The 46,617-nt window shown below is 68.5% G+C and carries 44 protein-coding genes and 3 pseudogenes (1 of these 47 only partly in view); 23 read left to right on the top strand and 24 right to left on the bottom strand.

Annotation, left to right across the window (positions count from 1 at the left end; all coding sequences use genetic code 11):
- Window positions 1–728: 728 nt before the first annotated feature.
- Window positions 729–1,385 (top strand): TetR/AcrR family transcriptional regulator, encoded by a 657-nt coding sequence (locus ACFWVC_RS01230; protein ID WP_384273540.1) that lies wholly within the window; start codon window positions 729–731, stop codon window positions 1,383–1,385.
- 50 nt (window positions 1,386–1,435) lie between these two features.
- Here the strand turns inward: ACFWVC_RS01230 and ACFWVC_RS01225 are convergent, their stop codons facing one another.
- Window positions 1,436–2,947, bottom strand: coding sequence for an MFS transporter (locus ACFWVC_RS01225; RefSeq protein WP_384273536.1), 1,512 nt, complete (start codon window positions 2,945–2,947; stop codon window positions 1,436–1,438).
- A gap of 66 nt (window positions 2,948–3,013) precedes the next feature.
- On the opposite strand from ACFWVC_RS01225, the gene ACFWVC_RS01220 reads away from it, so the two are divergent.
- Together ACFWVC_RS01220 and ACFWVC_RS01215 are read left to right on the top strand one after the other, a co-directional pair.
- Window positions 3,014–3,475 (top strand): MarR family winged helix-turn-helix transcriptional regulator, encoded by a 462-nt coding sequence (locus ACFWVC_RS01220; protein WP_384273533.1) that lies wholly within the window; start codon window positions 3,014–3,016, stop codon window positions 3,473–3,475.
- A 472-nt stretch (window positions 3,476–3,947) separates the two neighbouring features.
- Entirely contained in the window at window positions 3,948–4,787 is an 840-nt protein-coding gene (locus ACFWVC_RS01215) for an SDR family NAD(P)-dependent oxidoreductase (RefSeq protein ID WP_384273530.1), read from the top strand.
- Window positions 4,788–5,487: 700 nt separating this feature from the next.
- Here ACFWVC_RS01215 and ACFWVC_RS01210 read toward each other — a convergent pair.
- Window positions 5,488–5,892 (bottom strand): hypothetical protein, encoded by a 405-nt coding sequence (locus ACFWVC_RS01210; protein WP_384273527.1) that lies wholly within the window; start codon window positions 5,890–5,892, stop codon window positions 5,488–5,490.
- 47 nt (window positions 5,893–5,939) lie between these two features.
- Here ACFWVC_RS01210 and ACFWVC_RS01205 point away from each other — a divergent pair.
- Window positions 5,940–6,044, top strand: a pseudogene (locus ACFWVC_RS01205) (AAA family ATPase); the annotation flags it as partial.
- Between the two features lie 69 nt (window positions 6,045–6,113).
- Here ACFWVC_RS01205 and ACFWVC_RS01200 read toward each other — a convergent pair.
- Window positions 6,114–6,320 carry a hypothetical protein gene (locus tag ACFWVC_RS01200; protein ID WP_384273525.1) on the bottom strand — a complete coding sequence of 69 codons (207 nt, stop codon included), beginning with the start codon at window positions 6,318–6,320 and terminating at the stop codon, window positions 6,114–6,116.
- 137 nt (window positions 6,321–6,457) lie between these two features.
- Window positions 6,458–6,760 carry a hypothetical protein gene (locus ACFWVC_RS01195; protein WP_384273522.1) on the bottom strand — a complete coding sequence of 101 codons (303 nt, stop codon included), beginning with the start codon at window positions 6,758–6,760 and terminating at the stop codon, window positions 6,458–6,460.
- A 266-nt stretch (window positions 6,761–7,026) separates the two neighbouring features.
- Here ACFWVC_RS01195 and ACFWVC_RS01190 point away from each other — a divergent pair, with 266 nt between their 5' ends.
- Window positions 7,027–8,067 (top strand): glycine-rich domain-containing protein, encoded by a 1,041-nt coding sequence (locus tag ACFWVC_RS01190; RefSeq protein WP_384273702.1) that lies wholly within the window; start codon window positions 7,027–7,029, stop codon window positions 8,065–8,067.
- Between the two features lie 101 nt (window positions 8,068–8,168).
- Here the strand turns inward: ACFWVC_RS01190 and ACFWVC_RS01185 are convergent.
- Window positions 8,169–8,300 (bottom strand): annotated as a pseudogene (locus tag ACFWVC_RS01185) (IS3 family transposase); the annotation flags it as partial.
- On the opposite strand from ACFWVC_RS01185, the gene ACFWVC_RS01180 reads away from it, so the two are divergent.
- Complete coding sequence (locus tag ACFWVC_RS01180; RefSeq protein WP_384273714.1) at window positions 8,250–8,381, top strand: hypothetical protein; 132 nt, start codon at window positions 8,250–8,252, stop codon at window positions 8,379–8,381. The pseudogene ACFWVC_RS01185 and the gene ACFWVC_RS01180 overlap by 51 nt on opposite strands.
- A 150-nt stretch (window positions 8,382–8,531) precedes the next feature.
- The gene (locus tag ACFWVC_RS01175; RefSeq protein ID WP_384273519.1) at window positions 8,532–8,900 is read left to right on the top strand and encodes a head decoration protein; all 369 of its coding nucleotides are present in this window, start codon (window positions 8,532–8,534) and stop codon (window positions 8,898–8,900) included.
- A 506-nt stretch (window positions 8,901–9,406) separates the two neighbouring features.
- Here ACFWVC_RS01175 and ACFWVC_RS01170 read toward each other — a convergent pair.
- Complete coding sequence (locus ACFWVC_RS01170; RefSeq protein ID WP_384273516.1) at window positions 9,407–9,634, bottom strand: hypothetical protein; 228 nt, start codon at window positions 9,632–9,634, stop codon at window positions 9,407–9,409.
- Window positions 9,635–9,966: 332 nt separating this feature from the next.
- Between ACFWVC_RS01170 and ACFWVC_RS01165 the strand changes: the two are divergent.
- Window positions 9,967–10,392 (top strand): annotated as a pseudogene (locus ACFWVC_RS01165) (Ku protein); the annotation flags it as partial.
- Between the two features lie 23 nt (window positions 10,393–10,415).
- Here ACFWVC_RS01165 and ACFWVC_RS01160 read toward each other — a convergent pair.
- Entirely contained in the window at window positions 10,416–11,210 is a 795-nt protein-coding gene (locus tag ACFWVC_RS01160; protein WP_384273513.1) for an SDR family NAD(P)-dependent oxidoreductase, read from the bottom strand.
- A gap of 56 nt (window positions 11,211–11,266) precedes the next feature.
- On the opposite strand from ACFWVC_RS01160, the gene ACFWVC_RS01155 reads away from it, so the two are divergent.
- A complete protein-coding gene (locus tag ACFWVC_RS01155; RefSeq protein WP_384273511.1) occupies window positions 11,267–11,734 on the top strand; it encodes a MarR family winged helix-turn-helix transcriptional regulator in 468 nt (155 codons plus the stop codon).
- A gap of 147 nt (window positions 11,735–11,881) precedes the next feature.
- Here the strand turns inward: ACFWVC_RS01155 and ACFWVC_RS01150 are convergent, their stop codons facing one another.
- The 3 genes from ACFWVC_RS01150 to ACFWVC_RS01140 form a co-directional block, all read right to left on the bottom strand.
- Entirely contained in the window at window positions 11,882–12,079 is a 198-nt protein-coding gene (locus ACFWVC_RS01150; RefSeq protein ID WP_384273508.1) for a DUF6233 domain-containing protein, read from the bottom strand.
- Window positions 12,080–12,188: 109 nt separating this feature from the next.
- Window positions 12,189–12,371, bottom strand: a complete 183-nt coding sequence (locus ACFWVC_RS01145) for a hypothetical protein (RefSeq protein ID WP_384273505.1) — start codon at window positions 12,369–12,371, stop codon at window positions 12,189–12,191.
- Between the two features lie 1,295 nt (window positions 12,372–13,666).
- Window positions 13,667–14,158: an SPW repeat protein gene (locus tag ACFWVC_RS01140; RefSeq protein ID WP_384273502.1), complete on the bottom strand. Its 492-nt coding sequence runs from the start codon at window positions 14,156–14,158 to the stop codon at window positions 13,667–13,669.
- Window positions 14,159–14,881: 723 nt separating this feature from the next.
- Between ACFWVC_RS01140 and ACFWVC_RS01135 the strand changes: the two genes are divergently transcribed.
- Both ACFWVC_RS01135 and ACFWVC_RS01130 read left to right on the top strand, forming a co-directional pair.
- Window positions 14,882–15,727 (top strand): RNA polymerase sigma factor SigF, encoded by an 846-nt coding sequence (locus ACFWVC_RS01135; RefSeq protein ID WP_384273499.1) that lies wholly within the window; start codon window positions 14,882–14,884, stop codon window positions 15,725–15,727.
- Window positions 15,728–15,826: 99 nt separating this feature from the next.
- The gene (locus ACFWVC_RS01130) at window positions 15,827–17,041 is read left to right on the top strand and encodes a phosphatidylserine/phosphatidylglycerophosphate/cardiolipin synthase family protein (RefSeq protein ID WP_384273496.1); all 1,215 of its coding nucleotides are present in this window, start codon (window positions 15,827–15,829) and stop codon (window positions 17,039–17,041) included.
- A 241-nt stretch (window positions 17,042–17,282) separates the two neighbouring features.
- Here the strand turns inward: ACFWVC_RS01130 and ACFWVC_RS01125 are convergent, their stop codons facing one another.
- Together ACFWVC_RS01125 and ACFWVC_RS01120 are read right to left on the bottom strand one after the other, a co-directional pair.
- A complete protein-coding gene (locus ACFWVC_RS01125; protein WP_384273699.1) occupies window positions 17,283–17,450 on the bottom strand; it encodes a hydrophobic protein in 168 nt (55 codons plus the stop codon).
- Window positions 17,451–17,570: 120 nt separating this feature from the next.
- Window positions 17,571–18,185, bottom strand: coding sequence for a hypothetical protein (locus ACFWVC_RS01120; RefSeq protein ID WP_384273493.1), 615 nt, complete (start codon window positions 18,183–18,185; stop codon window positions 17,571–17,573).
- Between the two features lie 426 nt (window positions 18,186–18,611).
- Here ACFWVC_RS01120 and ACFWVC_RS01115 point away from each other — a divergent pair, with 426 nt between their 5' ends.
- Complete coding sequence (locus ACFWVC_RS01115; protein ID WP_384273490.1) at window positions 18,612–19,043, top strand: NfeD family protein; 432 nt, start codon at window positions 18,612–18,614, stop codon at window positions 19,041–19,043.
- A 3-nt stretch (window positions 19,044–19,046) separates the two neighbouring features.
- Complete coding sequence (locus ACFWVC_RS01110) at window positions 19,047–20,072, top strand: SPFH domain-containing protein (RefSeq protein WP_384273487.1); 1,026 nt, start codon at window positions 19,047–19,049, stop codon at window positions 20,070–20,072.
- A 239-nt stretch (window positions 20,073–20,311) separates the two neighbouring features.
- On the opposite strand, the gene ACFWVC_RS01105 is transcribed toward ACFWVC_RS01110, so the two are convergent.
- Both ACFWVC_RS01105 and ACFWVC_RS01100 read right to left on the bottom strand, forming a co-directional pair.
- Complete coding sequence (locus ACFWVC_RS01105; protein WP_384273484.1) at window positions 20,312–20,878, bottom strand: Dps family protein; 567 nt, start codon at window positions 20,876–20,878, stop codon at window positions 20,312–20,314.
- Window positions 20,879–21,387: 509 nt separating this feature from the next.
- Complete coding sequence (locus ACFWVC_RS01100; RefSeq protein WP_384273481.1) at window positions 21,388–21,822, bottom strand: hypothetical protein; 435 nt, start codon at window positions 21,820–21,822, stop codon at window positions 21,388–21,390.
- A gap of 747 nt (window positions 21,823–22,569) precedes the next feature.
- Between ACFWVC_RS01100 and ACFWVC_RS01095 the strand changes: the two genes are divergently transcribed.
- Window positions 22,570–23,067 (top strand): TspO/MBR family protein, encoded by a 498-nt coding sequence (locus ACFWVC_RS01095; RefSeq protein WP_384273478.1) that lies wholly within the window; start codon window positions 22,570–22,572, stop codon window positions 23,065–23,067.
- A gap of 12 nt (window positions 23,068–23,079) precedes the next feature.
- On the opposite strand, the gene ACFWVC_RS01090 is transcribed toward ACFWVC_RS01095, so the two are convergent.
- On the bottom strand, window positions 23,080–24,114 hold the full coding sequence (locus tag ACFWVC_RS01090) for an SRPBCC family protein (RefSeq protein WP_384273475.1): 1,035 nt from the start codon (window positions 24,112–24,114) through the stop codon (window positions 23,080–23,082).
- 4 nt (window positions 24,115–24,118) lie between these two features.
- The gene (locus ACFWVC_RS01085; RefSeq protein ID WP_384273473.1) at window positions 24,119–24,874 is read right to left on the bottom strand and encodes a histone protein; all 756 of its coding nucleotides are present in this window, start codon (window positions 24,872–24,874) and stop codon (window positions 24,119–24,121) included.
- 489 nt (window positions 24,875–25,363) lie between these two features.
- Between ACFWVC_RS01085 and ACFWVC_RS01080 the strand changes: the two genes are divergently transcribed.
- The 3 genes from ACFWVC_RS01080 (at window position 25,364) to ACFWVC_RS01070 (ending at window position 28,399) form a co-directional block, all read left to right on the top strand.
- Window positions 25,364–26,020, top strand: a complete 657-nt coding sequence (locus tag ACFWVC_RS01080) for a hemolysin III family protein (RefSeq protein WP_384273695.1) — start codon at window positions 25,364–25,366, stop codon at window positions 26,018–26,020.
- 446 nt (window positions 26,021–26,466) lie between these two features.
- Window positions 26,467–26,760, top strand: coding sequence for a hypothetical protein (locus tag ACFWVC_RS01075; RefSeq protein WP_384273470.1), 294 nt, complete (start codon window positions 26,467–26,469; stop codon window positions 26,758–26,760).
- Window positions 26,761–27,058: 298 nt separating this feature from the next.
- A complete protein-coding gene (locus ACFWVC_RS01070) occupies window positions 27,059–28,399 on the top strand; it encodes a PP2C family protein-serine/threonine phosphatase (protein WP_384273692.1) in 1,341 nt (446 codons plus the stop codon).
- A gap of 934 nt (window positions 28,400–29,333) precedes the next feature.
- Here ACFWVC_RS01070 and ACFWVC_RS01065 read toward each other — a convergent pair.
- The 7 genes from ACFWVC_RS01065 to ACFWVC_RS01035 form a co-directional block, all read right to left on the bottom strand.
- Entirely contained in the window at window positions 29,334–29,918 is a 585-nt protein-coding gene (locus ACFWVC_RS01065; RefSeq protein WP_384273467.1) for a hypothetical protein, read from the bottom strand.
- A gap of 590 nt (window positions 29,919–30,508) precedes the next feature.
- Window positions 30,509–31,108 (bottom strand): TetR/AcrR family transcriptional regulator, encoded by a 600-nt coding sequence (locus ACFWVC_RS01060; protein ID WP_384273464.1) that lies wholly within the window; start codon window positions 31,106–31,108, stop codon window positions 30,509–30,511.
- An 88-nt stretch (window positions 31,109–31,196) separates the two neighbouring features.
- Entirely contained in the window at window positions 31,197–31,550 is a 354-nt protein-coding gene (locus tag ACFWVC_RS01055; protein WP_384273461.1) for a DoxX family protein, read from the bottom strand.
- 118 nt (window positions 31,551–31,668) lie between these two features.
- Entirely contained in the window at window positions 31,669–33,717 is a 2,049-nt protein-coding gene (locus tag ACFWVC_RS01050; RefSeq protein ID WP_384273458.1) for an acetoacetate--CoA ligase, read from the bottom strand.
- A complete protein-coding gene (locus ACFWVC_RS01045) occupies window positions 33,714–35,351 on the bottom strand; it encodes a bifunctional 3-(3-hydroxy-phenyl)propionate/3-hydroxycinnamic acid hydroxylase (RefSeq protein ID WP_384273455.1) in 1,638 nt (545 codons plus the stop codon). The genes ACFWVC_RS01050 and ACFWVC_RS01045 overlap by 4 nt, the downstream gene beginning before the upstream one ends.
- The gene (locus ACFWVC_RS01040; RefSeq protein ID WP_384273452.1) at window positions 35,348–36,286 is read right to left on the bottom strand and encodes a fumarylacetoacetate hydrolase family protein; all 939 of its coding nucleotides are present in this window, start codon (window positions 36,284–36,286) and stop codon (window positions 35,348–35,350) included. Before ACFWVC_RS01040 ends, ACFWVC_RS01045 begins: the two co-directional genes overlap by 4 nt.
- Window positions 36,283–37,428 carry a VOC family protein gene (locus ACFWVC_RS01035; protein WP_384273449.1) on the bottom strand — a complete coding sequence of 382 codons (1,146 nt, stop codon included), beginning with the start codon at window positions 37,426–37,428 and terminating at the stop codon, window positions 36,283–36,285. Before ACFWVC_RS01035 ends, ACFWVC_RS01040 begins: the two co-directional genes overlap by 4 nt.
- A 136-nt stretch (window positions 37,429–37,564) precedes the next feature.
- On the opposite strand from ACFWVC_RS01035, the gene ACFWVC_RS01030 reads away from it, so the two are divergent.
- Complete coding sequence (locus tag ACFWVC_RS01030) at window positions 37,565–38,206, top strand: TetR/AcrR family transcriptional regulator (RefSeq protein ID WP_384273445.1); 642 nt, start codon at window positions 37,565–37,567, stop codon at window positions 38,204–38,206.
- Window positions 38,207–38,485: 279 nt separating this feature from the next.
- Here ACFWVC_RS01030 and ACFWVC_RS01025 read toward each other — a convergent pair whose 3' ends face one another.
- Window positions 38,486–39,055: a TetR/AcrR family transcriptional regulator gene (locus ACFWVC_RS01025; RefSeq protein ID WP_384273442.1), complete on the bottom strand. Its 570-nt coding sequence runs from the start codon at window positions 39,053–39,055 to the stop codon at window positions 38,486–38,488.
- 204 nt (window positions 39,056–39,259) lie between these two features.
- Between ACFWVC_RS01025 and ACFWVC_RS01020 the strand changes: the two genes are divergently transcribed.
- From ACFWVC_RS01020 to ACFWVC_RS01000, 5 genes are all read left to right on the top strand, one after another.
- Window positions 39,260–42,481 carry a bifunctional cytochrome P450/NADPH--P450 reductase gene (locus ACFWVC_RS01020; RefSeq protein WP_384273439.1) on the top strand — a complete coding sequence of 1,074 codons (3,222 nt, stop codon included), beginning with the start codon at window positions 39,260–39,262 and terminating at the stop codon, window positions 42,479–42,481.
- Between the two features lie 126 nt (window positions 42,482–42,607).
- Window positions 42,608–43,654, top strand: coding sequence for a zinc-binding dehydrogenase (locus tag ACFWVC_RS01015; RefSeq protein WP_384273436.1), 1,047 nt, complete (start codon window positions 42,608–42,610; stop codon window positions 43,652–43,654).
- A 422-nt stretch (window positions 43,655–44,076) separates the two neighbouring features.
- Window positions 44,077–45,891, top strand: coding sequence for a glycoside hydrolase family 15 protein (locus ACFWVC_RS01010; protein WP_384273433.1), 1,815 nt, complete (start codon window positions 44,077–44,079; stop codon window positions 45,889–45,891).
- 108 nt (window positions 45,892–45,999) lie between these two features.
- A complete protein-coding gene (locus ACFWVC_RS01005) occupies window positions 46,000–46,209 on the top strand; it encodes a ferredoxin (RefSeq protein ID WP_384273431.1) in 210 nt (69 codons plus the stop codon).
- Window positions 46,199–46,617 carry the start of an NAD(P)/FAD-dependent oxidoreductase gene (locus ACFWVC_RS01000; protein ID WP_384273428.1) on the top strand. Its footprint extends 952 nt past the window's final position, so only the first 419 of its 1,371 coding nucleotides appear in the window; its start codon is at window positions 46,199–46,201; the stop codon falls past the right edge of the window. Before ACFWVC_RS01005 ends, ACFWVC_RS01000 begins: the two co-directional genes overlap by 11 nt.

Raw genomic sequence — 46,617 nt, 5'->3', positions numbered from 1 at the left:
GCTCTGGCTCGGACCTGCGCGCTGTGGGTGCCGTTAGTTCCACCTGCGGGCGGGGGGGGGGGGCAATCCGCGCGCCCCGCACGGCCTTCTGGCACAGTGCGGTGGGCCGGATTCAATCCGGCCGGTGGGGTTGTGCGGACAGCAAGGGCCGAAGGTACTCGTCACCGGCCACGTCGCGCCGGTGCTGTAGCGGGTTGGACCTGGTCCGGGGTTTGTCCCGGCCTCCGGGTTGGTGTCCGCACAGACAAACGGCCACCGGCTGATCTGCCCATGGAGCCGAATCCCTGCACGGCTGCAGCACGTACGCAAGCCCTAGCCGCTCTGCTCCGCGTCTGCCCATGTCCCGGACACGGCAGGTGCAAGCAGTCCGCCAGTTCCTCGCGCGTCGGGCGACAGGAACACTGTCGGCACCAGCCCGCGGGCCTAACGGCCGACGGCCTGGCGCTGGGCTTCCCCGCCGCGTTGGTCACCGTGCGGGCAGGCGCACTCGCCGTCGACCTCGTACTCCCCCGCGCGTGCTTCACCGCGCGACAGGCCCGATTACTCGCCGAAGCCGTCGGCGACGGCCGGCGCGCCGCCTCCGGCACAGACCGCCCCCGCCCGCCCGGTCCCCGCCCGGCCATCCAGTACCCGGCGACAACGGAGCTATCCGCTCCCACGGCGGCCGGTGCGGAAGCGGAGGTGCTGCTCCGCTCAGTTAGGCTGGGGTCAGTCGAGGGAGGTCGGACGTGGGCGAGCCGGAAGAGCCCGGACAGTCGGTGCGGCCCCGGCGCAGGGACGCCGCGCGCAACCGGGAGGCACTGATTGCCGCCGGGCGGGAGTTGTTCGACGAGGGGGGCCTCAGCCCGACCCTTGACAATGTCGCGCTGCGGGCCGGGGTCGGTGTGGGCACCGCCTACCGGCACTTCGCCAACAAGTACGAACTGGCTGACGCCGTCCTCGCCGAGTCATTCGATGCCATGCTGGCGGAGGCCGAGCGGGCGGCGGCGCATAAGGACGGACTGGCCGGGCTGGCGGCGTTCTTCGAAGCGGTCCTGCGGCCGCAGGCCGCCAAGCGCGCGCTCCTGGACTTCCTGCGCAGCGCCCCCGAGGGCCCGCTGCTGCCGGATGTCCGTACCCGGGTCGAGGCGTGCATCGAGCAGTTGCTGGAGCGCGGACAGGCCCAGGGCACGATCCGTGCCGAGATCACGTCGACGGACGTCGGCGTGCTGATGTCCTTGCTGACAACGCTCATCGATACCTATGGCAGGGCGTCCCCCGACCTCTGGCGCCGGTTCGTCCCCCTCCTGCTCGACGGCTTGCGTTCCGACGCTCCCACTCCGCTGCCCGTCCCGCCCCTGGGGCGCGGGGAGTTCCTCGCCCTGGTCAACGGCGAAGGGGACTGACCCGTGGGAGCGCACCGCCGGCGGGGAGTGCCGGCCGTGCAGGGGGCCGCTCACTGGAAGGCCGGTGCCGCGGGCTGGGGCCCGGACGGTTCGGCGGCTACGGCCAGAGATGTTTTCGGCCTGATCAGCGCGGTGCAGAGTGCGGCGGTGAACGCGAAGGTAGCGGCGCCCCACCAGAAGCCCGTCGCGTACCCGTGGACGGCAGCGCGGGCGAGCAGCGGCGGGCCGGCCGGACCGTGGGAGTGCAGGTAGCCGCTAGTCGCCGATGCGACAAACGTGCTGATCACAGCTACCCCGAGCGCCGTGCCGATCTGCTGGCCGACATTGTTCATGCTGCCGGCGGTCCCTGCGTCGCGCGGGTCGTCCGGGACACTGCCGATGGTCACGGCGATGACGAAGTAGACGCCGATACCGACGCCGACCAGCACGAGTCCGGGAAGAACGTGGGACACGTATGCGGCCTGGACGCCGACCCTCGTGAGCAGTGCGGCCCCGAACGCCGACAGGACCAGTCCTGCGGCGACGATGGTCCGGGCGGTGAGGCGCGGGAGCAGGGCACTTTGGGCGATGGTGGCGCCGACCGCGATCCCGACGGGCAGGGGAAGGAAAGCGAGGCCGGTCCTGATGGGGGTGTAGCCGAGGATTCCCTGGAAGTAATAGGTCAGGAAGAGGAACAGCGCGAACAGCGCGGCACTGCCCAGCAGCAGGCTCAGATAAGCCGCGCCGCGGTTCCGGTCGAGCACCACCCGCAGGGGGACGAGGGGATTGACCGCGCGGCGTTCGACTGTGACGAACCCGGCGAGCAGAACGGCGCCGCCGACGAGGGAGCCGATCGTGAGTGCGGCGCCCCAGCCGTCCTTCTCGGCCTGGGCGCTGCCGAACACGAGCAGGAACAGGCCGCCCGATGCCAGCAGCACACCGGGAAGATCGAGGCGCGGCCGGTCCGGGTCGGCGGAGTTCGTCATCAAGGTGAGAGCGCCGACAAGGGCGACAGCGGCGAAGGCGATGTTGACGAACATCGTCCACCGCCAGTCCAGGTAGCTGGTGAGCAGCCCTCCCAGCAGTAGGCCGACGGCACCGGAGCCGCCGCCGACCGCGCCGAACACAGCAAACGCCTTGTTGCGCTCGGCGTGGTCGGTGAAGGTGACGGTGATCAGGGAGACCGCGGTGGGCGCCAGTGCGGCGGCGAACACTCCCTGCAGAGTGCGCGCGATCAGTAGCACGGCCGTGTCAGGGGCGGCGCCGGCAAGTGCGGAGAACACGCCGAAGCCCACGAGGCCCACGATGAAGACCCGTTTGCGTCCTACCAGGTCGGCCAGCCGTCCTCCGAGCGGGAGCAGGCTGCCGAAGGCGAGGACGTAGGCCGTCACCACCCACTGCCGGGTCGCGTCGGAGAAGTGCAGCCCCGCCTGGGCCGAGGGAAGCGCCACATTGATGACGGTGGCGTCGATCAGGATCATCACCTGGGAGATCAGGACTACCAGCAGGATCAGCCAGCGGTGTGCGTAGTGCGGATCGGCGGTTGCTGACGGAGTTCCCGCCAGATCTTGGGATCGGTTCATGCCTGCACCATAGAGATGCGTGCGCTCGCACACAAGTGCACACGCATGTTTGTTACCATGGTCGTCATGAGACCGCCCTCCACCAGGCACGCGATCATCTCCCAGTCACAGGAGGACGCCTGGTTCGCTCTCCTCTACACGCATGCGGCGCTGACCGCGCGGATCGAGGCCGTGCTGATGGAGCGGCACAAGATCTCGTTCAGCGCCTTCGAGATCCTGTGCCGTCTACAGGATCTGGAACCACAGCCCGTGCGGGCGCTGGCCGGCGAACTCGTCAGCGTGAGCCCCACCCGTGCGTCCCGGCTGGTGCAGGAACTGATCGACAGAGGCCACCTGCGCCGCAGCGCCGACCAGGACGACGGCCGGATCTCCCTGATCGGCTTCACCGAAGAGGGCCGCAGGTACGCCGATACGGTGGCCGAGACCTTCGAAGCGGCCGTACAGCAGTACTTCGTGGCGCCGCTCGGCGAGCAGGACATCGCTGCCCTCATCCGCATCTGGCGGAAACTCGAGGCCGCCGAGGGCTGAACCGGCGGGAATCGCCGCCCCTGCCCGGCCGGGTGGCACCCACTCAACGAGGCGCCGAGGGTGAAGACGCCGAGGCGTGGGCCGGCGATCTTGACCATGCCCCGGGACGACGCTGGCGCCTCGTACGCCGCCGCCTTGACTCCACAGGGAACGTCCGGACGGCGATCCTCAAACCCGGCCGCCGCCCCTGACATCGTCCCTGCCCACCACGCCGACGGCGTCACGGCGGCTGTCGCGGGCGGCTCATCGCGGCATGCCCTCGGCGAAGCCGGAGAAAGCCGGAGGGGGCGGACCTGGCTTCATCCGGCCCGGCTGACGGCGCGCGGGCTCTGGGCCATCCACCCCGGACACCTATGTGGAGATGCATCTCCGATTCGGAGTACAGTGAAACGGAGATGCATCTCCGATTGGTCTTCCGTCGACCGCGCCGCCTGCGCGGCGTTGTCCCCGTACTGCGCAAAGGAACGACTCGATGGCTACCTCGTCACCCCCCGTCTGGCTCATCACCGGAGCCTCCCGAGGCCTGGGCCTCCACTGGGCCAGGGCCGCCCTCTCCCGCGGCGACCGCGTCGCGGCCACCGCCCGGAACTCCTCGTCACTGGAACCGCTGGTCAGCGAGTTCGGCGATCAGGTGCTGCCGCTGACGTTCGACGTGGCGGACTCCGCTGCCGTCCGGCAGGCCGTGGGAGAAACCGAACACCGCTTCGGCGGCATCGACATCCTGGTGAACAACGCCGGCCACGCGCTGCGGGGAGCCGTCGAAGAGGTCTCCGAGGAGCAGGCACGGGCACAGTTCGACGTGAACTTCTTCGGCGCCCTGTGGACCACTCGGGCCGTACTCCCGGGCATGCGGGCCCGCGGACACGGCCGAATCATCCAAGTCTCGTCCTACGGCGGCCTCGTCGCGTACCCGACGATGGGCCTCTACCACTCCTCCAAGTGGGCGCTGGAGAGCATGAGTCAGGCCCTGGCTGCCGAGGTCGCCCACCAAGGGATCCTGGTCACCCTCGTCGAGCCCCTCACCTTCGCTACCGGCCTCGGCGCCACCGCTCCGGCAGTCGACCCAATGCCGGAGTACGAGCCCGTCCGCGAAGCGCTCATGGCCGGGATGAAGGACGCGCCGTTCGTCACCGGCGACGCAGCGACGACGGCGGACGCGCTGCTCGCGATCGTCGACGCCCCCAACCCGCCGCTGCGCGTGCTCTTCGGCACGGGCGGCATCGAGCCGCTGCAGGAGGAGTACGACCGCAGGATCGCGGAGTTCCGGGCGTGGGAACACATCGCCAACCTCGCGCAGGGCGTGCCGGCGTGACCCAGCGGCCTGCCTGATCGGGTGGCCGGTCCGCCCACCACTCCAGCGAGGTGGGCGGGCCGGCCGCGGCAAGCAGTCCCGCCGCCGTCGGGCCGGGTTCCGGTGCCGCCAGTGCGGGGGGCGCCGAAGGGAGTGGTGTAGCGCTCGGTGGTGGCTTGGGTGGTGGCGTCGACGGCGATTTCAAATCCCGCCCCCGCTACCAACATCCGGCCCCTGCCCGACGACACGTCAGGCAGGGGCCGGAGTCGTGTGCAGGCCGCCTGGGCCGACCAAGACTCCGGACACGAGGTCCCTCGCCTCGTCAGCCTCCAGGACCACGGAGAGCCTGCCAGAGGCGGAGTAGGGGCATCGATGAGGACCCGTACCTACGGCAGGGTGCCGAAGGTGGCGGCACCTGAGACCTGCGCGATGACCCGGACCACAAGTGCCAGCAGTACACAGAGACGGCTGTCGGCGCCCGCCGATGTGAACTCACGCAACGACACCCGCAGAGACTCCTCGCTCCAGCGCGTACGACGTTGGCCCGCTTCAGCTCGGCGATCTCCTCCTAGCGCGTGACCCCGCCGCCCATGCTTCCCTCCGCGACGCCCCTCACGTGATTAGTTTGCTGTACGCGCTTGACAGAGCCGCAGCCACCAGGCTGGCTCAGCGCGCTGCCGAGCACATGCTCCTCGATCATCAGTTTGGGATGGAAGCGCTCCTAGAGGTGTTGGAGGATGTCGGGCACGGGCGGGGCCGGAGGTACGGCGAGGGCGGCGGCGCGGTGTGGGTGGTAGGCGTCGATGGCCAGGGGGATGAGGAACGGCACGGCGAGGGAGGCAGCGGCCCGGCTGTCATTGGCGCACAGGCCCCACAGCACACCCGCCGCGTTCAGGCTCGGTTCGCCGTCGGCGCGCAGGAGGTGAACGGCCCTTCGGGCGTCGTACTCATGGGGGAAGTTGCCCCACGGGACGGCATCGAGGTCCAAGCGCAGGCGGGGTTCGGGCAGGATGTCGGCCACCACCGCCCGCACGTCGAAAGGGCCGCCCGAGAACAAGGCCAGGTCCGCCCCGTCCACCACTTCACGGCACATCGCGAACGTCGGATCGGTCCGCCAGTCCTTCACACCACGCCCCACCGTTGAACCCCCGGAACTCGATCGTGACGGGCCCAGCCATCGTCGACCGGCTCACCTTCAACGGCACCATCATCGAGACCGGCTCTGACTTCTACCGTCTCGCCAGCACCCGAGCCCGAGCCGAGGCAGAGGCGAGCTGACCCCGGTTGCGGAATCCGCCGCTCCCGCAGGCGGGGGCTGCCGACTCAGCGAGCGAGGGATCTACCTTATTAATCACCTTGGTTGCCGTTCCGCTCGACAGCATCCATGAATTGATCGTGCACCCGCAGCTCACGCCCCCTACTTGGACTTGTCAGGACGATCGTCTTCGCCTCGCCGAGGGCTTTGGGACCCGCCCCAAGGAGCTCGCGCGTGATCACCACTGCATCGAGCACCTCGACTCGGCGCTGAATCAGCAACTGCTGCACTGCAGCCATCCCGCCGTCACCCGTCAACAGCAGTTCGGCACTGTCTCACCTGGCGTGGCTGTGGCACGTCCGATCCTCTCGATACGATCTATGGGCGGGACGCCCGTTGCGATCTGCTCGACCGATCTCGTGCTGCGGGAAAATCCTTACTGCCATGAGATCGGGCCGGTGACGGTGACTTCTGCTGCATCGATCGCTTCCGCGAGCGTGTGGAACCCTTCTGTGGCCGGCCAGAACGAACGGTCGCACGCGGGCCACCCTGGCAGATGCTGGACGTAGTAGAGGCAGCCGTCCCCGTCCTCATTCAAATCCGGGACCTCTCCGGGCTGCAGATTTCCGTCTGCCTCTCCGATGGCGTACCAAAAGTCGTAGTCCAGCATCACTACGCGGGTTGTTGTGGGCACTGTGCCGTCATACAGCCATACGCCCATCGCTACGACTGACTCCATATGATGATCTTAAGCGCGGCCGGATTGGCGACTTCAGGAATGCGGTGCAGCACAGCGACCCGGAACCCCACTGAGGGGTTCCGGGCCGCTGCTGTGTGTACGGGCTGAGGTCACCCGGTCGGCTACCTAATGTGCACCACTCGCTACACAGGGCGATTCTTGCTGTGGGCTCGCTGCTGTCTCCGACAGCTTTCCTCTCCTGGTCAGCGGTATCAGCCGCGCCTTGCGGGCCCCTTGCTGGAGGTGACGTGTTGTCCCGAATAGCCATGCCTCAGGTGCCCGCACGAGGGCGCCGAGGCAGCATGCGGATGTGGGCGATGGCTGCGAGCGTGGTCCTGGCGTCCAGTGCCCTGATGGGTGCCGCGTACGCGGGGAGCGCCAGTGGGGGCGAGGCTGATGCCGTAAAGCCCCGCGCTCAGGCCGGTCTCGCTGACCCGTGCTTCCTCTTCCCGGACTTCCCCGGATACTGCCCAAGCCGTCCTGGCCGGCACTGGCATCCAGGCCGCCCCGGCATTCCCGGTCCTCCCGGCCCGCCGGGGCCACCCGGACAGCAGGGCCCCGCTGGGCCCGCTGGGCCCAGCGGGCCGCAGGGCCCTGCTGGTCAGACGGGGCCGAAGGGCGACCCCGGCGATCAGGGAATCCAAGGCCCTCCCGGACAGACCGGGCCGAAGGGCGACCCCGGCGATCAGGGAATCCAAGGGCCTGCCGGGCCGCCGGGAACCGGCGCTGTCCCGCACGACTTGGTGGACTTCACCGAAAACGGGACGTTCACCCCGCCCGCCGGGCTCACCCAGGTCTTCGTCCAGGTGTGGGGCGCCGGCGGGGGCGGCGGTCCAGGCATATTGGCGCTCCCGCTCGGCGGAGGCGGCGGTGCTGGTGGCTTCGCCTGGTGCTCCGTGCCGGTGCAGCCCGGAACGGCCTACACGGTGACCGTCGGCCAGGGCGGGGCTGGTGCTCCGCCCCTCGGTGCAGACGGTGCGAACGGGACGAGCAGCACCCTGGTAGGGCCTGGCGGTGTACTCGCGTCAGCGACCGGCGGCGCCGGCGGCCATCCTGGGCTTGTTCTCGGCCCCTCGAGTCCCGGCGGAAGCGGCACCTGTTCGCTCCCTGCCAAGGGCACGACCCGTCCAGGCGCTGCGGGCTTGGCTCCCATCGCCCTTGGCGGGCCGCCAGGAGAAGGAGGCAAACCCGCGGTCGGCGGCATCGTCGAACCGGCTTCTGGCGCGGCCGTGGGTGGCAATGGCGGTACGGGCACCCTGATAGCAGCTCCCAATGGCGGCAACGGATACGTCGTCATCTGGTGGTAGCAGGCCGCCGCCTCACCTGACCCGCGCCACGCGCAGCACTGCGGCCCGGAACCCCACCGAGGGGTCCCGGGCCACAGTGCTGCGTCACCGCTTGATGCGACCGCGGACTCCTGCGAGACCCTGCCAGGGCGCCGGCCGTTGTCGATGTCATCCTGGCGCAACCACTTCGACAAGGTGACCGGATGGATGCCGAGGTCAACGGCGGTCTGCTTCTGTTCTTTTCCTGCCCGCACCAACGCGACGGCGCGGGCGCGGAACTCAGCGGGGTAGGCGCGGGGCATGTCCGGCAGCCTTTCGTGAAGGCGGTCAGTTAGCCAGCAGAACTGGAACCTGAGAGGTAGGGCAGGTCAAGATGTCACCCGATCGTGCAGCAGACCCGACCACGCCCCTCCCATGCGTGGACGACGCCACCAGTCGGTGAGCGGACGAACTGCCCACTCGTCTGATCGTCCACGGGAGGACTCATGACCGTTCAGCCGGTCACCACCACCCAGAACCTGACGGCCGACCGGTCCTGGCTTGCCAGCCTTCACGTAACCCGCAACGTCGACTCCATCACCCTCGACCTGTCCACGTTCGTGTCCGGCACCCACTACATGCCGCCGGTCGACACGAACGTCCCCTACAGCCGTCTCCTGTCCGGCCTCCCGGTTGGCAAGACCACCGCGTCTGGCCTCCACGGGCTGTACGCCCCGGGTGCCGCAGACGGCCGGCGGAACCTGGCCGGCTTCATCCCGGTCCGTCGAGGGTCAGTGGCCGCGCCGGACCTTGTCACCCGGGCGGCCCGCCGCGCGGGCAAGGCCCTGGCGGGGGTGGCAGCGTGGTCGCATTAGAGCCTGGCCTGAGCAGGACCGCACGCATCCTGGAGTGCCGAGCGGTCGTCTACCCGCCTTCGGACACGGGGGCCGTCGCGTCCGCATCGAGGGCGAGTTCCTCAGCATCGCGCACAGCCCCGTCGACCTGAGCGGCCCCGTCCGTTTGGGCAAGTTATCGGCGAACGCGAACGGACTTGCACTTCAAGGGTGCGTCCACACACGCCAATGGGCATCCTGTGCAGATGCCTGCTGCTGATCCGCCCCTGGTAATCGTTTATCCGCCCATGGACCACCACCGGCGAGTGGCGGTCCGTGGCTGCTACGCCGGGTCCGCACGCCGGATGGCGGAGCTCCTGGACGTCCTGCGCCGCGCCGGCCTGGACCCCGACCGCTTCAGCCTTACCGACCCAGGCGTAGTTGAGTGGCGCGGCGGCGGCCCCGAGGTGTGGGGATAGTCCGCGCGGCCCCGCCCGCGGTGGAGGTGGACGGAGCCGTGCTACAGCTCAGCCTCGCTCCGCCTTTGCCTAATCCCGGAGCCTGGCCATGACGCGGGCCGCCGCCTTGTCGCTGGCGTGGCCCTCGAGTGCGGCCCATTCGGCGACGTCGAGGGGCCACAGGGAGCAGTGGTATTTGATGATCACCTTCCTGCCGTCCTGGCGCACCGTGTGGTGCGAGTCGGCAGGCAGCTGCCCGACCTCGACGACGGCCGCGGCAGACCGAGAGTTGCGGCACTTGAGACGCGTCTTGGGCACCGGTGCTCCTGCAGTAGCGAACGTTGGCGAATCCTTGCCTTGGGATGCTAACCGGGGTGCTGCGCCTCCACATCTGGACGGGTGACATTCGGCGGAAGCGGGGCGGTCACCGGGCCGGAGCAGTTCGCCGGGCGGTGGATCGCCCCGGGTTGCACGCTGTCGGTATGCGCACGCTCTGGAGGGCGGCTACATCTCGGCCCGACGGCCGCACTGTCGTGCTCCTCGATAAGGACCTGGCCGCGCTCCCTCTCCCTACAAAGCGCACCGTTGACGTGCTCGGGTTCGTCGACGGGGGCAACACCGACCCCGTGCTGTAGGCGAAGCCGTACTGGGTCGGGCCGGCCGGGGAAACGGCGCAGCGGCCGTACGCACTGCTCGTCGAGGCGCTGGCGAGGCACGGCACGGTCGCGGTGGCAAAGGCGACGCTACGGACGCGAGAGCGCCTGGCCGTGATCCGGCCGCGGCACGCGATGCTCGTCCTGCACACGCTGCTCTGGCCCGAGGAGATCCGGGAGCCGGGCGACCTGTCGTCGGCGGCCCCGGTGACCGAGGAGGAAGTGCAGCTCGCCGAGATGCTCATGGACCAGCTGGCTGGCGTTGATATCGCCGAACTGCACGACGACGCTCAGGCGCCCTTTCCAAGGCTGGCGTTGTTCACGAGTTCGGTCGGTTCGGACAGCACTTGTTCACCACTTCGGACAGCACCTTCGACCCCCGGCTCTTCGATTACTGAAGGCGCAGCATGTCCAAGAGGGTGATGCCAGCTGCGGATGGCCGGTTCTTAGCTGTCCGCTGGTTTTCCAATGGCGATGGGCCGGTAGAGCGGCACCGGGAACCGGTGGGCTGCCGCTTGGAAGGCGCGATGCTCGGCAGCGAGCCAGTCGGTGAAGGCGGGCTGGGAGGTCGGTCCGAAGCCGACCTCGGGTTGCGTGCCGTCCAGGAGCGGGAAGACGGTGTCGCAGAACTCTTGCGGGTCGGCTCCGTGGTTGTGGCCGGGGCCGGCGAGTGCTGTTGCGACCGCTGGCGGGATCAGTTCCACCACTCGGCAAGGCGTGGCCTGTAGCGCGTGGCGCAGGTTCACGGTGTAGCTGTGCAGGGCCGCTTTGGCCGCGCTGTACAGCGGGGCGAACGGCTGGGGGATGTAGGCCCCGCCGGAGGTGACGTTGACCAGCACGCTGGGGCGGCCATGTGCCAGCAGGTGCGGCAGGAGGAGGCGTCCCAGGTGGATGGGGCCGGCCAGGAGGATGTCGATCTCGTTCTGGGCTTCGGCCCAGGGAGCGTCGTCGGCCGCGATGGCCACTCGTCGCTGGATTCCGGCGTTGTTGATCAGTATGTCGAGTTCCGGCATGGAGTTGCGGATGCGGTCGGCAAGCTTCTGCCGCTCGTGCGGAGTGCCGATGTCGCTGGTGAGCGTTTCGATGCCGGGGAGCTGATCGGCGATGGCGGCGAGTCGGTCGGGGCTGCGGCCGGTGATCACGACCCGGTGGCCTTGTTGGAGGTATCGCGCGGCTAGGCCGAGGCCGATGCCCGAGGTACCGCCGGTGATGAGGACTGCATGCTTCGCTTCTGTTGCCATGTAAACATCATGCATCGTGACACGTTTACATGGCAACACACGGCTAAGATGGGTCTGTGACCGATCCGCTCGACGCCACCGAGACAGCGCAGTGGACCACCTGGAAGCACGCCAACGAGGCCGTTGCCGTAGCGGTCGCGCAGGAAATCCAGGCTGCTGCGGGCCTGTCGGTGGCGGACTTCTCAGTCCTGTCCAGAGTGATCGAGAACGGGAGTGGCCGCTTGGCCCAGAATGAGCTGGGGGCCATGCTCGGCTGGCAACGGCCCCGACTGTCCCGTCAGCTTTCCCGCATGGCCGACCGAGGACTCCTCGTCGGAGAGGCCGGTACTGCCGGCCGGCGCCTGATCACCGCCACCGAGGCCGGGCGCGATGCCTTGGCAGCCGCCAGGCCGGCCCACGCCAGGGCCGTCAGGCGAGTCCTACTAAGCCGCGCACAGGCATCGCCGAATGACACCTTCTGGAATGTGCTCCAGCACATCGCCAGCGATGCGGCTCCAGCTGACGACCTGGCTGAACTCGGCTGAGCACAGGTCGTCGTGTTCGATTCGGTTCAGGTCCTTGCTGCTGTCCGAAGTGGTGAACAAGTGCTGCTTCGTCGGCATGTGCGCCAGGTCCCCCGGCGTTGCGGCAAGGAACACGGCTCAAGGGCAGGCCTCAGCTGCGTCGAGACGTCATCGCGATGGCAGAAGTACGCGGTCGGGACGGCAGACGGGGCAGGGAGCGGCGTCGGGACGTTGGAGTGTGGCGTGGGCTTGTTCGGTGGTCGCCGGCGTGGAGATGTCCCGGATGGCGCGCGGCAGTCGCCACGGTGCACGATCCGGGCTGGGCCGACGTCGCCGGTGAAGTACACCGGTACCTCGGCCTTCCACCCCGGGGTGACGTGGTGCCGGATGGTTGGCACTTGGTCGCAAGGCTGGCCGGCGATGGGTTCGCAGCGGTTGGCCGGTGCGAGGAATACGACTGGCGCGGGTTCATCGGTCAGGCGGCCATGCACGTCGGTAGCGGAGGGGAGATGGGTCGTTGGTACCACCAGGACCCGTCGGCCTCATGCCGCCGGCTCTTCGCCACGGCGTAGAGGATCTGGCCGTCATGGAGTTGCACCCGCACCAGCGGCCCGTCGGCCCGCGGAAGGTGTTCCGGCGGGGCCGTGTCCTCGCTCATCGCTCCCACCTCCTTCCGAGTCCCCGTTCGGTTCCATAGTGGAACGGCCTGGCCCCGGCCCGCCTGATGTCCCGCGGGTCCGTGGGCGGTGAGCCTTGTGTGGGGTGGGGCCGGGCGTGATTCGGGTGTGCGCGCCTATGCGACCCACTGGCTCCCTGCCTTGGGCGGGGCGGGCGGACTGTCGGATGTATGGCGGACTCTCACGGGGAAGTGACGTTCGCGGCTGCTGCGGTGAGGAGGGCCGGCGGAGACCGGGCGGCGGTTACGAGCGCGCCGAATCCGTGGGCGCTGCGCTCAGGCGCGCCCGGATGGGCGATTTCTTGCTCGCGGAGAACGTCCGACCCGGCCGATCGGGGATCCTCAGGAAGCTCCGTACCGCCAGGCAAGCTGACCTTACTGCGCATGTCGAGCGAAGTGTCGAAGGGTGTTGCGGGCGGTGAGAGGAAGCCGTCCTCACCGTCCGCCGGCGCAGTCACTCAGGTCTCTAGGAGCCGCGTGAGTGGGCCCCGCCCGGAGTGTGACGGCCTGGCGGGGCCCAGTGATGCGCGTCGGCGGCGACGATGACACCGGCGCGCATCTGTCACTGAAGCCGACGGCCGGCCGCGTGATGTTGTGGCGCGTCGACGCGAGGACCGCCGTCACTCCAATGGGTGTCCTGCCTCGCCTGATGCAGGCTCGGGTGACGGACGGTGCGCGGTTCGTAGGACATGGCCTGTCGGCGACGGCTGGTGATGAGCCCGCGCTAGTGGTGGTGGACTTGTCGGCGGGGTCCGGCCAGAAATAGCCGGACCCCCCATGCGTTCGTGCCGCGGTGCCGCATCCGGTTCTGTGTATCGGAGGAAGAGGAGCAGGCAGCGTGTACGGCGGCCACCGCTCGCCGGCGCCACTGCGTTGAGGTGATCATCAAGTGCCGCAGTGCACTTGTGGCCCTCGTCGCCCAATGGGCTGCACCCGAAGGGCATGCCAGCGGCAAGGCGGCGGCCCGCGGTGATGGCCCCGGCTTCGCGATTAGACGACTCGGCATCGAGGACGGTCCAGCGTGCTGCTCCCCCAGATGGCAATCGGGCCGGTCCCCGGCCGCCGAGGGGCGGCGTCCCGAGCGCAGCGAGCCGGGCGGTCCCGCCATCGGGCAAGGACGGCGGGGCCGCACTTTCAGAGTGCGCTCGAGTTCGGCTCACAGCACGCTGACTGGGTGATAGCGGGCCGTCGCCGAGCGAATGGTCGGAGTCCGGCAGCAGCGTGTGTCTTGGCGTCATCCGGCAGGCATGCGCTGCCGATTTGCGGACGGGCCTGTGTCAGCCGCGCCTCACGCCTCCAGGGGTGTCCGACATGGCGCGCCCCGCCGTGCGAGCGCTGCCGGGACGCGTTGCTGCCGCTGCGAGCGCCACCGCCAGGCCGATCACGCCGACGATCACATTGCTGGTGATGGTGCGCCAGCTGCTGACCTCACCCGCGACACACCAGGGCGAGATGATTGTCCACAGGGCGATGACGGCCGCCGCCCAGGCCTTGGAGTGAGTGCGCTCGAAGCCTCGTCCCACGCCGCCCATGAGCAGTGCGTACGCGATGCCGGCGATGAGATTGTTGACGGCGATCGTCGACAGCGCGTTGAAGCCCGCTATCGCATTGAAGCCCGCGATCCATGGTGAAGCAGCCAGGTAGGTGCCTATGAGGAGGCCCATGGCTTCTACTGCCTGACCGCGATTGGTCGCGGTTGCTCGCTCGTAATCGGCGCGAAGTTCCAGCAGATCCGGGTGATGCTCGATGCCGGGCTGTGTGCGAGACATACAGGCCATCTCCTGTCATTTCAGTCATTCCACCTGTCCATCTACCCGCACTCACGCACCCAAGTCCGGTCACCCTGTGTGCAGGACTGGCTCGCCATCCGTGGCCGATGCCCGGCATCAGCGTTAGGGACGTAGCCCACGCAGTGAGTGGGGCCACGGCACCCGCGGATTCCATGCCGGCCAAGCTGACCCCGGCGGGATTGAGGCGCATTCTGGAAGAGCGGTCCCGACCGTCCCAGCCGGGCTTCTGTTTCGGGCGGGGGACGCGCGATAAGCGGTCCGGCGTAGTCCCGGGTCTCCGCACAGGGCTGCGCCGGACGCCGTCACCCGAGAGGCGGCAGTCGACGGGCGCCAGCCGGCGAGGGTGGGGAGCGGCAGGCATGCTGGGCCCCTCCGGTCGCCAGCCATGACAGAGCCCCTGTTGCCGGGTAGCGGCAGGGGCTCTGTCGCCGTCACCCGTGGCCGCCGTCCGGAGCATCGACGCCTTCTACCCCGACACCGTCACCAAGCTGCCACGGCAGGCAGTAGCGCCGCGGTCGCCGGTCCGCGGACCTTCCGTCATGGCTTCGGGTAGTGGCTGCCGGGCCAGGTTGGGCCCGAGGGCCGCCCTTGCTTCCCCCGCACTTCGCTGAGGAGTTCGAATGGCGGGCGCAATCCGGGGCAGATGGGCGATGCCCTGGGAGTGCAGAAAGCACCAGGTAACAGGTTGAGGAGGGCACTGGGATGCAGGCATTGGCCGATGACGCGGTCGAGACGGCGCAGGATTGCGGTACGCCGGAGGAGCTTCCGGAGGTGTCCGGGGCGATGACGGCGCCGGAGGTCCGGCAGGTCTCCAAGGTGATGTTCGCCCGCCTGCAGACGCTGGAGGAGGGCACTGCCGACTACCAGTACGTCCGTAACACGCTGATCGAGATGAATACCGCGCTGGTGCACTTCGCGGCCCGCCGCTTCTCCCAGCGCGCGGATCAGATGGAGGACATCCTGCAGGTCGGCACGATCGGTCTGATCAAGGCGGTCGACCGGTTTGACCCCGATTACGGGGTCGAGTTCGTGACCTTCGCGCTCCCGACCATCGTGGGCGAGATGAAGCGGTTCTTCCGCGACACCAGCTGGTCGGTCCACGTGCCGCGGCGGCTGCAGGAGCTGCGCCTGGACCTGGCCAAGGCCACCGACTTCTTGGCTGCCGAGCTGGACCGGGCGCCGACGGTGGCCGAACTCGCGGGCCGGCTGGAGATCGGCGAGGACCAGGTCGTGGAAGCGATGACGGCCGCCAACGCCTATTCCGCCGCCTCCCTGGACACGCCGCCCGCCGAGGAGAGCGACAGCGGGACCGGCTGGGCGGAACGGCTGGGCTACGACGACAACGCTTTCGGCAAGGTGGAGGAGATCGAGGCGGTCAAGCCCCTGATCCGGCAGCTGCCGGAACGGGACCGGCTGATCCTGTCCCTCAGGTTCGGCCACGACATGACCCAGGCGCAGATCGGCGAACGCCTTGGTATCTCCCAGATGCAGGTTTCCCGCCTCCTGACCCGGATCCTCACCCGGCTGCGCACCCAAGCTCTCCAGTAGCCCGGACAAGCGCCCTCCGGGGACTGCGGTGTGGGCCAGCGGCAGGGTGGCTGGCCCACACCCATCCTTCGACTTCTGCCGTTCCAGGAGAAGCACCACATGAGTATCGACAAGACCCTTGTCACACCCCCGCAGGGTGACGACGGCCTTCTGCAGGCAGGGGAGCGCAAGCAACGTCTGCGCCGGCGTCTGGAAAGGCTGATCGGGGTTGCCGCGACCGAAGGCAACGAGCTTGTTCCGCTGCGCAACGGGGACGAGATCTTCCCCGCGATGCTGGCGGCGGTCCGCGGGGCCGAGCACGTCATCGACATGATGACGTTCGTGTACTGGCGTGGCCAGATAGCCCGCGACTTCGCCGCTGCTCTGGCCGACCGAGCCCGCGCCGGTGTGCGGGTGCGGCTGCTGCTGGACGGCTTCGGGGCCAAGGAGATCGAACAGGACCTCCTCGATGACATGGACGCCGCCGGAGTGCAGGTCGCCTGGTTCCGTAAACCTGCGTGGACCTCCCCGCTCAAGCAGAACCATCGATGCCATCGCAAGGCTCTCATCGTGGATGAGCACACCGCGTTCACCGGCGGGGTAGGCATCGCCGAGGAATGGTGCGGCAACGCGCGCACCCCCGAGGAGTGGCGTGACACCCACGTCAAGGTCCGTGGCCCGGCGGTTGACGGGATCGCGGCCGCGTTTGCCCAGAACTGGGCCGAGTGCCACGACGAACTGTTCGATGAGCGCGACCGCTTCACCGAACATACCCAGCCGGGCTCCTCGACCGTGCAGGTGGTGCGGGGCTCGGCCAGCTTCGGCTGGCAGGACCTGCAGACCCTCATCCGCGTCATGCTCACCTCCGCGCAGGAACGCTTTCGCCTCTCAACCGCCTATTTCGCCCCGGACCCCTACTTCATCGACCTGCTGTGCGCCACCGCCCGCCGTGGCGTCCAGGTCCAGATCCTGCTGCCCGGCCCGCACACCGACCAGCGCGCCTGCCAACTCGCGGGCCAGCACCATTACGCCGCGCTGCTCGCAGCCGGTGTCGAGATCCGCCAGTACCAGCCGACGATGCTCCACACGAAGATCATGACGGTGGACCGGGTCGCAGCGCTGATCGGCTCCACCAACTTCAACCGTCGCTCGATGGATCATGACGAGGAAGTCATGCTCGCCGTCCTCGACGAGACCTTCACTGGCATCCTGGACGACGACTTCGATCACGACCTGACACGCAGCGAGGCGATCGAGGCGGCCCGGTGGAAGCGCCGGTCCTTGCCACAGCGTCTGAAGGAAGCCGCCGTCATCCCCGTGCGGCGCTTTCTGTGACCTTGGGGGCTCTGCGCACGGGCCCTTCGCCTACAGCCAGGGGGCCCGAGGGTGCGTGAATGAGCGTGGCGTAGACGGGGTGGGGCGGCTCGCCGGGGAGGTTCGCGCTGGTTCCGGGGCGCGTCGACGGCGAGCTGCCTTGGTTGCGTCTACCCCCGAACGGGGTGGGGAAGTGCGAAGGGTGGGGTTCGCGGCCTGATCGGCGGCACGAACCCCACCCTGGGGCTCGGGTTGTGTCAGTTCACCATCGGTACCAGCGGCGGCGTCCGCCGCCTTCGGCGGCCCGGAAGACGAAACCGAGGAGCCACACCACCAGCACGATGATGGCGATCCACCACAGGGCCTTGAGGGCGAACCCCGCGCCAAAGAGGACCAGGGCGAGTAGCAGGACAGGCACCAAAGGAACGATTCCGTGGCCCTCCTGACTTCGCGTCTGTCCCGCGGATGGGATACCACGCGTGAAAACAGGCTGGAGTCGGCCTCGATGCGCCGTCCGTGGGACCGCTGTAATCGCCGTCGTTTTGCGTGGTCAGTACGCCAAATGCCAGCTGGTGGTGGGCACGTGAGTGGGCAGTGAGGGGGTGTGCTGGGCGAGGGAACGAGCACGCTGCCACATGCCGTGCACCTGCTCGGCGGGGCGCTGCTGTTCTCCGTGCAGCGCGTTGACGATCACCAGACCGCCGGTCAGCGCCGGCACCAGCCATTGCAGGCACGCCAGATGACGCTGCGCGGTCGTCAGGTCGACCGGGTGCTCCGTCGCCTTCTGCGCGTCCTCTGGCCGGTCGGAGGAAGCGAGCCTGATCTTCCTTCCCAGCACACCGCTGTATGCGGTGGCGGCCACAGCGGCCCCGGTGAGCACGGTCTTGACCAGGGTGGAGGTTGCCACGCCTTGCTGGACAGCGACGCGATGGGCGTTCACCGCGAGTAGGCCGCTAGCGCCGATCAGGTGGCAGCCGATCGCCGCCGCATTGACCGGCGCCCACTTCTCCCAGCCCGAAGCGGCGATCCGGGCATTTCCTCTCTCATTGCCGCCTTCGGCCCGGGCAGCGCCGTTCAGGCCGACCGCGCCCATCATGGAGCCGCCGCACCACGCGGCCAGTCCCACATCGTGCAAGCTCCGCAAGACCGTATGGCGTTCGGACATGCTCCCGTGCTCCTTGGATAGCGATCTCAGACGACGGTGGCCCGCCGGTCTTCCTCACCGTGACCCACCGCAGCCGCCACCGCCATCGAGGCTGGTACGAACGAGCCCACGGATCTGGCTCGGGCAGGGCTGCGGTGTCCTCCATACTCCTGCAACGATGCCGCGAGGGCATCGGTGGTGGCCCGCGATGACGTCTACGCCCGGGCAGACCTGTGTACTGCGACGACGTGCGGCACCACCCCGTTCCGCAGTACGCCGTGGACGCACGTCGACCTTGGCTTTCATGCCCTCCGCGTAAAGAATTTATTCTTACATTTGGTACATCTGGGCCCGGTGATGGGAATACTCGAGGTAAGTGACTGTTCCGAGAGACGGCTGAAGGGGGCAGTGGCTCGCCAGTCCACCCTGCAAGCGGCAGGAGGGGCCATGGACCCGTGGCTGATCTGGCTGATTGCCGCGGCAGTGCTGGCAGTGGCGGAGATCTTCACGCTCACTGCCGCGCTGGGGCTGCTGGGTGGGGCCGCGTTGGTCACAGCGGGATGCGCGGCAGTCGGGCTTCCACTGCCCTTGCAGTTCCTGGTGTTCACCATCGTCGCTGCGAGCACCGTGCTGTTCGTCCGTCCCGTAGTGGTTCGCCACGTGCGCCAGCCCCAGGCCGAGCGATTCGGCGTCGACGCACTGGTCGGCAGGAGCGCATATGTCGTCTCAGAGGTCACTGGTCTGGGCGGCAGGGTCCGCATCGGCGGTGAGGAATGGACTGCCCGCGCCTATGACGAGACGCTGGTGATCCCCCCTGGAGCGACTGTCGACGTCATAGAGATCAGCGGCGCCACCGCACTCGTCTATCCCCAGGGGTGAACCATGGAATCGGCGCTATTCGTCGCTGGACTGATCGTCGCGCTCTTCGCCGTCTTCACCGTGTTGCGGGCGGTACGAATCGTGCCTCAGGCCCGAGCTCGCAATGTCGAACGGCTCGGCCGCTACCACCGCACCCTGAAACCCGGCCTCAACGTCGTCATCCCCTACATCGACCGTGTCTATCCGGTCATCGACCTGCGAGAACAAGTCGTCTCCTTCAAACCACAACCGGTCATCACGGAGGACAACCTCGTCGTGGAGATCGACACCGTCCTGTACTTCCAGGTCACCGACCCGCGAGGGGCCGCCTATGAGATCGCGAACTACCTTCAGGCAGTCGAGCAGCTCACCGTCACTACGCTGCGCAACGTCGTCGGCTCCATGGACCTGGAAAAGGCTCTCACCTCGCGCGACACCATCAACAACCAGCTTCGTGGCGTACTGGACGAGGCCACCGGCAAATGGGGGCTGAGAGTCAACCGGGTGGAGATCAAGGCCATCGACCCCCCGCAGTCCATCAAGGACGCGATGGAGAAGCAGATGCGGGCCGAGCGAGACAAGCGAGCCGCGATTCTCGGCGCCGAAGGACAACGCCAGTCGCAAATTCTTACCGCTGAAGGCGACAAACAGGCCGCCGTCCTACGCGCCGAGGGCAACCGCACAGCCGAGATACTCAAGGCCGAGGGCCAGTCACGGGCCATCGACGAGGTGTTCCAGGCCGTGCACCGCAACGACCCCGACCCCAAACTGCTCGCCTACCAGTACATGCAGATGCTGCCCCAGCTCGCACAAGGGCCAGGCAGCAGCTTCTGGGTAATCCCCAGCGAGGTCACCGCGGCACTCAATGGCGTTTCCCGCGCCTTCAGCGAGGTGCTGCCCCAGTCGCCGGCCACCCGCGCAAAATCCTCGGACGACCGAGCTGCCCAGGCAGCCGACGACACGGCTCAGGCCGCAGAGGCCGCTGCCGAGGCCCTCGCCGACGCGGCCAAGGCCGATGGCGCCTCCGCCCCCGGCCCACGCAATCCCTAGACGAGAACCCACGGACCGCCACCGCCCGACCCCAATGCCAGAGACGCGCCATGGTCGTGCCGGCGCCGACGAGGTCCGGTATCACTGCGGGGAACGGTTCGGGGCAAGTGGCTCAGGGCGCCGAGGCGGCGAGCGGGGGGCAGGAGAAGCACCGAGTCGCTGACCTCCGTTCCCGGTCGCAGACCAGAGCGCGGTCGGCGGCCGGGGAACATTGGGATCGGGCCCGGAGGAGTTGTCTCTCAGGGCTGATGGATGGCCCGTTCGGCGGCCTTGCGGGCGGCTTGCCGCTCGCTGTCGCCGGCGCTCACGCTAAGCGTGCCGCCTGGGTTCTCCAAGTGCGCGCGCACGAACCACTGGAACAGCTCCAGCTGGCGAAGATGCTCGATGAGCATGTCCTGGGTAACCGGGTCCAGCGCGTCGGTGGCCTGCACCGCCCTGCGGTGGTCGGCGATCACACCGCTGTAGACCATGTCGAGGGCCCCCAGATGCGCCATGCTCTCGGCGCGGCCGACGGCGTAGTCGTTCCAGCTGCGCTCCCTGACCAACGCGCCGGGTGTGCCGACCGGCGATCCGCCCAGGACGGCGATGCGCTCAGCGGTCTGGTCAGCCATCTCACGGACCGCGTCCACCTGCGGGTCAAGCATCTCGTGCACCGCGATGAAGTGCGGCCCCACCACGTTCCAGTGGACGTGCTTCAGGGTCAGGGCCAGGTCGTTGAGAGCATGCAGCCGCATGCGCAGCACCTCAATGGTCCGGGCTCCCTGGTCTGCACTCATTGAGGGGACGGTGTACTCCGGTGTGTTCATTTCGGCTCCTGTTGAAAATCGGTTCGGGCATGCCGGGACCCTTGGCCCCTCGGCGGTCGCTGCTTATGCGTCCTACTGCCGCCGGCTCCGCGGGCCGTGCCTTGGTCCCGCAAGTTGGCCACCGGGAAGAACAGGAAGGCGACCAGATCCTTTTCCTGGTCAGGCTGACGGGCTGACCGGTGAAAACCGCACGAGAGTGGAGCGAGAGCAGGAAAAGGTCACGCTGGGAAGGGCCCGTTCCATGACGTTGCCCCTTTTCCCCGCCGCGAGTTACCGGGTGGGGGTTGGGCGTCTCAGAGTTTGCGTGGTCCACCTCTCATCCGCCGGCGCAGCTTTCAGACTGCGTCGAGGGGTCGTACCGTTCGGCTAACCGCCACAAAGGGATCAAAACCACAGAATCTATTTTGTGATCGCGCGACTCGAACTGAGGGACCGCGAGGCCAGGCGTTCCACCACGCCAAAGCGGCGCTAGCGGCGCTGTCTACGAGGCGGCAGGGCTCATAGTTCCATCAGTGCGTCAGGTGCCAGTCCGGAACCGCAGGCATGTGAGGGGCGAGCGATCGGGCCCTTTGCCACATGCCCTGGACCTGCTGCGCGGGGCGTTGCTGTTCGTTGTGGACGGCGTTGAGGATCAGCAGCCCGCCTGTCAGAGCCGGTACTGCCCATTGCATGACGGCCAGATGCCGCTGGGCCTTGTCAGTTTCGAGGGGATGCTTGGCCGCCTTCTCCGCGTCTTCGGGACGGTCGGACGAGGCGAGTTCCAGTTTCCTGCCCAGGAGACGGCTGTAGGCCGTGGCCGCCAGTGCTGCCCCGGTGAGGGCGGTCTTGGCCAGGGTCGAGGCGGCTACGCCCTGCTGGGCCACGACCCGTGCGGCGTTGACGGCGAGCAGGCCACTATAGTGCTGACCAGGTGAGTGCGGATCGCCGAGGCGTTCACCGGGCACTTCGACCAGCCGGAAGCAGCGATTTGCGTTCGGACGTCAGACAGCTCCTCAACGGCGGACCCGTCGACACCGCCTGCCGAGCTCTCTCCCACAGTCACCCCGGCTGCGCCTCATGCCACCTCACAGGTGCGCACGGGCCAACGGACTCCCGCTCCATTCACTCGGTTGCCGCATTCAGCGCAGGCCCGTCAACGCCGATATCGCAGCGATGCACCCACAACTCTCAGCACCGGCGGCCCGCTTGCTACCTCGGGCGCGCAGCACCCCCGGTCCGACTGCCAGACCCACTGACTGTGAGACCGTGGCCTCACCGGAGCCCGCTGTCGAAGAGGACAACCTCCTGTTGCTTGTCATCCAGGAGCTGTGCGCCCGCGGACTTGTCACAGCGGGCGAATCCCACTCCCCCGGTTGCGATCACAAGGCATTTCCTGGGTGAGCTTCGGCGGTCGCTCGGCATGTAGGGCGGCACAAGGGCTGTAACGCGCGCGGCGCGATCGAGTGATCGGGGTGCGCGCCTATTCTCCGTTCCAGGCGCATCAGGTGCGGACCCTGGATGATCATGTCCAATAGCCGTGGCGCCCCCCGGATCTGTCGCCATGGGTCAATCGGGGAAGGATCGCGGGTGTGTGGCGGATCAGCGAACGCGGCGGGCGACGACAGACAGAGCCACAGTGTTGCGGTGGCCGACTGCAGTGCAAGGCGGGCTCCGGGCTCCGGGTACGGTGGCAGCCCTACGCCGGTGCAGCGATGGTGGTAGCTACCGCTGCCGCAGTGGCCGCTGCCGCGGTCGACGCGGACAGCGCCTGGTATCGGGGGTTGGCCACACCGCGGTGGCAGCCGCCGGCTTGGGCGTTCGGCGTCATCTGGACACCCCTGTACGCAACCATCGCGTGGTCCGCGGGGCGTGCCTGGAACCAGGCCGACGAAGGAGAACGTACCCGGCTAGCCGCCGCGCTTGCGGTGAACCTGTCGCTGAACACGGCTTGGCCCTGGGTCTTCTTCGCAGCCCACGGCCCCCGCGCGGGCTTGGCCGGCACCCTGCTGCTGGACGCCAGCAACCTCCATCTCATTCGCACCACTTCCCGCACGGACCGGCGCGCGGCTCCTGCGCTCCTGCCGTACGCGGCATGGAGCTGGTTTGCCACGACCCTCAATGCCAAGATCGCACGGCGCAAAGTCTCACACCTGACTGACCGCCACCGCTGGTCCGCAGCAGTGCGATCACGCGCTCCCCGCATCGCGTGACGCGATCAGCGATCACCGGGTCTCCTCATCGTCCTCTTCATCTTCGTCCTCTTCATCTTCGTCTTCGTCGTATTCCTCCTCTCCGTCTTCGTCGTATTCCTCCTCTCCGTCCTCTCCGTCCTCGTCGTATTCCTCCTCTGTGTCTTCCTCATCGCTTTCCTCGTCTGCGTATGCGTCGTCAGCGGAGGTGTCCTCTTCCTCTTCGTCGGCTTCGTCGGCCTGTTCCTCTTCCTCGATGGCCTCCTCATGGGTGCGGACCACTTCACCCTCGCGGATCTCGCCGCGCCAGCCTTCCGGTTCCTCGTCGGTCAGGGTGACGTAGCGCTGGAAATGCTTGAAGTCCAGCCGCAGGCGCCGCCCCTGAGCGCGCCAGATGTTGCCGGTCTTCTCGAAGAATCCGGAGGGGTAGTACTCGACGACCAGGACAATGCGCGTCAGCGTGGGCGTCAGTTCATGGAAGCTGACGCAGCCGCGCGTGGTGCCCTTGGCCCCCTCCGAGGTCCACACGATGCGGTCGTCCGGGATCTGTTCCTGGACCGTGGCCTTCCAGCCGCGAGTGGAGGGACCGACCTTCACCTTCCAGTCACTGTCGGCCTCCTTGCCCTTGGAGACACTGCGGACGCCCTTGGTGAAGCCGCTGAACTTCTCGAACTGGGTCCAGTAGTCGTATGCGTCCCGTATCGGTACGCCTACGTCCAGTGCTTCGATGATGTTCATGACCTTGGTGGTGCCGGACCCACGGCCCTTGCCACCGCCGCCGAACGCCTCCTTGACCTTGCCGACCACGCTGTCCTTGACGCTCTTCGCCTTCTCACCGATCAGAGCCTTGATCGGTGAATCGCCCTGAAGCATCCGCAGACCGGCCTTGGGGAGCACACCGCCGTTCTCCGCCACACCGGTCAGTCCGCTGGTGATGTCGCCCAGTTTGTCGCCGGCCTTGTCCGCCAGGTTCCCCACCTGGGCTCCGACGAAGTCCTTGAACGCGCCACGCAGCTGGTCAAGTCCCGAGCCCTGCTCGATTTTGGTATCACGTGCCGTGTCGGCCATGGGTCTACCTCCGCCGCCCTGCGGACGTCTTCTTCGCCGCCGTCTTGTTCGCTGCGGTCTTCTTCGGCGTGGCCGAGGACTTCCTCGCCGCGTCCGTCGTCTTCGCGGGCGCCGCCTTCTTCCCTACTGCCTTCTTCACAGGTGGCGCCTTCTTGGCCGGTGCCTTGCGAGCAGCGGACGACTTCTCGGGACGCGCGCCGCCCCGTCCGTGCCGGGAACCCGCTTCGCGGTCCTCGTCTCGCTTCCGGGCAGCGGCCGCGCGACGACGGGGGGCAGGCTCCTCTTCCTCTTCCTCCTCCGGTTCGTTCTCGTCCTCGGGCTCTTCCTCCTCCGGTTCGTTCTCGTCCTCGGGCTCTTCCTCCTCCTCCGGTTCGTTCTCGTCCTCCGGCTCCTCCTCTTCCTCCTCCGGTTCGTTCTCGTCCTCCGGCTCCTCCTCCTCCTCAGCCTTGCTGCCGATGCGCTGGGTACGCGCATGAAGGGACTCGGCCAGATCGGCGAGTTTGCGATCGGCCACCACGCCCATGGCCTTACGCCCGGCGTCGAGTACCTCACCTCGCAACTGCTCGTTGAGGTCAGCGAATTGCGGAAGTTCACGCAGCCTCTTGACCCCCTCTATCAGCAGCTGCTGGGGTTCCAGCCCCACCCGACGACCGGCCAGGTAGGTCGCCATCGCAAAGGCGACTCGTCCCTTTTTCGTCCGGCCAAGGACATACCCCCCAACAACCGCGGCGGCGAGGGCGATCTTGGGTACATCAGCCATCAGATTTCCCTTCGAAGGGCTGGGCTGCCGAGCAGACGCTGCGGCTCGCGAGTGGCGCCCGGCAATGTCAGGGCTCGCTCGCAGGAGGGAGGCATCCGTACGGAGTAGCCGGCAGCGGCCACGCTGGTCACTCCCCTCCTTTCAGTCTGGGTGTTGACGTCAGCGGGCGCATGCGGAGAGCAGAGAGAACTGCGGGGCCGCCGCAGCCCCGCATGATGCCGAGGTGATTACGCCACATAGTCGATGCAGGCCACCGGCGATCCGTGTCGCCGAGCCGGTCTCCGGGCGGCGGCGTCGACACGCTCCTAGCATGGGTTTATGTGCGCAGATGACGCCCAGCGGCCCCAGGGGCAGCCGGACTTCGCGGCCTGTGACGGGCCCACCGGCAAAGCGCTTGGTCACGTCGCTGATGGAAGGCCTCAACAAGCGGTCGGCCTGGTCGAGACGTCAGAATGCAGAACTGCAGGAGCGGTCCACCAGGTTGGCGAAATGGTCGAGGGGGTCGCCAAGGCGATGGAGCCGCTGAAACCCAGACTCCGCGGCTGGTTGCATGCCGGCATGTTTCCCGTCTCGCTCATCGCCAGCGTCACACTGATCTGCCTCGCTCGCACACCCCTGGCCGCGCTCGCCTGTGGAATCTTCTCCGCCTCCACGTGGCTGCTGTTCGGTATCAGCGCGGTCTACCATCGCGGCACGTGGGGCCGGCGCGGCGAGGCTGTCCTGCGACGGCTGGACCACGCCAACATTTTTGTGATCATCGCCGGTACGTACACGCCCCTGGCCGCAATTCTTCTCCCCCAGCACAAGCGAGCCGTCATGTTGGGGCTCGTATGGACCGGTGCCTTGGCCGGAGTTGCTTTCCGGGTGCTGTGGGTTGAGGCTCCCCGATGGCTGTACACCCCTTGCTATCTGGCGCTGGGCTGGTCCGCCGTCTTCCTGCTCCCCGACTTCATGCACGTCGGCGGGGTAGCAGTGGCAGCCTTGATCGTGGCCGGCGGCCTTCTCTACACCGCGGGCGCCGTGGTGTACGGAATGAAGCGCCCCGACCCCTCTCCGCGCTGGTTCGGATTCCACGAGGTCTTCCACGCCTTCACCCTGGCTGCCTTCACGACCCACTACGCGGCAATCGCCCTGACCGCCATGTGACCACGACCGCGATGTCCTGTGTGGTCTCGAAATCGCCGCGGACAGAGAGGCTGCGGCCCGTCGGCCGGGTGTGCATCCGGGCGGAGCCCGTACCTCAGGGCTGCGCCCCCTGTGCCGTCGTCTGAAGTGCCTTTCCTGACGTGCGCCGTTGGGCGCGGAGCGTAGCGTGGAAAGTGTCCGCCCAGCCTGGGCCCGCCAGCCGAGGCCGCGCCTCCAGCCGCCGTGGCGTTGGAATGAACGGAAGCCCGCTGACCAGCAGTGACGAGTCTTCGCGGGAGGATTTCATGGCCGTGCAGCACCGTTTGGTGAGCGGATCTCCAAGAGAGGTGTGGGCCGTCCTTGCAGATGGCTCGCGCTACGGTGATTGGGTCGTCGGACCGTCGCATTCCCACCAAAGCGATGGTCAGTGGCCGCAAGTCGGGTCCTGTATCGAGTACAGCGTTAGCGTGGGCCCCCTTGCGGTTAACGGGAAGACGGTCGTCCGTATCTGCCGGCCGCCCCGGCAACTGGAACTTGAAGCCGAGGCCGGATGGCTCGGCACCGCTCGCATCGCGCTCGACCTCCGTCCGTGGGGCGAGGACACCCTGGTCGTCCTCGACGAACATCCGCTGCGCGGCCCTGGCGGGCTCCTGCACAACGCAGTGCTGGACGCCCTGATCCAGCTCCGGCATCGCAGCATGCTCGGCAGGCTGGCCGACACCGTGGAGAACGACGTGGGCGAGCAGGCGAAAGCGAGCTGACCGCAGGCCCTCAGGAGGCAAGTTTCGGGTGCTCAATCGATGCTCGCCTGCCACGTCATCAAGCTGTCTCTGGAGCGCCAAAGCGCCCGCGTCATGAACGGATGCCCTGGCCGCCCGGCATCAGCAGTTCGCATCCGTATCCTCCCAGGCGCGGGAAGTCAGAAGACCACGGACTCTTCCGGACGATCCTTCTTAAAGCCTGGAATGTTGGCATCTCCAGTGACTAACGTTGCTGCATAGCAAAAGTCTCGGTGACATTCTGTGACCATTCGGAAACTTTATGATCCCGGAGGCGGTCATGGGGGCTGGGAGAGATTGGCAGGCGGGCATCGCGTTCCCTGGCGGGTTGCGACCCGATGGTCTGCCGGCTGCACTGTCGGACCGTCGGCGGCTGGCGGCGGTGGAGGCGACCGGGCTGCTCGACACCAGCCCCGAGGACGCCTTCGAGGACCTGGCGCAGCTGGCGGCCGCGGTGACCGGCTGCGGGCGGGCCTTCATCACGCTGGTCGACGAGCACCGGTCGTTCTGGAAGTCCTGCGTCGGGGTGGACGTCCGGGAAGCGGTCGAGCGGCAAAGCCCGGTCGGGGAGTCCTTCTGTTCCTTCCTGGTCGGCCTGGCTGGCGATCCCTTCGTGGTTGAGGACGCTGCCGCCGACCCCCGCACCGGCGGGCATCCGTCGGTCGCCCGGATGAAGATCGGGGCCTGGGCGGGGCATCCGATCCTCGCCCCGGGCGGGGAGGTGCTTGGCAGCATGCACGTGATCGACGAGAATCCGCACGTCTGGCAGCCCGAGGAACTGGCCGCGCTGGCCACGATCGCCCGCGCGGTGAGCAACGAGATCAACCTTCGTACCTCGCTGGCCGCCGTCGAGGACGCCCTGGAGACCTCCAGCGGCCTGGCCCGCAGTCTCCAGGACAGCCTGCTGCCCCCCGTCCTGCAGAAGGTGCCCGGCTTGGAGACCGCCGCCTCCTACCTACCGGCGGCCGGTGGCAGCACCGTGGTCGGTGACTTCTACGACCTGTTCCACGCCAAAGGCCCGTGGTGGTGCACCGTGATGGGCGACGTCTGCGGCAAGGGCACCGAAGCGGCCAAGGTCACCGCCCTGGCCCGCTACACCCTGCGCGCCGAGGCGACCCAGCACATGTCACCCGCCGCCGTCCTCGACAACCTGAACTCCGCCCTCATCGAGCAGCGCAAGGGCGAACGGTTCCTGACCGCCGTCTACGCCACCTTCCGCAGCACGCCCTCCGGCATCGCGGGGCGCCTGTGCAATGCAGGACACCCGCCGGCCCTGATCCGCCGCGCCAACGGCCGCGTCCGGGAAGTCGGCCGATCCGGAACCTTGCTCGGCGTCCTTGCCGACGTCAAACTCATCGACGTTGCCTTCAGGCTTGCGCCTGGCGACGCGCTGCTGCTCTACACAGACGGCGCCACCGAGGCCCGCGCCCGCCGCACGGCTTCCTCCGGCGCCCGGCCACAGTTCGGCGAAGACGCATTGTCCGCCGCCCTCGCCGGCTGCCGCGGTCTGGATGCCCAGGGCATCGTCACCCACCTCGGCGACCTCATCGCAGAGCACAGCGGCGACTGGGCCAGCGACGACACCGCCCTCCTCGCCCTGCGAGTTCCCCCTCGCCCCTGACCAACAAAAAGGCCATGGTGGGCGCCGGGGGCACCTGATGCTGCGCCGAAGACCTAAGCGACCCGCAACCGCGGCGGCACGGTCTACGGATTCCTCTCTCTGGTCCCACCCGAAGAAGGGCCGCCGGATGGCTCCTGCGGGTCCACTGCAGTGGACTCTGAAACGTCCTTGCTCCCGCTGGGGCGCCCGGACCGGCCACGAGGCCCGGTGTCGTGGATCCCCTTCTTACCGGACTTCCCAGACCGCTCCTCCCCGCTGCGGGAAACGTCTTTCACCGGCCTGCCTTCCAGCGAGTCCTCGATGTCCTGCTGACTCGGCTCGCGGTTCTTCCCGCCGGGCGCGTAGGTGTCCGGATGGAAGGAACGATGCGCGCTCGGATTTTCCTCCTGACGGGTCGCGTCCACATCCGGAGACCATCCGTGCTGGTCATCGCCCTTGAACCGGCTCGGACCCTCACCGTGAGGGCCTTCACTGCGCTTCTTCGCCATGGCAGCTTCCCTTCACCAACCCCCCGAGAGGCAATATGCCCCATTTGCGCGCATGCCCAATATTCGACATCCAACCGGGTCGGCACGAAGGGATACGCCCTGCTGTCCGGTCGCACCGAACTGACACCGGCTGCCTGACCGCCGCATGCCGAGTCCCGGGGGATTGACAGTTACCCAGCGTCAATCCCGCTGCGCGCCAGGCCCCCCTTGCCGCAGCAGCGGCCTTGGGCGCGGCTCCACGCTGTGCTGCCGTTGCCCACGCGTCGATCTGCTGGCCCATCGGGATGAGCAGCGCACGAAACGGCCCCTACAGGTAACGGCGCCCCGGTCTGCTGTTTCCACTGCTTGGCGGGCCCCGGAACTGGTGTTGGACGGGAGTTGTGGAACGTCACGTATTTCCCCATCCGCAGCGCCAACTTCCCCGCCCTGTCGTTCGAACGTGCGGATCACGGCTCGGGGATCCATTCCGTGGGTGGGGGTGTGCGGCTGTAGTGGGCTCCTCTGGGGCCGTAGCGGGCGAGGTGGAGGGTTTCGCCATCGAGCTGGATCTCTGCCGGTGGGGGGTTGGGGACGGAGATCCGTGGGTGGGCGTAGGGGTGACCTTCGATGAAGAGGGGCTCCCGGTGCAGGTTCCAGCTGTCCGCCAGGCTCTGGGCGCGCTCGCGGATCCACGGGTTCTGCAGGGTCCGTCGGGCGGCCGGGTCGTGGGCGTGACCGTTGAGGCTGCGCACCAGGGCTTCGCTATAGACGCCCTTGACCCGGAAGTTCTCCAGGTGCTCCACACGTACGACCATGTTGACGTACCGGCGGCTGTTGCCCCGGTGCCGGCCCACCGCGTGCCAACGCCAGTGGCCAGGGTCCCAGCGAGCGGGCGGGAGCCACAGCAGGGTGCCCGCGCGGAAGTGCTTCGTGCCGTGCTGGATGTCGAGGCCGCTCTCGCCGTGCGAGGTCTCCCGCGCCACGTTGGCCACCAGGCACCAGCCCAGCAGCCCGTCTGGTGTCTCTTCTTCGGTGGGTCCCGTGTCTGTCACGCCGAGAATTCTGAGGCCCGAGGCGGGTCGCAAGCCAGCGTTTATCAGCTGAGCCGACCGGAGCGAACCACATCAGATCACCAGCCGCAGAAGATGTCGGCCTCGTTCGAACATGTGGGCGGGGAAGCTGGGCTCTTGGTGGGGAATTTGGTGACCTCCGACAGGGGTGCAGGGGCTCGCTTCGTTGCGGGTGGCGCCTTCGCCCACACGATGTGCACAGGCACGCCGACGCAGGGCGTGGGGGCATACGCAGCGATGCGCTACGCAGCCCTGCAGAGATTCACCCGGCGACAGCAGGGAGCAGTTGGTATTGGGTGGCCAGTTGCCCGACGCGGCGGGCCACCTCCACGGGCAGGCTCTCTCCTCGACAGCCTGCTGAAGATCCGGAGTGAGCTTGAGCAGTGCCAGACGCTGGGTGACCCATGGGCTGGATTTGCCGAGAGACCTCGCGACGACCCGCTGAGAGCCATGGACTTCCACGAGGCGCTGAAGCCTTTGCCTCGTCCAACGGGTCAAGGGTTCGTGTTGGACCGCTGCGGTGAGGGCGTTCTCAAGCAGGGTGTCAGCCCCGCAGCATGGCCAGCGGCTGGCTAGCGACTGATGCCGAGCGCCGGCAGCGCCACCGCATCGATGTAGCGGTGCATGAAGGCGGCATCGACCTCCATGTCCTCCAGCAGGCGGTGGGTGACCACGGCTCCGAGCATCATGTGCGGCATGAAGTCTGCTGCAGGCACGTCAGCTTCTATCTCCTCGCGGTCGGCGGCTCGCCCCAGCATCTGCCGCACTCCGGTGAGCTTGGGCTCGATCATGTGCTGGCGCAGCGCCTCAGCGAGGTTGGAATTAATGGCGAAGGCATGGGCCAAGCCCCGGATCAGCGGGACATCGACGGCCGAGCCGTCGCCGATGCGATCGGCGAGCTCGTGCAGGTCGCCGGGGAGGGAACCGGTGTCGACGTTCTCGACGTGGACGGCCTTCCCGCGCTTGAGCGCGGTCGCGACCAGGTTCTGCTTGCTGCTCCATTGGCGGTAGAGGGTCGCTTTGCTGGAGCGGGTACGGACGGCGACCGCGTCCATCGTCAGGGCGTCGTAACCCGCCTCGCGCAGCAGGTCGATCACCGCGCCGTACAGCTCCTGCTCCCGCTCGGGCGTCAGCCGAGTGCGACGCGCCGGTGCGCTCGAGTACGTGGTCACTTCCGTGCTCTGTCTCTCGCTCCTGGTGTCGGGAGCCCCTGAGGGGAGTCCCGGACCACGCAGAGGTCAGACGGGATGCCCGGTCGGATCACCACGTGGTCCCGGCAAGGAGCACGAGATAGCAACCGATCAGTGCCGCACCGGCTACTGCGGGGATGAGCTTGGGGAGCCTGTCTCCGGTGCGGACGTGCGTTGCCACGGCTCCGGCGAGCAGTAGCAATAGACCGGTGGCGGCAAGGGCTCCGATCGGCGGCACGACGGGGCCGAGGGTAACGCCGACGGCGCCTGCCAGTTCCAGGGATCCGATGACGCGGTAGCCCGTGGTGCTGAAGCCTGCGTGGGCGGCCATCTTGGGCATGGGGCCCAGGGCCAGCATCTTGGCCATGCCCAGGAGGGCGAAGATCAAGGCGATGAGGCAGAGCAGGACGGTGGGGAGGTTCATGCGAAAGACCTAGCGGTGTGGGGGCGGGTGAGTGCGGGCGCGTGCGCACCGGTGAATGCGCGCTGCTGCGGTCTTGGGGGTCGGCCCTACTGGTCGCCGGCGCGGCATGTTGAGGACGTCATCGGCTGCTCCCGGTGTCGTGGTCCGCGGTTGTGACGAGGCCGCGCTGCCGGCGGCGTTCGGCGCCCAGGCGGGCGAACCAGGCGACCAGTTCGGGGTTGTCGACGGCCGCGGGGTTGAGGACCCGCTCGACCGGGGCGCCCTGGAGGATGCGTTTGACGGGGACCTCGAGCTTCTTGCCGGTCTTGGTGTGCGGGATGGCCGGCACGGCGAGGATCTCGTCGGGGACATGGCGTGGTGAGGCGCCGACGCGGATCGCGTCGCGGATCTTTTCGCGCAGGGTGTCGTCCAGGGTGACGCCGGGCGCGGAGACGACGAACAGGGGCATCCAGTAGCCGCCGTCGGGTTCCTCTGCGCCGATGACGAGGGCCTCGGTGATCTCGGGGAGGCGTTCGACGATGTCGTGGATGTCGGCGCTGCCCAGGCGTACGCCGTTGCGGTTGAGGGTGGCGTCGGAGCGGCCGTGGACGATCACCGAGCCGTGGGAGGTGAGGGTGATCCAGTCGCCGTGCCGCCACACGCCCGGGTAGGTGGCGAAGTAGGCGTCGCGGTAGCGGCTGCCGTCGGGGTCGTTCCAGAAGTACAGCGGCATCGACGGCATGGGCCGGGTGACGACCAGTTCGCCGACCTGGTCACGGACCGGGGTACCTGTGCCGTCGTAGGCGGCCAGTGCCACGCCCAGGTTGGGGGCGGACAGCTCCCCCGCCCACACAGGGCTGGTGGGGGCGCTGCCGGCGAAGCCGGAGACGACGTCGGTGCCGCCGCTGGTGGAGGCCAGCTGGACGCCGGGCCCCACGTGGTCGCGGACCCAGGGGTAGGCGGAGGCGGGCAGGGCGGAGCCGGTGCAGCCGACGGCACGGATGGCCGACAGGTCGTGCTGGGAGGGTTCGATGCCGAGCTTGGCCATGGCCAGCAGGTACTGGGGGCTGGTGCCGAAGAGGGTGACCTGGTGGCGGGCCGCCAGCTCCCACAGGATGTCCGGACGCGCGTGCGGCGCGGGGCTGCCGTCGTAGGTGCAGGTGGCGGCGCCGGTCAGCAGGGTGGAGACGACCAGGTTCCACATCATCCAGTGGGTGGTGGTGTACCACATGAGGCGGTCGCCGCGGCCGAGGTCGGTGTGGAGGGCGAGGGTCTTGAGATGCTCGAGCAGGACCCCGCCGTGTCCGTGAACGATGCCCTTGGGCAGGCCGGTGGTGCCGGAGGAGAAGACGACCCATAGGGGGTGGTCGAAAGGCAGCGGGGTGCAGGCCAGTTCCTCGGTGCGCCCGGCGGCGTCCTGCCAGGGAACCGTCTGTCCTGGGTGCCTGTCCTCGGGCCATGCCAGGCCCACGTGGGTCACGAGCACCGTGCCCTTCACGGAGGGCAGGGCGTGGGCCAGTTCGAGGGAGGCGTCGCGGCGGTCGTGCGTGGTGCCGTTGAAGAGGTAGCCGTCCGCGGTGATGAGCACCTTCGGTTCGAGCTGGGCGAAGCGGTCGGCGGCAGCCTTGGGAGCGTAGTCCTGCCCGCACACCGACCACACGGCGCCCAGGCTGGCGGTGGCGAGGAAGGCGATGATCGCGTGGGGGGTGTTGGGCAGGTAGCCCACCACCCGGTCGCCCTGACCGACGCCCAGATCGCGCAACGTGGCGGCGACGGAGGCGACCTGGGCGCGCAACTGCGAGCCGGTGATCTCGTGGCCGGCCCCGGTCTCGTCCAGCGCGATGATCGCGGGAGCGTCCGGGTGCAGGTCGCGCAACGCGTGGTGGGTGTAGTTGAGGGTGGCGCCGGGGAACCAGCGGGCTCCGGGCATGGTCTCCGCGGCCAGTACCCGCTCGTACGGAGTTGCCGCGTCGATGGCGAAGTACTCCCACACCGCGGCCCAGAACCCCTCCAGGTCGGTGACGGACCACCAGTACAGAGCCTGGTAGTCGGTGGGGTCTTGGATGCCTTCGGCGCCCTGGTGCCGGACGGCTTGCCGGGCGAAGTCCACGATGCGGCTGCCGGCGGCCGCCTGCGGGTCGGGGGTGAAAAAAGGTTCCGGATACGGCACGGAGTGGGGGGTGGTCATGGGGCGGCGCTCCTTGGGAGGGGGACGGCCGTGCCGTCGGTGTTCGGCGGGGCTGTGCTCAGCAGCGGTGCCCAGGCGTCGGTGCCGGTGAAGTTCCCGGTGCCGGCGGGGACGGTGTCCATCACGATGCGGTCCGGGCGCAGCAGGACGGCGTCTGCCCGGCCGGTTGCCAGCCAGGAGGCCAGGGTGCCGTCGTCGCCCAGGGCGCCGGCGTGGAGGGTGTGTGCGCCCAGTGCGGTGGTCACGGCCGTCATCTGGGGGGTGGGCGGCACGGTGGTCAGGAGGGCGAAAGAGGTGCCCAGGAGATCGTCGAGGCGCACGCGGTTGCCGTCGTGCAGCACCCAGGGTTGTGGGCTGTAGGTTCCGGCCAGTACGCGGCCGGTCAGCCGGCGGCGGCGTCGTACCAGGGGGCCGGCTTTCAGGGCGGGGCTCAGGTCGCGGCTGATGGTCCGGGTCACGCCGGGGATGCGGCAGGCTGCGCCCACCAGGGTCCGGCGGATCGCCGCGGCGTGGTCCTGGCCGCCGGTCATGGCCCAGCCGACGGTGACGGCGAGGCGGATCATGTGGCGGGCGTGGGGTTTGCGTTCGTGTTCGTAGGTGTCCAGCAGTGCTTCGGGGGCTTCGTGCCGGAGGACGCGGGCGAGTTTCCAGGTGAGGTTGTGGGCGTCGCGCAGGCCCGCGCACAGCCCCTGTCCGATGAAGGGCGGGGTGAGGTGGGCGGCGTCGCCCAGCAGGAAGATGCGTCCTTGGCGCCACCGGTCGGCCAGGCGGGCCCGGAAGGTGTACTGCGCCTGGCGTATCACGTCGAAGTCGCTGTCCCACGGGGCATGGGGGGGCAGGTCCACCCAGGGGGCGACCAGCTTGCGCAGACGTTGGTTTCCGTCCGGGCCGTCCAGGTGCTCGTCTTCGGGGAGCCGGAACTCCCAGCGGTAGCGGTCCTCACCGACGCGCATGAAGGTGGCCGGCTGGGTGGGGCAGCAGATCTGCTCGGCGCCTTCCCAGGTGCGCACCTGGCGGGTGGTGCGCACGTCGATGACGTTCCAGCGTTCCTGGAAGTGCAGGTCGTTCCAGGTGGCGTCGATGGCATGGCGGGTGAGACTGCTCGCGCCGTCGCAGCCGAGCACGGCATCGGCCCACAGATACTGCTCCTTGTCGCTGCCGTCGCGGCGGAAGGCGACCCGGACCGGGGTCGTGGGGCCGTGGTGTCCGCTGGGGTCCTGGGTGAGGGATGTGACCTCCGTTCCGGTCCACAGCTCGCACTCGGGGTGGCGGGGCAGGGCGTCGCGCAGCAGGCGTTCCAGCTCGGGCTGGTCGAACATGCTGGTCTGCGGGTATCCGTGGTGTCCGTGTGGGGAGCGAGGGAGTTCGGCGATCAGGCGGTGCCGGGCATCCAGCAGCCGCAGCCCTCGCCCGGGGCGGGAGATGGTGGCGAACTCCTCGTGGATGCCGACACTTTGCAGGATCCTGCGGACCTCGTCGTCCACGACGACGGCGCGCGGCAGGGGGTAGATGTCCTGGTGGCGTTCCAGGATGAGGCTGCGCACGCCGCGCTTGGCGAGGAGGAGGGCGGCCGTGACGCCGACGGGCCCGGCACCGATGATCACCACCGGTCTCCGGGATGCGGTGGCGTTCACTCGGCGTCCGCCACGGGGGTGTGCTGTTCGCCGAGGTCGATCCGCCCGTCGGGGGTGGCGATCGTGGCGGTGATCAGGTCGCCCTGCCGCAGGTAACGGGGGTTCTTGGCCTGGCTGTTGAAGAAGGCCTTCCATTTCCGTGCGGGCGGGAGCAGCGCGCCGATTTTCTCGACCGCCTTGGGCGGGGCCTTGAGAGCGGTGCCGCCGGGCGTGCCGGTCAGCAGCAGGTCGCCCGGATCGAGGGTCTGGAAGCGCGCGAGCAGGGTGAGCGCTTGCGCGGGCCGCACGATCATGTCGGCCAGCGTGTGGTCCTGGCGCGGTTCGCCGTTGACCGACAGTCTCAGTCGCAGGTCGAGCAGGTGGGCGAAGTCTTCGGGTTCCAGCAGGGCCAGGTGCGGTCCGGTGGGTGTGAAGGTGGGGTAGGACTTGCTCTCGTAGAACTGGGTCTTGGTCAGCTGGACGTCTCGGGCGCTGACGTCGTTGGTCAGGACGAGTCCGGCGACATAGCGCGGCAGGTCCCGCTCCTCGACGACGGTGCCCACGGGCAGGGGGGCGCCCAGGACGAGGCCGAGTTCCACCTCGTAGTCGAGGAATTTCACGTGCGCGGGGCGGACGATCGTGTCGTCCGGTCCGCTGACAGAGCCGGATGCCTTGCGGAAGAAGGTGGGCGGGATATCGCCGGTGAAGCCCGAATCGCGTGCGTGGCTGCGGTAGTTGACCATCTGGGCGACCACCCGGCAGGGGGTGGTGACCGGAGGCAGTACTAGCAGGTCGGCGACGGGCGTGCCGCTTTGTGCGGAGCAGGCGGCCTCGCGGACTGCGTCACGGTCGGCGAGCAGTTCGGCGGTGGTGGCCGCCTTGGTCTCGATCCGGACGGCGCTCTCGTTGCGTACCGCCCACCAGCCGTCGGGGGTGCGCACGACGTTGGTGCTCATGAGCTCATCGCTTTCATCAGGCCCAGCAGACGTGCGGGGTCGAGTTCGTTGTCGCCGCGCAGGGCTTTGAGGACCTCGCGGAGCTTGGCGGGGGACGGGCTCGTGCCCAGGAAGTCGCGGGTGACCGACGGGCCCCACTGGGCCAGGCCGCTGCCGGACATCGGCGCCCACCCGGCCTCGACGTCACAGGAGAACAGGTCGCCGTCGGCGAAGTGCTCCAGCATGAAGCGGTCGGGATCGCGCCAGTAGTCGAACAGCTGGCTGCCCTGGATGTGCCGGCCGATGCCCCAGCTGCGCCGGTAGCCGCGCTCGGCCAGGTACTCCCCTCCGGCGGCGATCGCGTCGAGGTCGGTGACCTGGTAGGCGGAGTGGACGTAGCCGGCTCCGGGCCCCAGGTGCATGGCCAGGGTGTGGTGGTCCACGGCCGTACTGCCCTGGTCGCAGCGGATGAAGGCCATGGTCGGCCCACGGTCGCGCTGCCCGTCGAGGAACAGGAAGTCGGACACGATCAGCCCGAGGGTGTCCAGGTACCAGTCCAGGGTGCGGGCGAATACCGGCGTCTCCAGGACCACATGGCCCAGACGCTGGATACGGGAGGGCTCGCGGAGCGGACGCTGGGTGGCGTTCGTGCGGCGGCGATCGGTGCCGAAATTCAAGGTCAGCGGGCGCTGCTCGGGCAGCGCGGGCAACGGTTCGGCGCAGTGCACGACGCGGACCGGCAAGCCCGAGGGGTCGAGCAAGGAGACCGACTGTCCGCCGCCGGGGACGTCGGCGTCCTTGACGGTGCTGCCGGTGGTGCGGGCCAACCGGTGCACGTCGGCTCGCTCGGCCGCGCGGAATGCCGGCCCGAGGAAGCGGGAGGCGCGTCCACGGCGGATGACCATGCACGGTGAGCCGGCGAAGGTGCCGCGCAGCCATAGTTCCCGCTCGGTGCGGGCGGCGATCGCGAACCCGAAGTCATGTGCGAACACCTCGGCCCGGTCCAGGTCCGGCTTCTCGAACTCCAGCCACGCCAGGTCCGCCACCTTGGTCGCGGGGTTGCGGGCGCGCCCCGGGTGCTCGCCGCGCAGGGCGCCCTGCTCGCTGTGGAGGTCCTGGTGGGCCGTCGGGGGGCCGGCTTTGTTAACGGGAGTTTCGGACATGGTGCCCTCCAAGCAACACTTCTGTAATGAGGAAATCATCAACTTTGAAGGAGTCATCGTCAATAGGGCGACATCAAGAGGCTGATGAATGGATCAGACATGTAGGACTCATCGCCACGGTTGTTACACTCTCCGTATGCCGACGTCAGCCCCACCCGGGAACCGCTTCGAGCGGCGCCGCGCCGAGACCCGCCACGCCCTGGTCCGGGCGGCCCGCCAGTTGCTGGCGGAGACCGGCGACACCAGCGCCAGCATCCAGACGATCGCCGATCGCGCGGACGTCGGTTTTGGCTCCTTCTACAACCACTTCGAGTCCAAGACGGATCTGTTCGACGCCGCCGTCTCGGACGCTCTGGAGGAGTTCGGGCAGGTCATCGACGAGCGCGTCCAGGGGATCGACGACCCGGCCGAACTCGTCGCGGCGGGCTTCCGGCTCACCGGACGGATGGTGGACTCCCACCCGGAACTCATGCGGATCCTGCGCGATCACGGGCTCGCCCACATCCACTCCGAGCGCGGGCTCGCCCCGCGAGCCCTGCGCGACATCCAGCACGGCATGGCCTCGGGCCGTTTCACCTGCGCCGACCCGACCATGGCGTTGTCGGCCATGGGCGGGACCCTGCTGTCCCTGGTGGCGCTGCGGCTGGCCCGGCCCGACCTCGACGGTGACGGTGACGAGGCCGCCTCGAACCTGGCAGAGATGGTCCTGCGCATGCTGGGCGTCCCCGCCGGCGAGTCCCACGACATCGCCCGGCGCCCACTTCCCGGCCTCGCCTGACCCGCGTCGACCCAGGCGTTTCGAAGGCCCTTCATGCCACAGGGCTGTTCGGCCGACGGCGAATGCAGGGGTCGCCCCATGGCAGTGAGCGGCAAGCCGCTGTAAGACCGCTGCCGCCGTCCGCCGGCCGACCGACACCGTGATCTTCTGCCGCGGGCTCTAACGCATTCGTCGGTGATGCGACGACGCCCCCTGTGGAGGGCGCTCGCTCCCGGCAGGCACAGCGCTCCTCGCGCGCTGTCGGTAGCGGCATCCGCGCCTTGCCGTCACGCCCCCCCGTCAGGCCCGTGCGGGGTGGCTTTCCACACCTGCGATCGCGGCGTCCAGCGCACAGCTGAACATCGTGTCGATCTCGTCTGCCGAGGAGTCGTACGCCTCTTCCCCATCGGGGCCGACCGGTCCCGGCGGGAGAGTGGTCCACCGCTGGAGCGCTCCGGTCAGTTCGCTGACCAGCAGCCCCGTGAAGACAGCGCACAGGGTTGCAGCGACGCGCGGGATCTCGGGAGCCGGCAGCCCGGCGGCGGCCAGCGTTTCGGTAAGACCACGCCAGAAGGGATCCTCGGGCTGGATGTAGTCGGCGCGCGCGAAGGAGTACTGCATCAGCTTGGGGTGACGGTGCGCCAATGCACGGAAGTCGACGGCCAGTTGGCGCAGGCGCCCCTGCCAGGAAACGTCCCCCTGCTCCGGTGTGCGGAACTGTGAGCCTACGCGCTCGGCGACGCCGCGCAGCACGGCGTCCTTGTTCGGCACGTGGTGGTACAGCGACATCGGGTTCGCATCCAGCGCGGCCGCGAGCTTGCGCATGGTCAGCGCCTCGACACCGTCGGCGTCGATGAGGCGCAGCGCCATGGCGTAAATGCCGTCCTGGGTGAGTGGTACGTCCCTCTTCCTCGTGCCCCGGGGAGCCTTCTTTGGGGTTTCCATACGTCGTATGGTAACACTGAATGAGTTCCATACGACGTATGGAAACCGGGGTTCGCTGCCGGTCGGCGGCCTTCCCCGCATCGCACAGTGCCCTTGCCCCTCCCCCTTCTGCGCACAAAGGAGCACGTCATGGCCACGCAACACGTGACCGATCTGCGTCCCATCCGGTCCCCGCGGGGGATCCCTCTGCTGGGCCATACGCCGCAGATCCCCAGCACCAACCCGGTGGAGTACTTCGGCAAGCTGTCCAAGCAGTTCCCCGAGGGCATCTACGGCATGGACATCGCCGGTATCGAGCAGGTCTTCGTCTACGACCCGGACCTGGTGGCCGAGGTCTGCGACGAGACACGGTTCTTCAAGCAGATCGACAAGACGCCGCTGAGCCATGTGCGGGACTTCACGGGGGCGGGCCTGTTCACGGCCCACCAGCACGAGGAGGAATGGGCCATGGCGCACCGGATCCTCCTGCCGGCGTTCAGCCAGCGGGCCATGAAGGCCTACTTCGGGCAGATGCTGGAGATCGCCGGGAACTTGGTAGGCAAGTGGGAGAGCCGGGAGGGGCAGCCGGTCAACATCACCGACGACTACACCCGGCTCACCCTGGACACCATCGCTCTGTCCGGCTTCGGCTACCGCTTCCAGTCGTTCGGCAAGGAAGAGCTGCACCCCTTCCTCAACGCGCTGCTGGAGGCGCTGATCGAGTCACTGCGGCGCTCGCAGGAGCTGCCGATGATGACCAAGCTGCGCAAGGCGGACGACAAGAAGTACCGCGAGAACATCCAGGTGATGCGCGAACTGGTCGAGAGCGTGATCAAGGAGCGCCGGCAGGGGAAGGGCACCGGTGAGGAGGACCTGCTGGGCCTGATGCTGGAGGCCACCGACCCGGAGACCGGCAAGTTGCTGGCGGACGACAACGTCCGCGACCAGGTGGTGACGTTCCTGATCGCCGGTCACGAGACCACCAGTGGCCTGCTGTCGTTCGCCACGTACTCGCTGATGCGCAATCCGCACGTGCTGGCCCAGGCCTACGCCGAGGTGGACCGGCTGCTGCCCGGCGACACCGTGCCGGACTACGACACGATCATGCAGCTCGACGTGATCCCGCGGATCCTGGAGGAGACCCTGCGCCTGTGGGCTCCCATCCCTCTGATCGCCAAGGCGCCGCTGGAGGACACCGTCATCGGCGGCCGCTATGAACTGAAGAAGGGAACCAGGGCGAACATCCTCATGGGCGCGCTGCACTCCCACCCCGGCGCGTGGGAGCGGCCGGAGGAGTTCGACATCGACCGGTGGCTGCCGGAGAACCGCGCCCAGCAGCACCCGCACGCTTACAAGCCGTTCGGCAACGGCGTACGTGCCTGCATCGGCCGGCAGTTCGCGCTCACCGAGGCCCGCTTGGCCCTGGCGCTGGTGCTGCAGAAGTTCAAGTTCTCCGACACCAGCGACTACCAGATGGACGTGCGGGAGGCGCTGACGCGCAAGCCCGGCGACTTCCAGCTGGTCGTCCGTCGCCGTCAGGAGCACCAGCGGACCGTATTCGGCGCCGCGGACCGGCAGACCGACGACACGCAGGCGCAGGCCGCGGTCAGCGGTGTCGGGGTGAACCTGACCGTCGCCTACGGCTCCAGCCTGGGCTCGTGCGAGGACCTGGCGCGTACCATCGCCGACCGTGGTGAGCGCTCCGGCTTCGGCACCACGCTGCTGAGCCTGGACGAGCTGGGCGACAACCTGCCCACCGAGGGCCTGCTCGCCGTTGTCGCCGCGAGCTACAACGGCAGGGCTCCCGACAACGCCCAGCGCTTCGACGACCTGCTCACCGCCGGACTGCCCGAGGGCTCGCTGTCCAACGTGCGGTTCGCGCTGCTGGGCGCCGGCAACACCCAGTGGGTGGCCACCTACCAGGCCTTCCCCAAGCGGATCGAGGAGGGCCTGCTGGCCGCCGGCGCCACCCCCGTCATCGAGCGCGGCATCGCCGACGCCTCCGGTGACTTCGACGGCATGGCCACCCGCTGGATGGACAGGCTGTGGTCCACCCTGGCCGAGGAGTACGCCGCCGACACCTCCGAGGCGAGCGGCCCGCGCTACCAGATCCAGCTGCTCACCGAAGCGGACGTCCGGCCTGCCATCGTCTCCGAGCAGGCCTACCCCCTCACGGTGGTGGCCAACGAGGAACTCGTGGCCGACGCGACCGGCCTGTGGGACTTCAGCATCGAGCCGCCGCGCCCGTCCGCGAAGTCGATCACCATCGAACTGCCCGAGGGCGTCAGCTACGACACCGGCAACCACCTGGCCGTCTTCGCCAAGAATGAACCCGCCCTGGTCAACCGCGTGCTGACCCGGCTCGGTGTCGAGTACGACCAGGTACTCCGGCTCGACCAGCCTGGCGGCGGCAGGACGCACCTGCCGGTCGGTGTTCCCGTCACCGCCGGGATCCTGCTCACCGAGTTCCTGGAGCTGCAGGACATCGCCACCCGCTCCCAGATCCAGACCCTCTCCGAGTACACCGAGTGCCCCTGGACCCGGCCGCAGCTGCAGGCCTACACCGCCGACACCGCCGAAGCCGAAGAGCGCTACCAGAAGGAGATCCTCGGCAAGCGGGTCTCGGTGCTCAACCTGCTGGAGCGCTTCCCGGCGGTGGAGCTGCCGCTGGCGGTCTTCCTGGAGATGACGGGCCCGATCCGCCCCCGCTTCTACTCCATCTCCTCCGCCCCGCAGGCCAACCCGCGGCACGTGCGCCTGACCGTCGGCCTGCTCGAAGGGCCGGCCCTGTCCGGTGACGGCCAGTACCGCGGCACCTGCTCCTCCTACATCGCAGGCCTGGAGCCCGCAGACGTCGTGTACGGCTACATCCGCGTGCCCTCGCCGACGTTCGCCCCGCCTGCCGATCCCGCCACGCCGCTGATCCTGATCGGCCCCGGCACCGGCATCGCACCGCTGCGCGGCTTCCTGGAGGAGCGGGCCTGGCAGCACGAGAACGGCACACTGGTCGGCCTGTCGCAGATCTTCGTCGGCTGCCGCCACCCGGAGCACGACTACTTCTACCGGCAGGAGATGCAGGACTGGGATCAGGCCGGGATCGCGCAGATCCACACCGCCTACTCCGCGGTGACCGGCCACCCGGCCCGGTTCGTGCAGAACGCCATCGCAGGCGCCGCCGACACGGTGTGGCAAGCCATCGAAGACGGCGCGTACATCTACGTCTGCGGTGACGGCCGCCGCATGGCGCCCGCCGTCCGCGAGGCCCTCGCCGCCATCTACCGCCAGCGGACCGGCAGCGACGACGAGAGCGCCCAGCGGTGGCTCGCCCAGCTCGAGGCCGACGAGCGCTACCAGCAGGACGTCTTCGCCTGACCCCCAGGACGCCGGGAGGCATGCGTCGCACCGGCCGCCCCGCATGCCTCCCGGCCACCACAGCCCGCTGGACATCACACGGCACCCGCCCGCCCGGGAAATGCCGCTCACAGAAAGCAGATCTTCATGGACACCATGCTCGCCGGACGCTTCCACCTGGACAGCAAGAAGTTCGCCGTGGAGGAGGTCCCCGTCCCCGTGCCCGGTCCGGGCGAGATACTCATCGAGGTCAAAGCCGCCGGCGTCTGCCTGTCGGACGTCCACTTGATCGACGGCTCCCTCGTCCCGCTGTTCGCCACCTCTGATGCGGTCACCGTCGGCCACGAGGTCTCCGGTGTGATCCACACTCTCGGCCCCGACCTCAAGCGCGGCCTGACCGTCGGCACCCGCGTCACCCTGGAAGCCGGCAAGACCTGCGGCCGGTGCTCCGGCTGTGTGCGCCACCGCCCCTGCACCCAGATGCGCACCGCCGGCATCGACTACGACGGCGGCTGGGCCCAATACACCGTCGCCCGCGAGGACACCCTCATCCCGATCCCCGACAGCCTCCCCTTCGACCAAGCCGCGATCATCCCCGACGCGGTCTCCACCCCCTACGCCGCCGTCGTCGCCACCGCAGGCGTCCGTCCCGCCCAGTCCGTCGGCGTCTGGGGCGTGGGCGGAGTCGGCGCGCACAACGTGCGCCTCGCCCGCCTGGTCGGCGCCGCACCGATCATCGCTGTCGACCCTCTGGTCAGCGCCCGCGAGCGCGCCCTGGCTTTCGGCGCCGACTGCGCCCTGGACCCGGCCGCGCCCGACTTCGCCGACCAGGTACGCGCGGCCACCGACGGACGGGGCCTGGACTTCGCCTTCGACTGCGCCGGCGTGCCCGCCGTCCGCGAACAGGCCGCCTCCGTGCTCGGCCTGAACGGCTCCCTGATCCTGGTGGGCATCACGCCGCACCCGCTCACTATCAGCGAGGGCCTGACCTTCAACTACCTGAGCAAGCAGGTGCGCGGCCACTACGGCGGCTTCCCGGAGTCCGTCAGCGAACTGGTGCGGCTGACGGCAGCCGGCCGTCTCGACCTGGCCCCCTCCATCACCGACCACATCCCGCTCGCCGACGCCGCTGGCGCCATCAACCGGCTGGAGAACAAGATCGGCGACCCGATCCGCCTCATCCTCGTCCCCTGACGACTGCCGCGCAGAAGCCAACCTCGGGCAGGGGTGAGTGGGCGCTGGTGCTTGAGGGAGCACCGGCGCCCCGCGGCTGTCCGACATCCCTCGCCTCGCGGTGCCCACCGGCCGATCGCATAGGTGCGCGTCCAGGGGCCGCGCGAGAAGGGCATGACGGAAAAGCACGGCTCCGCGGGCTCCGCACATCTCGGCCGGCAGCGGCGGATGCGTGCGGCAGAATCCAGGCCCTACCAGCGCCTCCGTGCCTGCCCACGCAGGCGGCAACCGCGCGCCCTGGAAGTGCGTGCCGGTCAGCCGGCTGCCCTCGGACGGTGGAAGAAGCGCCGCGCTGACCCCGTCGGGCCGGTCTGATACCCCTGCGATCGGGAAGAACACAAGAAGACGCAGGGGCAAGGGAGGCTGCTGCGATGTGCGGAGCAATGAACCAGCACAAATCCGTCCGCTACCTGCCGATCGCTGACCACGGCTTGATCGGGGACCTGCGCACAGCCGCCCTGGTGGGCACCGACGGGACCATCGACTGGTACTGCTGCCCCACCTTCGACTCCCCCAGTGTCTTCGCCGCCATCCTGGACGCGGACCGGGGTGGAGCGTTTGAGCTGTCCCCCGCCGTACCGGCCGAAACCAAGCAGTTCTACTTCCCGGACACCAATGTGCTGATCACCCGGTTCTTCACCGAGGACGGGCTGGGAGAGATCCAGGACTTCATGCCCGTGGCCCAGGCCGGCCAGTGCGCCCGCCACAGGCTGATCCGGCGGGTGATGTGCATCCGCGGAAGGATCTTGTTCCGGGCCCGGGTTGCCCCCAGGTTCGGTTACGGCGCCCACCCGCACACCCTGCGGCTGCTGGACCAGGCCGCCCTGTTCACCTCCGACGCGCTGTCGCTGATGCTGACCGCCACGGTGCCGCTGAAGAACGACGACAACGACGTGGGGACGGAGTTCGAACTCTCCCAGGGGCAGACGACGGTCTTCATCCTCGACCAGGCCGACGGCAACGCCCCGCCGCGCAACGACCTGCACGCCGAGGCAGAGGCTGAACGGGCGTTCACCACCACAGTCGCCTTCTGGCGGGGCTGGCTGCAGCAGTCCACCTACCGCGGCCGCTGGCGGGAGATGGTGCACCGCTCCGCCCTCACACTCAAACTGCTCACCTACGCGCCCACCGGCGCGATTGTGGCAGCCCCCACCACCAGCCTGCCCGAGCAGATCGGAGGCGGCCGGAACTGGGACTACCGCTATGCATGGGTGCGCGACTCCGCATTCGCCGTCTACGGGCTGCTCAGGCTCGGCTTCGCCGAAGAGGCCGAAGCCTTCATGGGCTTCCTCACCCGGTCCATACCCCGGCGCGAGGGACCCTCAGGACCACTGCAGATCATGTACGGCATCGACGGACGCTCCGAGCTGCCCGAACGCGAACTCCCCCACCTCGAGGGCTACCGGGGGTCGGCGCCTGTACGGGTCGGCAACGACGCCGTCACCCAGCTGCAGCTCGACATCTACGGCGCCCTGCTCGACTCGGTGTACCTGTACGACAAGTGGTGCCGCCCCCTGACCAGCGGCCAATGGCGCGGAGTGTGCGACCTGGTGAACTGGGTCTGCGAGCACTGGGACCAGCCGGACGAGGGCGTGTGGGAGACTCGCGGCGGCCGCAAGAAGTTCCTCTACTCCCGCCTCATGTGCTGGGTGGCCATCGACCGCGCCATGCGCATCGCCTGGCACCGCAGCCTGCCCGCCGATCTCGTCCGCTGGGGCCCGGTCCGGGACACGATCTACTGGCGGATCCTGGACCAGGGCTGGTCGCCGTCCCGGCAGGCGTTCACCCAGTACGAGGGCGGCGACGTACTGGACGCTTCGGCGTTGATGTTGCCCCTGACCAATTTCATCGCTCCCGACGACCCCCTGTGGCTGTCCACGCTCGAAGCCCTTGGCAACGAACTGGTCTCCGACTCCCTGGTCTGGCGCTACGACCCCAAAGCGAGCCCCGACGGCCTGGAAGGCGACGAAGGCACCTTTTCCATCTGCTCGTTCTGGTACGTCGAGGCCCTCACCCGCGCCGGACGCCTGAACGAAGCCCGCCTGGCCTTCGAGAAAATGCTCACCTACGCCAACCATCTCGGCTTGTTCGCCGAGCAGATCAGCCACACCGGACAGCAATTGGGCAATTTTCCGCAGGCGTTCACCCACCTCGCCCTGATCAGCGCTGCCTTCAACCTCGACCGCGCCCTCGGCTGACCTTGCCATGCACGGGGCCGGCCCGCCGTCCCTGGCGTGGCCGTGCGGGTCTGCGGCCCTGCCCCCATCCTGGATGTGAGGGGGGTGACAACGGAGGAAGTGGTGAGCATGCGGACCGTTGTCGACCTCACACGTTGCCAGGGCTACGCGCAGTGCGTGTTCCTCGCACCCGCGGTTTTCCAGCTGCATGGGGAGGAGGGGCTGCTGTACGCCACGGCCGTCTCCGATGACCAGGTTGAACGCGTGCGCCAAGCCGCGGCGGCATGCCCGGTCCAGGCCATCCTCCTCGGTGAGCAGGTGAGCACCGGTGCCCGGTGACGACCTCAAAAGCGGCCGAATCGTCATCGTCGGTGCATCGCTGGCCGGTCTGAGGGCTGCCGAGGCACTAAGGGACGAGGGCTTCACCGGCTCACTGACCGTGGTCGGAGACGAGCCTCATCCGCCCTACGACCGGCCGCCGCTGTCCAAGCAGGTGCTGCTCGGCCAGGCACCGGCGGGCACCACCGAGCTGCCCATGCGCCGGGACCCGGACGCCGACTGGCGGCTGGGAGTCCGCGCGACAGGCCTGGACGTCCTGGAGAAACGCGTCACGCTGGCCGACGGCGAGTCGCTGCCCTATGACCGGCTGCTGATCACCACCGGCACCCGCGCGCGGCCCTGGCCTAACCCAGAGGAAGCGGCCCGGGACGGGGTGTTTACTCTGCGTACCTGCGGCGACGCCGCAGC

The organism is Streptomyces sp. NPDC058691, assembly GCF_042714775.1.
Lineage (GTDB): Bacteria > Actinomycetota > Actinomycetes > Streptomycetales > Streptomycetaceae > Actinacidiphila.
The sequence above is the reverse complement of the archived record's forward strand: the minus strand, read 5'-3'. Positions and strand labels throughout refer to the sequence as shown.

Bases quoted from the DNA above. Each gene is read 5' to 3' on its own strand.
- ACFWVC_RS01135 (WP_384273499.1), top strand. From the start codon at position 14,882: ATGCAGGCATTGGCCGATGACGCGGTCGAGACGGCGCAGGATTGCGGT.
- ACFWVC_RS01225 (WP_384273536.1), bottom strand. From the start codon at position 2,947: ATGAACCGATCCCAAGATCTGGCGGGAACTCCGTCAGCAACCGCCGAT.
- ACFWVC_RS01215 (WP_384273530.1), top strand. From the start codon at position 3,948: ATGGCTACCTCGTCACCCCCCGTCTGGCTCATCACCGGAGCCTCCCGA.
- ACFWVC_RS01030 (WP_384273445.1), top strand. From the start codon at position 37,565: ATGCCGACGTCAGCCCCACCCGGGAACCGCTTCGAGCGGCGCCGCGCC.
- ACFWVC_RS01025 (WP_384273442.1), bottom strand. From the start codon at position 39,055: ATGGCGCTGCGCCTCATCGACGCCGACGGTGTCGAGGCGCTGACCATG.
- ACFWVC_RS01130 (WP_384273496.1), top strand. From the start codon at position 15,827: ATGAGTATCGACAAGACCCTTGTCACACCCCCGCAGGGTGACGACGGC.
- ACFWVC_RS01080 (WP_384273695.1), top strand. From the start codon at position 25,364: ATGGTCGAGGGGGTCGCCAAGGCGATGGAGCCGCTGAAACCCAGACTC.
- ACFWVC_RS01040 (WP_384273452.1), bottom strand. From the start codon at position 36,286: ATGAGCACCAACGTCGTGCGCACCCCCGACGGCTGGTGGGCGGTACGC.
- ACFWVC_RS01085 (WP_384273473.1), bottom strand. From the start codon at position 24,874: ATGGCTGATGTACCCAAGATCGCCCTCGCCGCCGCGGTTGTTGGGGGG.
- ACFWVC_RS01200 (WP_384273525.1), bottom strand. From the start codon at position 6,320: ATGGCTGCAGTGCAGCAGTTGCTGATTCAGCGCCGAGTCGAGGTGCTC.
- ACFWVC_RS01020 (WP_384273439.1), top strand. From the start codon at position 39,260: ATGGCCACGCAACACGTGACCGATCTGCGTCCCATCCGGTCCCCGCGG.
- ACFWVC_RS01010 (WP_384273433.1), top strand. From the start codon at position 44,077: ATGAACCAGCACAAATCCGTCCGCTACCTGCCGATCGCTGACCACGGC.
- ACFWVC_RS01015 (WP_384273436.1), top strand. From the start codon at position 42,608: ATGGACACCATGCTCGCCGGACGCTTCCACCTGGACAGCAAGAAGTTC.
- ACFWVC_RS01175 (WP_384273519.1), top strand. From the start codon at position 8,532: ATGACCGTTCAGCCGGTCACCACCACCCAGAACCTGACGGCCGACCGG.
- ACFWVC_RS01105 (WP_384273484.1), bottom strand. From the start codon at position 20,878: ATGAACACACCGGAGTACACCGTCCCCTCAATGAGTGCAGACCAGGGA.
- ACFWVC_RS01095 (WP_384273478.1), top strand. From the start codon at position 22,570: ATGGTGGTAGCTACCGCTGCCGCAGTGGCCGCTGCCGCGGTCGACGCG.
- ACFWVC_RS01035 (WP_384273449.1), bottom strand. From the start codon at position 37,428: ATGTCCGAAACTCCCGTTAACAAAGCCGGCCCCCCGACGGCCCACCAG.
- ACFWVC_RS01160 (WP_384273513.1), bottom strand. From the start codon at position 11,210: ATGGCAACAGAAGCGAAGCATGCAGTCCTCATCACCGGCGGTACCTCG.
- ACFWVC_RS01180 (WP_384273714.1), top strand. From the start codon at position 8,250: ATGGATGCCGAGGTCAACGGCGGTCTGCTTCTGTTCTTTTCCTGCCCG.
- ACFWVC_RS01055 (WP_384273461.1), bottom strand. From the start codon at position 31,550: ATGAACCTCCCCACCGTCCTGCTCTGCCTCATCGCCTTGATCTTCGCC.
- ACFWVC_RS01005 (WP_384273431.1), top strand. From the start codon at position 46,000: ATGCGGACCGTTGTCGACCTCACACGTTGCCAGGGCTACGCGCAGTGC.
- ACFWVC_RS01090 (WP_384273475.1), bottom strand. From the start codon at position 24,114: ATGGCCGACACGGCACGTGATACCAAAATCGAGCAGGGCTCGGGACTT.
- ACFWVC_RS01070 (WP_384273692.1), top strand. From the start codon at position 27,059: ATGGGGGCTGGGAGAGATTGGCAGGCGGGCATCGCGTTCCCTGGCGGG.
- ACFWVC_RS01195 (WP_384273522.1), bottom strand. From the start codon at position 6,760: ATGGAGTCAGTCGTAGCGATGGGCGTATGGCTGTATGACGGCACAGTG.
- ACFWVC_RS01050 (WP_384273458.1), bottom strand. From the start codon at position 33,717: ATGACCACCCCCCACTCCGTGCCGTATCCGGAACCTTTTTTCACCCCC.
- ACFWVC_RS01145 (WP_384273505.1), bottom strand. From the start codon at position 12,371: ATGAGCGAGGACACGGCCCCGCCGGAACACCTTCCGCGGGCCGACGGG.
- ACFWVC_RS01120 (WP_384273493.1), bottom strand. From the start codon at position 18,185: ATGTCCGAACGCCATACGGTCTTGCGGAGCTTGCACGATGTGGGACTG.
- ACFWVC_RS01190 (WP_384273702.1), top strand. From the start codon at position 7,027: ATGCCTCAGGTGCCCGCACGAGGGCGCCGAGGCAGCATGCGGATGTGG.
- ACFWVC_RS01115 (WP_384273490.1), top strand. From the start codon at position 18,612: ATGGACCCGTGGCTGATCTGGCTGATTGCCGCGGCAGTGCTGGCAGTG.
- ACFWVC_RS01140 (WP_384273502.1), bottom strand. From the start codon at position 14,158: ATGTCTCGCACACAGCCCGGCATCGAGCATCACCCGGATCTGCTGGAA.
- ACFWVC_RS01220 (WP_384273533.1), top strand. From the start codon at position 3,014: ATGAGACCGCCCTCCACCAGGCACGCGATCATCTCCCAGTCACAGGAG.
- ACFWVC_RS01110 (WP_384273487.1), top strand. From the start codon at position 19,047: ATGGAATCGGCGCTATTCGTCGCTGGACTGATCGTCGCGCTCTTCGCC.